This is a genomic window from Algibacter pacificus (assembly GCF_008033385.1).
Lineage (GTDB): Bacteria > Bacteroidota > Bacteroidia > Flavobacteriales > Flavobacteriaceae > Algibacter > Algibacter pacificus.
Window position 1 is genome coordinate 1 of sequence record NZ_VOGY01000015.1, and the last position, 57,671, is coordinate 57,671.

General features: G+C 33.6%; 43 protein-coding genes and 3 tRNA genes (1 of these 46 running past the window's edge). 15 read left to right on the forward strand and 31 right to left on the reverse strand.

Annotation, left to right across the window (positions count from 1 at the left end):
- Positions 1 to 181: 181 nt before the first annotated feature.
- From FQU21_RS15935 to FQU21_RS16005, 15 genes are all read right to left on the reverse strand, one after another.
- Positions 182 to 1,705 carry a carboxypeptidase-like regulatory domain-containing protein gene (locus tag FQU21_RS15935; RefSeq protein ID WP_147679006.1) on the reverse strand — a complete coding sequence of 508 codons (1,524 nt, stop codon included), beginning with the start codon at positions 1,703 to 1,705 and terminating at the stop codon, positions 182 to 184.
- 190 nt (positions 1,706 to 1,895) lie between these two features.
- Positions 1,896 to 2,603 (reverse strand): TIGR04283 family arsenosugar biosynthesis glycosyltransferase, encoded by a 708-nt coding sequence (locus tag FQU21_RS15940; RefSeq protein WP_147679007.1) that lies wholly within the window; start codon positions 2,601 to 2,603, stop codon positions 1,896 to 1,898.
- On the reverse strand, positions 2,596 to 3,486 hold the full coding sequence (locus tag FQU21_RS15945) for a DUF547 domain-containing protein (protein ID WP_147679008.1): 891 nt from the start codon (positions 3,484 to 3,486) through the stop codon (positions 2,596 to 2,598). The genes FQU21_RS15940 and FQU21_RS15945 overlap by 8 nt, the downstream gene beginning before the upstream one ends.
- Entirely contained in the window at positions 3,483 to 4,364 is an 882-nt protein-coding gene (locus tag FQU21_RS15950) for a sterol desaturase family protein (protein WP_147679009.1), read from the reverse strand. Before FQU21_RS15950 ends, FQU21_RS15945 begins: the two co-directional genes overlap by 4 nt.
- A 222-nt stretch (positions 4,365 to 4,586) precedes the next feature.
- On the reverse strand, positions 4,587 to 5,399 hold the full coding sequence (locus tag FQU21_RS15955; RefSeq protein ID WP_147679010.1) for a purine-nucleoside phosphorylase: 813 nt from the start codon (positions 5,397 to 5,399) through the stop codon (positions 4,587 to 4,589).
- Positions 5,392 to 6,021: a TIGR04282 family arsenosugar biosynthesis glycosyltransferase gene (locus tag FQU21_RS15960; protein ID WP_147679011.1), complete on the reverse strand. Its 630-nt coding sequence runs from the start codon at positions 6,019 to 6,021 to the stop codon at positions 5,392 to 5,394. Before FQU21_RS15960 ends, FQU21_RS15955 begins: the two co-directional genes overlap by 8 nt.
- A complete protein-coding gene (locus tag FQU21_RS15965; protein WP_147679012.1) occupies positions 6,014 to 6,508 on the reverse strand; it encodes a rhodanese-like domain-containing protein in 495 nt (164 codons plus the stop codon). The genes FQU21_RS15960 and FQU21_RS15965 overlap by 8 nt, the downstream gene beginning before the upstream one ends.
- A gap of 29 nt (positions 6,509 to 6,537) precedes the next feature.
- The gene (locus tag FQU21_RS15970; RefSeq protein ID WP_147679013.1) at positions 6,538 to 7,374 is read right to left on the reverse strand and encodes a metallophosphoesterase family protein; all 837 of its coding nucleotides are present in this window, start codon (positions 7,372 to 7,374) and stop codon (positions 6,538 to 6,540) included.
- Complete coding sequence (locus FQU21_RS15975; protein WP_147679049.1) at positions 7,359 to 8,693, reverse strand: SLC5/6 family protein; 1,335 nt, start codon at positions 8,691 to 8,693, stop codon at positions 7,359 to 7,361. Before FQU21_RS15975 ends, FQU21_RS15970 begins: the two co-directional genes overlap by 16 nt.
- 1 nt (position 8,694) lies before the next feature.
- Positions 8,695 to 10,137 (reverse strand): SusD/RagB family nutrient-binding outer membrane lipoprotein, encoded by a 1,443-nt coding sequence (locus FQU21_RS15980; protein WP_147679014.1) that lies wholly within the window; start codon positions 10,135 to 10,137, stop codon positions 8,695 to 8,697.
- Positions 10,138 to 10,179: 42 nt separating this feature from the next.
- Entirely contained in the window at positions 10,180 to 13,371 is a 3,192-nt protein-coding gene (locus FQU21_RS15985) for a SusC/RagA family TonB-linked outer membrane protein (protein WP_147679015.1), read from the reverse strand.
- A 53-nt stretch (positions 13,372 to 13,424) separates the two neighbouring features.
- On the reverse strand, positions 13,425 to 14,108 hold the full coding sequence (locus FQU21_RS15990) for a TIGR04282 family arsenosugar biosynthesis glycosyltransferase (RefSeq protein ID WP_147679016.1): 684 nt from the start codon (positions 14,106 to 14,108) through the stop codon (positions 13,425 to 13,427).
- A 2-nt stretch (positions 14,109 to 14,110) separates the two neighbouring features.
- On the reverse strand, positions 14,111 to 15,169 hold the full coding sequence (gene arsS, locus FQU21_RS15995; protein ID WP_147679017.1) for an arsenosugar biosynthesis radical SAM (seleno)protein ArsS: 1,059 nt from the start codon (positions 15,167 to 15,169) through the stop codon (positions 14,111 to 14,113).
- Positions 15,170 to 15,345: 176 nt separating this feature from the next.
- Positions 15,346 to 15,681 carry an arsenosugar biosynthesis-associated peroxidase-like protein gene (locus tag FQU21_RS16000; protein WP_147679018.1) on the reverse strand — a complete coding sequence of 112 codons (336 nt, stop codon included), beginning with the start codon at positions 15,679 to 15,681 and terminating at the stop codon, positions 15,346 to 15,348.
- Between the two features lie 120 nt (positions 15,682 to 15,801).
- Positions 15,802 to 16,944 carry an acyl-CoA dehydrogenase gene (locus tag FQU21_RS16005; RefSeq protein WP_147679019.1) on the reverse strand — a complete coding sequence of 381 codons (1,143 nt, stop codon included), beginning with the start codon at positions 16,942 to 16,944 and terminating at the stop codon, positions 15,802 to 15,804.
- Positions 16,945 to 17,039: 95 nt separating this feature from the next.
- Here FQU21_RS16005 and FQU21_RS16010 point away from each other — a divergent pair, with 95 nt between their 5' ends.
- From FQU21_RS16010 to FQU21_RS16040, 7 genes are all read left to right on the forward strand, one after another.
- Entirely contained in the window at positions 17,040 to 18,095 is a 1,056-nt protein-coding gene (locus FQU21_RS16010) for an anhydro-N-acetylmuramic acid kinase (RefSeq protein ID WP_147679020.1), read from the forward strand.
- A 444-nt stretch (positions 18,096 to 18,539) separates the two neighbouring features.
- Positions 18,540 to 19,976: a sodium:proton antiporter NhaD gene (gene nhaD / locus FQU21_RS16015; RefSeq protein ID WP_147679021.1), complete on the forward strand. Its 1,437-nt coding sequence runs from the start codon at positions 18,540 to 18,542 to the stop codon at positions 19,974 to 19,976.
- Between the two features lie 180 nt (positions 19,977 to 20,156).
- Positions 20,157 to 20,858, forward strand: coding sequence for a MotA/TolQ/ExbB proton channel family protein (locus FQU21_RS16020; RefSeq protein ID WP_147679022.1), 702 nt, complete (start codon positions 20,157 to 20,159; stop codon positions 20,856 to 20,858).
- Between the two features lies 1 nt (position 20,859).
- The gene (locus FQU21_RS16025; RefSeq protein WP_147679023.1) at positions 20,860 to 21,252 is read left to right on the forward strand and encodes an ExbD/TolR family protein; all 393 of its coding nucleotides are present in this window, start codon (positions 20,860 to 20,862) and stop codon (positions 21,250 to 21,252) included.
- Between the two features lie 36 nt (positions 21,253 to 21,288).
- Positions 21,289 to 22,182, forward strand: coding sequence for an energy transducer TonB (locus tag FQU21_RS16030; RefSeq protein ID WP_147679024.1), 894 nt, complete (start codon positions 21,289 to 21,291; stop codon positions 22,180 to 22,182).
- 3 nt (positions 22,183 to 22,185) lie between these two features.
- A complete protein-coding gene (locus FQU21_RS16035; protein WP_147679025.1) occupies positions 22,186 to 23,403 on the forward strand; it encodes a bifunctional folylpolyglutamate synthase/dihydrofolate synthase in 1,218 nt (405 codons plus the stop codon).
- 64 nt (positions 23,404 to 23,467) lie between these two features.
- Positions 23,468 to 23,542, forward strand: a tRNA-Val gene (locus FQU21_RS16040).
- A 307-nt stretch (positions 23,543 to 23,849) separates the two neighbouring features.
- Here FQU21_RS16040 and FQU21_RS16045 read toward each other — a convergent pair.
- From FQU21_RS16045 to FQU21_RS16090, 10 genes are all read right to left on the reverse strand, one after another.
- A complete protein-coding gene (locus tag FQU21_RS16045) occupies positions 23,850 to 25,361 on the reverse strand; it encodes an aminotransferase class V-fold PLP-dependent enzyme (RefSeq protein WP_147679026.1) in 1,512 nt (503 codons plus the stop codon).
- A gap of 69 nt (positions 25,362 to 25,430) precedes the next feature.
- On the reverse strand, positions 25,431 to 27,404 hold the full coding sequence (locus tag FQU21_RS16050) for a protein-disulfide reductase DsbD family protein (protein ID WP_147679027.1): 1,974 nt from the start codon (positions 27,402 to 27,404) through the stop codon (positions 25,431 to 25,433).
- A gap of 25 nt (positions 27,405 to 27,429) precedes the next feature.
- Positions 27,430 to 27,876 (reverse strand): protein-disulfide reductase DsbD domain-containing protein, encoded by a 447-nt coding sequence (locus tag FQU21_RS16055; RefSeq protein WP_147679028.1) that lies wholly within the window; start codon positions 27,874 to 27,876, stop codon positions 27,430 to 27,432.
- Between the two features lie 130 nt (positions 27,877 to 28,006).
- Positions 28,007 to 30,805, reverse strand: a complete 2,799-nt coding sequence (locus FQU21_RS16060; protein WP_147679029.1) for a M16 family metallopeptidase — start codon at positions 30,803 to 30,805, stop codon at positions 28,007 to 28,009.
- A 77-nt stretch (positions 30,806 to 30,882) separates the two neighbouring features.
- A complete protein-coding gene (locus FQU21_RS16065) occupies positions 30,883 to 32,262 on the reverse strand; it encodes a TlpA family protein disulfide reductase (RefSeq protein WP_147679030.1) in 1,380 nt (459 codons plus the stop codon).
- Positions 32,263 to 32,641: 379 nt separating this feature from the next.
- A complete protein-coding gene (locus FQU21_RS17845) occupies positions 32,642 to 33,883 on the reverse strand; it encodes a redoxin domain-containing protein (RefSeq protein WP_147679031.1) in 1,242 nt (413 codons plus the stop codon).
- 10 nt (positions 33,884 to 33,893) lie between these two features.
- Positions 33,894 to 34,946: a DUF4465 domain-containing protein gene (locus tag FQU21_RS16075; RefSeq protein WP_147679032.1), complete on the reverse strand. Its 1,053-nt coding sequence runs from the start codon at positions 34,944 to 34,946 to the stop codon at positions 33,894 to 33,896.
- 17 nt (positions 34,947 to 34,963) lie between these two features.
- Positions 34,964 to 36,472, reverse strand: a complete 1,509-nt coding sequence (locus FQU21_RS16080) for a RagB/SusD family nutrient uptake outer membrane protein (protein WP_147679033.1) — start codon at positions 36,470 to 36,472, stop codon at positions 34,964 to 34,966.
- An 11-nt stretch (positions 36,473 to 36,483) separates the two neighbouring features.
- Positions 36,484 to 39,960 carry a SusC/RagA family TonB-linked outer membrane protein gene (locus FQU21_RS16085; protein ID WP_147679034.1) on the reverse strand — a complete coding sequence of 1,159 codons (3,477 nt, stop codon included), beginning with the start codon at positions 39,958 to 39,960 and terminating at the stop codon, positions 36,484 to 36,486.
- A 100-nt stretch (positions 39,961 to 40,060) separates the two neighbouring features.
- Positions 40,061 to 41,233, reverse strand: coding sequence for a FecR family protein (locus FQU21_RS16090; protein WP_147679035.1), 1,173 nt, complete (start codon positions 41,231 to 41,233; stop codon positions 40,061 to 40,063).
- A 133-nt stretch (positions 41,234 to 41,366) separates the two neighbouring features.
- Here FQU21_RS16090 and FQU21_RS16095 point away from each other — a divergent pair, with 133 nt between their 5' ends.
- The 3 genes from FQU21_RS16095 to FQU21_RS16105 all read left to right on the forward strand — a co-directional run bounded on the left by FQU21_RS16095 (position 41,367) and on the right by FQU21_RS16105 (position 43,305).
- Positions 41,367 to 41,930 carry an RNA polymerase sigma factor gene (locus FQU21_RS16095; protein ID WP_147679036.1) on the forward strand — a complete coding sequence of 188 codons (564 nt, stop codon included), beginning with the start codon at positions 41,367 to 41,369 and terminating at the stop codon, positions 41,928 to 41,930.
- Between the two features lie 430 nt (positions 41,931 to 42,360).
- A tRNA-Val gene (locus FQU21_RS16100) sits at positions 42,361 to 42,435 on the forward strand.
- A gap of 99 nt (positions 42,436 to 42,534) precedes the next feature.
- Positions 42,535 to 43,305 (forward strand): LuxR C-terminal-related transcriptional regulator, encoded by a 771-nt coding sequence (locus tag FQU21_RS16105; protein WP_147679037.1) that lies wholly within the window; start codon positions 42,535 to 42,537, stop codon positions 43,303 to 43,305.
- A 217-nt stretch (positions 43,306 to 43,522) separates the two neighbouring features.
- Here FQU21_RS16105 and FQU21_RS16110 read toward each other — a convergent pair.
- From FQU21_RS16110 to idi, 4 genes are all read right to left on the reverse strand, one after another.
- A tRNA-Thr gene (locus tag FQU21_RS16110) sits at positions 43,523 to 43,596 on the reverse strand.
- Between the two features lie 62 nt (positions 43,597 to 43,658).
- Entirely contained in the window at positions 43,659 to 43,925 is a 267-nt protein-coding gene (locus FQU21_RS16115) for a hypothetical protein (protein ID WP_147679038.1), read from the reverse strand.
- 155 nt (positions 43,926 to 44,080) lie between these two features.
- Positions 44,081 to 44,491: a 6-pyruvoyl trahydropterin synthase family protein gene (locus FQU21_RS16120; protein ID WP_147679039.1), complete on the reverse strand. Its 411-nt coding sequence runs from the start codon at positions 44,489 to 44,491 to the stop codon at positions 44,081 to 44,083.
- A gap of 1 nt (position 44,492) precedes the next feature.
- On the reverse strand, positions 44,493 to 45,014 hold the full coding sequence (gene idi, locus FQU21_RS16125; protein ID WP_147679040.1) for an isopentenyl-diphosphate Delta-isomerase: 522 nt from the start codon (positions 45,012 to 45,014) through the stop codon (positions 44,493 to 44,495).
- 184 nt (positions 45,015 to 45,198) lie between these two features.
- Between idi and FQU21_RS16130 the strand changes: the two genes are divergently transcribed.
- The 4 genes from FQU21_RS16130 (at position 45,199) to xylA (ending at position 51,185) form a co-directional block, all read left to right on the forward strand.
- Positions 45,199 to 46,788, forward strand: coding sequence for a peptide chain release factor 3 (locus FQU21_RS16130; RefSeq protein ID WP_147679041.1), 1,590 nt, complete (start codon positions 45,199 to 45,201; stop codon positions 46,786 to 46,788).
- Positions 46,789 to 47,253: 465 nt separating this feature from the next.
- A complete protein-coding gene (locus tag FQU21_RS16135; RefSeq protein ID WP_147679042.1) occupies positions 47,254 to 48,240 on the forward strand; it encodes a GntR family transcriptional regulator in 987 nt (328 codons plus the stop codon).
- Positions 48,240 to 49,727 carry a xylulokinase gene (locus tag FQU21_RS16140; RefSeq protein ID WP_147679043.1) on the forward strand — a complete coding sequence of 496 codons (1,488 nt, stop codon included), beginning with the start codon at positions 48,240 to 48,242 and terminating at the stop codon, positions 49,725 to 49,727. Before FQU21_RS16135 ends, FQU21_RS16140 begins: the two co-directional genes overlap by 1 nt.
- Positions 49,728 to 49,868: 141 nt before the next feature.
- The gene (gene xylA, locus FQU21_RS16145; RefSeq protein ID WP_147679044.1) at positions 49,869 to 51,185 is read left to right on the forward strand and encodes a xylose isomerase; all 1,317 of its coding nucleotides are present in this window, start codon (positions 49,869 to 49,871) and stop codon (positions 51,183 to 51,185) included.
- 197 nt (positions 51,186 to 51,382) lie between these two features.
- Here xylA and FQU21_RS16150 read toward each other — a convergent pair whose 3' ends face one another.
- Together FQU21_RS16150 and gldJ are read right to left on the reverse strand one after the other, a co-directional pair.
- Positions 51,383 to 51,742 (reverse strand): hypothetical protein, encoded by a 360-nt coding sequence (locus FQU21_RS16150; protein ID WP_147679045.1) that lies wholly within the window; start codon positions 51,740 to 51,742, stop codon positions 51,383 to 51,385.
- Between the two features lie 139 nt (positions 51,743 to 51,881).
- A complete protein-coding gene (gene gldJ / locus FQU21_RS16155; RefSeq protein ID WP_147679046.1) occupies positions 51,882 to 53,552 on the reverse strand; it encodes a gliding motility lipoprotein GldJ in 1,671 nt (556 codons plus the stop codon).
- 264 nt (positions 53,553 to 53,816) lie between these two features.
- Here gldJ and porU point away from each other — a divergent pair, with 264 nt between their 5' ends.
- On the forward strand, positions 53,817 to 57,671 hold the 5' portion of the coding sequence (gene porU, locus FQU21_RS16160) for a type IX secretion system sortase PorU (RefSeq protein ID WP_147679047.1). The gene runs 21 nt beyond the window's last position; the window shows 3,855 of its 3,876 coding nt (coding positions 1-3,855); its start codon is at positions 53,817 to 53,819; the stop codon falls past the right edge of the window.

Consider the following 57,671-nt stretch of genomic DNA (forward strand, 5'->3'; position numbering starts at 1 on the left):
TTTTAGCGCGGAACTTTTTAATTGTTTTTAAAGAAACAAGGTGTAAAACAACCCATTATCTACTTTTTATTTTAGAATCACTATGTCATGTCGACGTTAGGAGACATCACATAATCATGGTTTTCGTTACTTGTGTTATGTCTCCCCGAGTAGACATAACAAAACCGATAACTGCTTTTTTTTATTCCAAACTCTTAAAATCCTTAATGGCTTGGTTAGGTTCAATCACGTTATAGCCTTTCCAAAATTCAGGATCGTATTTTGGTAAATACACCAGCTCTACTTTTGGTTTTTCTTCAAAGTTGTTAAAAGTAACTTCCGATATGTTTTCATTTTCAAAAATCACGAGTTCACTTTTTTCCTTAATGCTCATTATAAAATGAATATCGGTATCTAATTCGTTTTGTTTACGCCTGCCTTTAACATGTTTATTTTTTTCAATAATGGTTAATGGGCGTTTAATACCAAATTGGCTGCCTTCTTCTAATTCAGCATATTTTAAAGCGTATTTTTCGGTGTCGTTTTTAGAATAAATAAGGGTGCCTTTTTTTAATTTTTTTGAGTACGATAGACCTAATAATTTAAAGTTTTTTAGATTTTTTACGTTTTCATAATCTATTCTAACAATCGCGAAATCATCAGTGTTTACATAAATAGTTCCTTTAAAATCTTCTTTTCGTTTTGGGGTAAAACTTATTTTATAAACAAATTCATCGTTTAAAAAACTATAGTCTTCTACTTTAAAATCAAAACGGTTTTGTTTTTCTAAAAAGTTTAAATCACTATCTTCATAAATAAAACTATCTTGCTCAAGTTCTGCTATGGCCGATTTGCGGTAGTTAGAGAAATCTTTTTTACGTTCAGCTTCTTTCTTTTGTTCTTCTTCAAGCATAGCTTCCGTTTTTTTAACGTCTTCTTTTTGCTCACCAAAATCAAAGGCCGTAGAGTCTATATCTGTTTTAACACGATAGAAACCCGATTTAATTTTGAAATACGAATCACGTTTTACATGCTTTTTCAGGATAGTATTTAGCTTTTCCTCATAACTATCAAAACTCATCTCTGCATTTTTGTCGTATAAATGCGAAGCTTTAATAATGTCTATTTTTTGATCATCACCGTCACCAGGTTTACCATATAGGTTGGCTAAAATCTCGGTGTAATCGTCGGCGTTTTTCGGAATAGCAGTAACGATGCTGTCTATAAATTGTTGGTTAAATTCCGGAATAGTAGATTTGTTGACTTCAACCTCGCTTTTTATTAAATTTTGAAACGATGAAGCTCGGTAAAAGAGTTTGCTTTTGGTTAAATTATGCTTGTAGTTGTTTTCTAGGTTTTCTTGTACTTTTTCAATAATTTCCTCTGGAGTATAATTTTTGTTAGACACTAAAACTTCATCCAATTCCATGGCTTTAGCATTTAGAAAAACAATAGAGTCTTTAAATGTTTTAACCAGAAATTGTTTGGTTTGATAACCTAAACATCTAATTTTTAAAGAATCTTGTTTAGCCGATTTTTTATTTAAATAAATTAGGAAATTGCCGTTGGCATTACTAATTACCCCCGAATTATCATTAATAGAAATAGTGGCGTACGGAATAGGTTCTTGGCTAAGTGAATCTATAATTTTGGCACTTAAAGACTCTTGGGAATGGCCATAAATTGATAATAAACTGATGGCTATATAAATGTAGAAATGTTTCATGTAAATTGTTGTTTCTTATAAAAGTAGACGAATTACCGAACCATTTGTAACATTTAATGTTTCTTTAAGTGAATTTTATTAGTTTTTAACACGGTATTAAAGCGTTGTTAAATAAAGCGTTATGTTGGTGTTTTTCTTTGTTTTCTTTTAAAATAAGAATAAAAAAAGGACTAGTTAGATTTGAAATAGCCTAATTGTTCTGCGCCGCAATATGCTTTAAGTAATAGCTGTTTAGTTTTTCTGGGGAAGCGCCAAGACGTTTTTTTAAATGAATAGCCAAAAAATGAAATTGAAGTGTCCAAATTCCATGGGAATTGTATTTTCTAGCCGAAGTTGTTAGCCAGTCTTGTAGTACTACAAATTGCTTTTGTTGGTATAATTTAGCAATAAAATCGTTGTCTTCGTAAATGGTGAAATTTTCATCAAAGCCACCAATCTTTTTGAAAAGTGAGCGTGTAACAAATAAGCTTTGGTCGCCGCCACGACACGCTTGCCAATTAAATTGAGTAAACCAACCAGCTAATTTTAACCACCAATGGTTGCTGTCGAATTTCATTTTAAAACACCCTGCATGATTTCCGTTTTCTATTTCATTAAGTATAAGTTTATCGTATCGATTAGGCGGGAAGGAATCGGCATGTAGAAAGTATAGAATATTACCGTTGGCCTCACTTGCTCCAAGATTCATTTGTTTAGCACGACCTTTATCAGCATTTAAAACTTTAATATTTAAGCCTAAATTTTTAATTATTGGTATCGTGCCATCCGTACTACCACCATCGACAATAATGATTTCCGAGATGTTGTTTAATGATGAGCAATCGATAAGATGAAAAAGTAAATTTTCAATCGTTTCAGCTTCATTTAAAACGGGAATAATAATGGAAATTTTATTCATTCAAATTCCAATTATAATCTTTGAAACTCTTTTTCGCTTTCGCGGAAATATTAACGTCAGAGTATTGATTTAAAAAATCGATAACATCGCCATCTTGCTTAAAATCTTTAGAAAACCACTGAAATATTTTTGAAATTTTAATGCTGTTTACCGAAAGTTCATTGCGTTCTGGATCGTTTAAAAATTCTTTTGTAGCATTGGTGAGTTGGGTTTCTAAATTGGAAGGCGTAAACGCGGTATTTTGTAATTTAGGACAAGACACCGAAGCACAAACAATAGCGAAATGAATTCGAGGTTCGTCCATTTTACGTAATATTTCGTGTTCAATATCACTCAAGTTAAACCATTTGTTACCCAGTTTCCAAAACCGTTTATCCCATGGTTTATCAATATCTTTTATGCTTTTTATAGGGTAGTTTTTTAGAATTAAATCTACTGTTAAAGCGTTATAGGCGTTTATCCAAAAGGCAAGTGTTTTTTCTTTAGATAGTGATGTGAAATTAGTATTAGAATAGATGAGGTTGAGCACCTGTATATAACTTAGTAGTTTTCCTTTTTCTGTTTTAAAGGTTTTGTAGTTTACATGTCCAGCATCTGAAACGTGTTTTTGTAATAAGGCATTCCATAATGTATGCGGCTCATCAAGATTCTTTTCCTTGGTTTCTGCTTGGGGATTACTCTCGTTTACTAGTTCTTCGGAAGTATTAGTCATTACTATTTCGCTAGTTTCTTTAGTGAGTTCTTTTTCTTGTGTCTTTTCCGGTTCAGAAATTACTACTGGAAGGGTAGAGGGTGTGTTTTGGAGTGGTACTTGTGTAGTGGTTTTATTGGCACTGCAAGCGACCAAAAAAAAACTAAAACCGAAGTAAATTAGGTATTTCATTTTTTAAGAGGGTAAAGTTCCTGACTAATAAAATCTTTTGGGAACTTTTCATCATCATCAAAACCTAATTCAATATCTCGACCATCGTGTGGTACATAATCGGTTTTAAAAATGTAATCCCAAAGACTTAAGGTTAGTCCGTAGTTTACTCCAAACCTAACATCTTTAGGCAAGCTTTTTACATGGTGCCAAATATGCATTTTAGGGTTGTTAAACACGTATTTTAAAATACCGTAGTCCCAACCTAAATTGGCGTGATTTAAATGCCCAATGGCAATACTGAAAAAGTAAATAATGGCCACATCTTGCGCGTTGTAGTTTGCTATTAATGCTAGGGGAATATAAAGGAGGGATTTGTAAACTACCGGCTCCATCCAATGGTAGCGCAAATGTGCAGCAAAGCCCATTTCTTTTACAGAGTGGTGCACTTTATGGAAATTCCAAAAGAACTCAAAACGGTGTAATAAACGGTGGGTATTCCATTGTACAAAATCGGAAACCAAAAAGAAAATAACTAAACCAAGCCATTTTGGTAAATCGTTGGAGTCGAACAGTTGAAAATCTTTTAGTGATAAGCCAACTGTTTTTAAAACATCATTAAAAATTTCGGCTACCGTATTCGAGAGTGCAATGAGTATAATAAGGTTTAAAATAAAGAAATTAAAGAACATGTAAAAGGTGTCTAACCAAAAATCTTTCCTAAAAATAGATTGATTTTTACGCCACGGAAATATAATTTCCAACCCCCAAACGATTAGTGAAATAGCAATTAATCCGTAAAAATAATTGTCCCAGTTGTTTTGAAAAAGGATCTCATTTTTAAGATAATTCCAGTAACCAGAATACGCGTTTTTTATTATTTCTAGGTATTTTTCCATACGGTACTTTTAGACTTATACACCAAATCGTTTTTTGTCTTGATATATTTTAAAAAGGTTGTAAGCAAAGGCTAAACCTGCGATAATCCATATTGCCCTATAGATCCAAATGTTTATTTTTATATCGAAAAGAATGCCTTGTTTTTCGTGTAATAGAAAACTCGTGAGTACTTTATAAATAGATATTAAGAGCACAAAAAAGGAGAGTAAAATTTTCACAACTTATAAGGTTTTTATCAAGGCTTTAAAAAGCGTAATCATGTCAGGTTCTGCTTTATTGGCCATAGCAATAATTTCGTTAATATCTACAGGTTTTAAGTTGTTTGGGTCGCATTCATCTGTTAATACAGAAATAGCTGCAACCTTTAACCCTAAGTGATTGGCAACAATAATTTCGGGAACGGTACTCATACCAACGGCATCGGCACCAATAATTTTTAACATACGGTATTCGGCACGGGTTTCCAATTGAGGTCCTACAACACTAGCGTAAACCCCTTCGTGAAGTTTAATGTTGTTGGCTTTTGCAATAGCTTTGAATTTGTTGTTAATCTCTGTGTCGTAAGGTAGGCTCATGTCGGCAAAACGTTCTCCTAATTGTTGGACACCTTTAAAGGCTAACGGCGAACTGCCTAGTAGATTTATATGATCGTCGATAAGCATTAGTTCTCCTTTTTTATAGTCGAGATTTATAGCGCCAGATGCATTAGAAACTAACAGCGTTTCTATGCCTAGTTTTTCCATAATACGAACAGGATACGTTACATCTTGCAGACTGTATCCTTCATATAAATGAAAACGTCCCTGCATTACAATAACTTTTTTTCCAGCTAAATCGCCATAAATAAGTTTGCCTTTATGGAATTCTACAGTGGCTGTAGGGAAATTAGGTATGTGGTTATAGCTTACTTCTTTTATAATGTTTATTTCATTTTTAAGTTGGCCTAAACCTGTACCCAGAATAATACCTATTTCTGGTTTTTCGAACCCTTTTTCTTTTAAATAATCTACCGTTTCTTCTATCAGTTTAATCATGGTATTGTTTTATTTTTTCTTGTAACTTTAAGTTAGATTGATAGAATTTTGAAGCTACTAAATCCTCAAAATTATCAATGTCATTTAAGGTCTCTAAAGTACTAAAAGTTATGCGTTTTTCTTTTAATTCACTAAGCGTTTCTTTTAATAAATTATCTTGGCTCCACGGTTTGTTTTTAAAAACGGTTGCATGCATTTTGGATAAGCCTACTAAATAATAACCACCATCTTCGGCAGGACCAAAAACAACCTCGGTTTGGTTTAATTTGTTTAGGCCAACTTCTATATGCTTACTGTTTATATCTGGTAAATCCGATCCTATTAAAACAATTCTAGAGTAACCTGCTTCAAAACCATTTTTAAAAGCATTAAGCATACGCTCGCCTAAGTCTTTTCCCTCCTGTACAGTTTTATAATCGTTTGGCCATTGGTTTTCAACTATAGATTCCGAAAAATAAATATGCTTATCACAGTTTAAATTTTTAGTGGCGTTTTCGGTAACTTTTACAAGTTCGCTATACACATCAAAAGCACCTTGGTTACCAATAGTTTTTGCCAATCTCGTTTTTACTTTTCCTAGTTTTATGTTCTTTACAAAAACAATAACAAGTTCTTTATTCATATACTTTTATGCCTTTTTTTAGCCATTTACTCCATGTTTTATTAAAGGTATGGATGCTATCTGTTTCTTTTTCTTCTTTGTTATAAACGGGTAAATTATTGTTTTTCCATTCAAAAATACCACCGCGTAAGTTTTCTACATTTTTGTAACCTGCTTTTTTTAGACTGTCTCCAATTGACTCGGACCGTATACCAACCGAGCAATACACCACAATTTTAGAATTCTTATTTGGAATTTTTTTATGAATACTATCAATTTTAAAATGATTGTAACCTACGTGAATCGCGTTTTTTAAGTGACTGGTTTCGTATTCTTTTAATTCTCTTGAGTCTAATAAGAAAATATTGTTTTCTGGTTCAGCTAATTCTTGAGGAGAAATATACGGAATGCTATTGTCATTATATTTTTTTAAAAGTTTATCTATTGATTTTTGAGCAAATAATGAGGTGCTGCTAAAAAATAATAAAATTAAAAAGATGTTTTTCATAATTATTTAGTCTCTCAAATTTAAGAAAATTACAGTTGAACACCGAAACCTTGCAAACCACTTTCTAGAGCTGGCAAAATTTCTGTGTTATCCCAAATGCCAGTAACTATGGTTCGGGCGTATTCTTGTGGTAATAATCCGTTTTGCATAAGCTTGTTGGTTAGCTTGTAGTTGTAGTTTAAGGTATGGTGTTTATATTCTAAACGCCCCGTAGTATCATCTAAAATAGCATACCAAACCGAAGGAGAACCATCGTTAGCAGGCATACCAATTACTCCAGGGTTAAGCCACAGTTTGTTGTTTTGCGAGTCGTTAAAAGGTAAGCCGCAATGGCCAGCAATTACAACATCGTAGTCGTTTTTGTTGTTTGGTGAAAAATTAGGTGCTTTAAATTCCCAAGGTGAAGATTTAAAAATAAACTCTGATGTGTTTCTGTACGAGCCATGCACCACCATAACATTTTTTCCTGCATAATTAAAAGTGATGTGTTCCGGTATGCTTTTAATAAAATCTAAAGAGTTTTTTGAAAGCTGACTTTGCGCATAAGGATACCATTGTTGCGAAAAATTATCGCATCGAGATCCTTCTTTAAATTCGCAACCACAATTTTCTGCACCTTCGCTAAGCTGAATTTCAACATTGCCAGCAATACTTTTTGCTTTCCAAATTTTAAACAGCTGCACGGTTTCTTCTGGCTGTGCGCAATAACCAACAATATCTCCTGTGCAAATGCAGTTTTCTGGCAGAATGCCTTCGTGTTCCGCAATTTGCTTTAGAGCTTCTAGAGCTTGAAGATTACTGTAAACGCCACCAAAGAGTAATACTTTACCCGAAAGTTTACCTAAATGTTCTATTTTTTTATCCATCTTGGAATAATATATAATGTGATACAACTTAAAATGCCCCAGAAATTAATCCATAATAAATCGGCGTATTTTCCTTGGGTAAAAATGAGTGATTCTGGAAATATCTCTAATACTAAAATGATGCCGAAAATGAGTCCGCAACCTACGCTGAGGTAATAGCTTATTTTTGGAACGTCTAGTTTCCAAAACAGAAAAACAGGTGTTAGGCCAATAACCATAGTTCCCGATATGGTTGTTGCCGATAGTATTTCGGCATTAAGAAATACAGGAAGCGTGCCTAGAACAGCAACAAGAACCATAGAAATTCTACCGAATGTTACGTTTTTTCCAAGATTTAAATCGATTGATAATAATTTTGAAAAAGATGAAAAAGTAGAATCTAAAGTTGAAGCTGCCGAAGTAATCATGATAAAATTAATAACAAGTAAAATAATAACACCAAAGGCTTTACCGACTTCAACCGCTGCTTGCCCTTCCATATTTTGCGTTTGAGCATAAATACCAATAACACTAAAAGCAACAATACAAAAAGCGCCCAAAACACTTGCGATTAAAAAGCTACGACGGGTAACTTTTGGTGAACTAATAAAGGCTCTATCTGTTAAAACTGGGTCGTGAAACGGATAGCTGAAAGATTGAATAATAGCAGCAAAAAATAGATTTAAACCGAGTTCGAAACTCCATGTTCCTGAAGATACTACATTCTGAATTGAAAAACTTTCTATAGAAAATATATGATATAGAATTACAATGAGTAAAATAGAAAACAACCCCATTTGAATTACATCGGTAAAAATAGAACTACTCAATCCGCCTTTTAATGCGTAAGCCAATGTTAATAGCGTAAATAGAACAATAGACCAATAATAAGGTTCGCTTCTAGGTGCTCCAAAATAACTACCAATAACCATGGTGTTACTCCAAACCTCGTTAAAAAGTCTAAATGCGATTAAAACTGAAAAAATAGCCATCGCTCCTTTTCCAAATTTGGTAGTTAAAAAATGATGTATGCTGTTGAAACCTCCTTTTACTCTAAGTTGATAAAGCAATATTCCGGCAACAGCAAAAGATAAATAATAGCCAGCATAAGCTACACCACCAACAAGACCAAAGCTTAACCCTAAGTTAGCAGCATTGGTGATGCTTTTAGCAAAAATCCAAGAAATGATTAAGCTACCTGTTAAAACCAAGGTGTTGGGTTTTTTTAATTTTTTGGTAGCTTTAAAAAACTGATCTTTTGTTTTTGAAAATGGCGATAATAAAAATAGCATTAAACTCGATGCTATAATTAATCCCCATTGCCATGTTGTTACGTCTATATTATTCATTCCACCAAACTGGGCTGTTAATACTGTTGTTATCTGTTCTGGCTGCTGCTTTAGAATAGTTATCGGCATTTAGCGTTGCTTCTTCTGCAGGATATGGCATTCTTACCGGTATTGCATCGTTGTTTAAACTGGCAGAAATGGTTTTTAATTCAGGGAATCCTGTACGGTTATATTCTATCCAACCTTCGTAACCGTTAATGGTGTTGGCAATCCATTTTTGAGTAATAATTTGCTCTAAAGGCGTTTTGTTGGTGGCATTAAAAGCAGCGGTTCCTGTTAGGTAATTTTCAGGTAAATCCGTATTCCAATACTCAAAAGCTAGTGTTACGCCTGTTTCATAAAGTTGTTTGGCATTAGCAGTTATTAGATTTTTGGTAGCAGCTTCCGCGAAAGCGAAATAAACTTCCCAAGCAGTTATAAAATTAGCGTCTAAAGTCGATGTATCTTCCCTAAACATGGTTCCCGCTAATGAGTAATTGGCAAGTTTTGGAGTGGTAGCTGCACCGTCGATACCATTTAAAAGGCCATTAAACTCGTTTGTAGTAGAGTTAGAGAATGGCCTAAAAAGAGTGCTTAATCTAGGGTCGTTAAAATGGGTTAAAATATCTTCCATAGTTTCAGATAATACAAAATTGTTAAAATCCCCAACTCGTAATTGTGCTAATCTAAAACTGTTAGGGTCTGAGTTTGTAAAATCGAACACCGCATTTTGTGTGTTGTTTTTTATATAGTTGTCATTGTTAAAAAGAGTTTGTAAATCGGATGAAACATCTATTTTATCTGAGATTCTGATAAGACTTTTAATTTTTAATGAATTAGCAAACCTAATCCATGCTTGTAAATCACCATTAAACAAAATATCGCCTTCTAAAGTAATGGCATCGTTGTAATTTTGAATAGCGATTATGCCTTTGTCTAGGTTGTCTAAAATACCATCTTCACTGGTGTAAATATCTTCTTGATTGTTATAGGCAGGTGTTACACTTCCGTCTACGCCATTAAAAGCTTCAAAATAAGGCACATCTCCAAATAAATCTGTTAATCCTGCTGCCATGTATGCTTTAAGAATTAACGCAGGTCCTTCGTATACTTTATAAGCGTTTATAGTTTTAGCTTGATTTAAAATAATTTCATTATCACGTAAATTGGTGTAAAATATAGGCCAAGGGTTTCCTCCTAATTGTGGCGATTTAAGTGCGTGTCTATCAAATAAATTAAAGTCTAATGCAGTTCTGTGTTGCGATAATAAATCGCCTGCTACAAAACCTTCATAGCTCATTTCTTCTCCAAAATTATAAATAACTTGGCGTAATAATAAGCTTGGTTGTACCGAAACGGGAGCGTTTGGGTTGGTGTTTATGTCTTGAAAGTCGTCGGTACAGCTAGTTGTAAACAAAAGACTTAAAATGAATACTATATATGTTGTATGTTTCATAAAATGACTAGTTTGTGTTTCCGCAAAAGCGAAAAACTATTTTTAAAAATTAATACCAATTTTAAAACCGATACTTCTTGTTGTGGCATAGCTTAAATCTTCTACACCACTTACTAAACCATTGCCTTGAACAGCAATTTGCTCAGGATCAAAATGTGGATTTTCGGTAATAGCGAACAAATTGTTTCCGGTAAGCGATAGGTTTAAATCACTTCCATTTTTTAAGCCTAAAAGCCCTTTTTTTAATTTAAAATTATAACCAATAGCAAACTGGCGTAGTTTTAAAAAGGAAGCATCATATATATTATTCTCTTCATGATTTCTATCGTAAAACTGTCTGAAATAACTTTCTGCAGAAACAGCGACAGTATTTGCTAAACCCGTAGTTTGGTTAACGCCTTGAGCAACAATACCAGACTCTGGTCTAAACGCAGTTTCTGCTAATTGGCCACCAACATTCCCTAAGGCACGTGTTCTAGACACTATTTCGCCACCTTGTCTCCAATCGAAAAGAAAATTTAAATTCCAGTTTTTGTAATTGAAATTATTATTCCATCCTAAAGTAAAATCAGGATTGTAATTGCCGAGTTTTTGTAAATTATTATCGGCAATAAATTCGCCGTTATCATTTATTATAAATTCACCCTCACTGTTTTTTAAATACCCTGTGCCGTAAAAATCGCCAATACGTCCGCCTTCTTCCACTTGAAACCAAACGGTTTGGTTGGCGCTATCGTAAATTCGGCTAAAAGCGAGTGTTAATCGGCCATCGTTTTGTGGTAAGTTTTCTATTGTAGATCGGTTAGTGGCAAAATTAAAAGTGCTATGCCATTTAAAGTTTTTGTTTTTAATAGGAGTAATGCCTAAAACAATTTCAACGCCTTGTGTGTTTACTTCGCCACCATTTACAACCTGCTGATTATAACCAGAGGAAATGGCAATGGGTAACGAAATAATTTGATCTTTGGTTGTCGCGTTGTAATAGGTGAAATCTAAATTGATACGGTTTTTAAAGAATCGTAAATCGGTTCCAATCTCGTAACTTGTAGTTTGTTCGGGTTTTAAATTAGCGTTAGGTATAAAATCTTGGTTGCTAAATGTTGGCTGACCATTAAATGGTGTTTGCGATACAAAAGCTCCCGAGGTTTGAAAAGCACCAGTATCGTTACCAACTTGGGCAACACTTGCGCGTAGTTTAGCAAAAGATATCGCATTTGGTAATTGAGCAACATTAGATAAAACAAAACTAGCAGAAGCAGAAGGATAGAAAAATGATGTGCCATCGACAGAAAATGGTGTTGCTAAGGCGCTAGACCAATCGTTACGTCCTGTAATATCTAAAAATAAATAATTTTTGTAGCCTAATTTTGCAATACCGTAAAGTGAATTGATGCGCTTATTGCTTTCAAATTGAAAAACTTCTATGGGTGAAGCTGCATTGTTTAAACTAAAAATTCCTGGTTGCGCTAAGTTTACGGTTTGAGATTGTTTTGTAGAAGCAGTTTGGTCTAACCGATTACCACCAGCAGAAATATCAAAAGAAAAATCGCCAAATTGGTTTTTGTAATTGATTAAAAAATCGGTGTTAACTTCTCTGTATTTAACATCGTGCTCGGCGTAAGCACCATTTTTAAAACGGTTACTGCTAAAGTTTCTTAGTAGTTGTCTAGTTTCGCTACTATAATCCATTCCCGTTCTTAACGAAACACTTAAATGATCTGTGATTTGTTGTTTTAAAGCAATGTTTCCAAAAATTCTATCGCGATTAAAAGCATTTCTATTTTCTAATAAAATAAAATAAGGATTATCGAAAAACGTATAGTTAAACGCGAATTGTTGCACGCCTTCTAAACCAGGTTGCCAATAGTTTTTTAAGCTATTAATATTTAAAGACCGTGGTCCCCAAGCAACAAGAGAGTAGTTTACGTTTTCACTTCCGTAACCGTTAGATGGTCTGTTGTCGCTACTTGAATTTACGTAACTTATAGAAGTGTTTATTTCTGTGTTTTCCGAAGGTTTAAAATTTAGTTTTGTAGCCACAGTTTGGCGGTCTAGATTTACACCTGGAATAATAGATTCGCTTCTTAAATCGGTAAACGATAATCGATAACTACCCGTATCAAATCCATTCGAAATAGATATGTTGTTAGATGTGGTTACGCCTGTTTGGTAAAAGTCTTTTAAGTTGTTTGGGTTAGAGTTAAAAGGTGTTGCTGTAATAGGCAAGTCGTTATATAATGCTGTATCGCCTCCGCGAACAAAAGATCCATCAGGGAGTTGTACGGGACTATCAAATTGCGGAATTAAATTTCCAGCATCCAATCGTGGTCCCCAAGAATAGGTGATATTGTCGCTTGTGCCACCACCTAAACCATCGACGTATTCGAACGCGCCAGATTGCCCTTGGCCATATTCATTTTGAAAATCGGGAAGTTTAAAAGCAGAATCGATAGTAACCGATGAATTTAAGCTTACTTGAAATCCTTTTTGGTTGTTTCCGTCTTTCGTTTTTATAACAATAACACCGTTTGAGGCTCTGGTTCCGTAAAGCGCAGCAGCACTAGCGCCTTTTAAAACGGTTACCGATTCTATATCGTCTGGGTTAACTTCCATGGCGCCATTTCCAAAATCTATTTCTTGAAAACCAGCAGCAGCTTCGTTAGTGAAATTAAAAACGGTTTCGTTGTTAATTGGTGTACCATCGACAATAAAAAGCGGATTGTTGTTAGAGAACGATGCTTCGCCTCGAATAGTAATTTTAGAAGTAGATCCTACACCTGTTGCGCCTTGCGTAACGGAAATTCCTGCTAGTTTACCTTGTAAATTATCAAGAAAGTTAACTGTTTTTACTTCGGTTAAGCTTTCATGTTTTATGGATTGAACAGAGTAGCCTAAAGCTTTAGATTCGCGTTTTATGCCCAAGGCAGTAATTACAACTTCGTTAAGCGCAGCAGCATCTTCTACTAAACTTACGTTTATTATGGTGTTGTTTGCTACGGCAACGGTTTTTGTTTTGTAGCCTATATAGGAAAATTTTAAAAGACTCGATTTAGAATTTACATCTATAGTGTAGTTTCCGTTTTCGTCGGTAATGGTTCCGGTTTTATTGCTCGTAATATTTACAAACGGGAGGGGAGTGTTGGTTTTAGAATCTGTAACACGACCGGTTATAGTTGTTTGTGCATGCGAAATACTAAATATAGCAAACGTCATGCATAGTAAAATATGCTTCATTATAAAGGGTAAAAGTTAGTGTAATCTTCGAAAAGATTTTTTAATTATGTTATTTATAAATGAAGTATAGCAGGAGATCCCTTGTTGTATTGCCTATTTAAAATGAAGTTATAAAAGGCAATATTGTAATAAGCTATTATTTTTGAAATGTTTAAAATAGATTGAAGTAAAATCGATTTTATGGTAGTCGAAATACTTTTGAAACTATTTAAAACTAGTTTTATATCTGAAGCATTATCAATATCTGTTAATACTTCTAAATAATGAATGTTAGATTTTTTAGAAGCTAAAACTTTAGAAATGCTTCTGTTTAAATTGGTGGTTTGCCAAGGTAGTTTTAGAAAAACATCGGGATTAAACTGTTGTTTTTTTAATCCCATTAAATAAAAACCACCATCTGTAGAAGGCCCTAAAACAACATGGTGTGTTTTTAGTTTCTCGACAGTTTTTAAAATATGTTTACTTGTTAGGTGTGGCGTATCGTTACCAATAGTAATTACGCTATTATAACCTTGGTTGTAAACGGCTTGTATGGCATTTGTAAAGCGTTCGCCAAAGTTAGCACCAACTTGCTGCGCTTCGTTAAAATGAAAATAAGGTAAGCCTGTTTTTTTTACAATATTAATAGTTTGAAGATTTAAGGCTTCAAACAAACTGCTTGATGAAATTGGTTTGGAAACCAGCTCCTTCTCGGCAGAGTTCGCAAAAATTAATATGGCTATTTTATTTTCTTTCATCTTTATGCAACCACGCCTTGACAGCTACTTCCTGCACCCGCAGTGCACCCGTAACAATGTTGAGAAATTACTATGTTTCTGCCTTCTAGCAGTTCTTCGTTGTATTCGCTAATGTGTTTGGCTTTACTATTTACGGGTAAATCGAGCATTTGATTAAAATCGCAATCAAATAAATAACCATCCCAACTTATAGATAGGGTGTTGGTACACATTACGTTTTTAACCGCCGACGGATTGTATGCTTCTACAAGAGAATACATATAATCTTCGTAATTTTCTGAAGCAATAAGGAAATCTAAAAACCTTGCGATAGGTAAATTTGTAATCGCAAATAAATTATGAAACTGAATATCGAAATCGTCTTTTAACGCTTTTTTGAAATCTTTTTCCATAGCCACTTGGTCTCCTGGTAAAAAGGCTCCCGATGGGTTGTAAACTAAATCTAAGCGTAAATCGCTGCCTGGCATGCCATAGCCTATGGCGTTGAGGTCTTGCAAAGCTCTAATAGATTTATCGAAAACACCATCACCACGTTGTTTGTCGGTTTTTCCGCGTGTCCAGTGTGGCATAGAGCTTACTACGTGTACGTTGTGTTTTTTAAAGAACTCTGGTAAATCGTAGTATTTTTTATTGGCTCTAATAATGGTTAAGTTAGAACGTACAATAAAATCTTTAATGCCCGCTTTTGCGGCTTCTTCTACAAACCAACGGAAATCGGGGTTCATTTCTGGTGCACCACCAGTTAAATCGAGTGTGTGTGCCCCTGTATTTTTTATAACCTCTAGGCATTGGCGCATGGTATCGCGCGTCATGATTTCTTTTCGGTCTGGACCTGCATCTACATGGCAATGGTCGCAAACTTGGTTACACATGTAGCCTACGTTTATTTGTAGTATTTCTAGTTTTTTCGCTTTAAGCGGAAATTGGCCTGTTTCGGATATTTTATCTTTAAAGGTTGGTAATTCTCCATTTTTGAAGATGCCGTTCGATAATATTTCGAGTTGCCTGTTACTATTTGCTAAGTCGCTGTCGCGCTTTTGTAAAGACTTTGTTGCTGCCATTAATTGTTTTTACAGTTTTTTTATAAATTAAGATGTTGTTTTAGTTTTTAAAACTGCACCTGGCGGATAGTTGCGCTAGGGATTGTAGCATTGTTGGAGCTCTTTTTGTGTTGTTGCACCTATGCAACACAAAAAAGCGACTGCGAAAAGCCCGACCCTTGGGTAGCGCCCAAAATCTATCCGTCTAATTTGTTTACTTTATTCATCATTTGTACGCCATGCACAAGGGTTGCACCACTTTTTATGGCTGCGCCAACGTGTATGGCTTCCATCATTTCTTCTTTGGTAATCCCGCGTTGCAAGCCGTCTTTGGTGTAAGCATCTATGCAATAGGGGCATTGCTCGGTGTGAGCTACGGCAAGTGCTATTAATGATTTTTCGCGGGCTGTTAGTGCGCCTTCTTCGAATACTTTACCATAATAATCGAAAAATTTGTTGCCCAATTCTTCGTTCCATTCTGTTATTTTTCCAAACTTTCTTAAATCGGCTGGATCGTAATATGTTTTTGACATGTTTTTGTTTTTTACGAAATAATGAAATCTATTTTTAATTGTCGAGTACTTTTGTGATTCTTAACAAAAAAAGGCTCAAAATATTTTGAACCTTTTTTTTAGTGTATAAATCGGGAAGTTTTATGCTTTAATTAAACTTCTCGAAATAACAATTTTTTGTATTTCTGAAGTGCCTTCGTAAATCTGTGTTATTTTGGCATCTCGCATAAGGCGTTCTACATGATAATCTTTTACAAAACCATTACCACCATGTATTTGTACGGCTTCTACGGTGTGTTCCATAGCGACTTTACTGGCGTATAGTTTTGCCATGGCGCTCGATTTATCGTAATTTTTGCCTTGGTCTTTATCCCAAGCCGCTTTCATTACAAGCATTCTGGCAGCTTCTATATCTGTATACATATCGGCAAGTTTAAAGGCAATGGCTTGGTGATTGCAAATTTCGGTACCAAACGCTTTACGTTCTTTAGCGTATTTTAGGGCAAGTTCATAAGCGCCAGAGGCTATGCCTAGTGCTTGTGCAGCAATACCTATGCGACCTCCCGATAGTGTTTTCATGGCAAAACGAAAACCAGAGCCATTAGTGCCAATTCGGTTTGCTTTAGGGACTTTCACATCGTTAAATTGCAGGGTGTGGGTGTCGCTTCCGCGGATACCGAGCTTATCTTCTTTGGGGCCAATGTGGAAACCTTCCATGCCTTTTTCTAAAATAAACACGTTGATGCCGTGCGAGCCTTTATCACGATCGGTTTGTGCAACTACCAAATAAACATCGGCGCGGCCACCGTTTGTAATCCAGTTTTTTGTACCGTTAATAATATAGTGATCGCCATGGTCTATAGCTGTTGTTTTTTGAGATGTGGCATCGCTGCCTGCTTCGGGTTCGCTTAAACAAAAAGCACCTACAAATTGGCCTGTAGCTAGTTTTTTGAGGTATTTTTCTTTTTGTTCTTCGTTACCATAAGCTTCCAATCCGTAGCAAACTAAGGAGTTGTTTACAGAAACAATTACGGAGGCAGAGGCGTCTATTTTAGATAACTCTTCCATAATTAATACATACGAAATGGCGTCCATACCGCTTCCGCCATATTTTGGATCGACCATAACACCTAAAAAACCTAAGTCGCCCATTTTTTTAACGAGAGACTGCGGGAATTCTTGTTTGTTGTCGCGTTTAATAACGCCAGGGAGTAATTCTGTTTGCGCAAAATCGCGAGCAGCGTCACGTATCATAATATGTTCTTCGGAGAGTTTGAAATCCATAATTCGTAATTAAAAGGTGTTAAAAAGAAAAGACTGTTTTCAAATATAGGTTTTTAGTGTGAATATTTCAATGGGTATTGTTATTTTTACAAGCGATGAAAAAAAATGAATACCATGTTGTTGGCGTAATGTCCGGAACTTCTTTAGACGGAATAGATTTAGTTGAGGTTAAATTTGTTTTAGATGAAACTTGGCGATTTGAAATTATTTGCGCTGAAACTGTGGCTTATTCTAGTAATTGGCATAGCAAATTGAAAGCCTTAGTATCGTGTTCTTTAGATGAATTGAAAAAGATTGATACCGAATATACTGTACTTTTAGCAGAGGTTATTAAAAAATTTATAGTTAAACATAACATTAAAAATATTGATGCGGTGTGTTCGCATGGGCATACAGCGTTGCACCGACCGGAAGATAAATTAACTTATCAAATAGGAAATTTACCTAGTATTGCCGAAATTTTAAATGAAACTGTAGTTTGCGATTTTAGAGTGGCCGATGTTGAGCTTGGCGGACAAGGTGCGCCATTAGTGCCTATTGGGGATAAACTTCTGTTTTTTGAATACGATTTTTGTTTGAATTTGGGTGGTTTTGCTAATATTTCTACAGAAATTAATGAGGAGCGCATTGCTTATGATATTTGCCCTGTAAATATTGTTTTGAATAAATATGCTCAACAATTGGGGGTAAATTATGATGATGGCGGAAAAATTGCGGCTTCTGGAAATTATTTGTCGCATTTAGGAGATGCACTTAATAAATTAGAGTTTTACAAAGAAGCGCCTCCAAAATCTTTAGGTTTAGAATGGGTGAATAAAAATGTGTTTCCATTAATTGAAGCTTCTAATAGCAGTGAAAAAGATGTTTTACGAACGTATTCCCATCATATTGCCCAACAAATTTCTAAGGTTATAAAACCAAATGCTAAAATTTTAGCCACTGGAGGTGGTGCTTATAACGATTATATTATTTCGAAAATTAAGCTAAAAAGTAAAGCCGAAATAATAATACCAAACCCAGATTTAGTAGAGTTTAAAGAAGCGCTTATTTTTGGTTTTTTGGGTGTTTTAAAACTACGTAATCAAGTTAATTGTTTACAATCGGTTACGGGGGCATCAAAAAATCATAGTTCGGGAATAATTTATTCATAAAATAACAAGAATTTAATCTTACAAGATTTTTAGTTTTTTTATATTTGTTACTTAGTATGGGGTGCTTAATATGCGTCATTTTTTTTGGGAAAAACCATATTAACACGTTTTTTAATACGCGCTTAAAAAGCAAGGTGTTGTAGTGTAACTAGTTAAGGAGGCTTGCTTAACTATTTTACTTTATTTGAAGTAAATGTGTAAAAAAGTGACTGGAATTATCGATATTGCAAGTAGTTTATTTACATTAAAACACTTAGTGTTTTCTCGATATTATAATTTGATAATAAGTAGCGTTTTTAAAAAAGAAAACCAAAGCTGTTATTGATAACTTATAGAGAAAACAAAGGCATGAATAACAATATTTAATTATAAACCAAAGTAAGCACTCTAGCTTTCGAGCAAGTGCAGAATTAACTAATATGAAAATCAATTTTAACATTTAATATGGAAGCAGCAATTATTTTAGTATTCGTTTTTGGCTATTTGGCCATAACTATGGAGCATAGTCTGAAAATCGATAAATTAATACCCGCGTTAGTCATGATGGCTATTTGTTGGGCTTTAATCGCATTAGGTCTGGATGGTTTTACACAGTGGTTCGATTCTGCTAACCATAGTTTAATGGGAGATTTTGGAGGTTTGCCTTTGCATGATGTATTAGATGAAAGTGGACACGTAGTAACCTCCGGAAAAATGAGTTTAATGGAGGATACGCTGTTACACCACTTAGGTAAAACTTGTGAGATATTAGTGTTTCTTTTAGGAGCAATGACTATTGTAGAAATTATTGATTATTTCGATGGGTTTTCTACAATTAAAGACTTTATTAAAACAAAAAAGAAAAGTAAAATACTTTGGATCTTTGCTATTTTAGCCTTCGTTTTATCAGCGATTATCGATAACCTAACGGCTACTATCGTATTAATTTCAATACTTCAAAAAATTGTAAAAGATAGAAGCGTTCGTATTTGGTATGCTGGTTTAATTATTATCGCGGCCAATGCTGGTGGTGCTTGGTCTCCTATTGGAGATGTTACAACCACGATGCTTTGGATTGGTAAAAAAGTAACTACTGGACATTTAGTGGGGTACTTATTATTGCCATCATTTTTATGTATGGCTGTTCCTACCTTTATCGCATCATTTTTACCAGCCTTTAAAGGAGAATTAGACGTGGAAGAAACAGTAGAAAAAAAGAAGTCTAAGTTTAGTAGCAAAATGCTTTATTTAGGCTTAGGCGCAATTGTTTTTGTACCTATCTTTAAAATGATAACGCATTTACCCCCATATGTTGGTATGATGTTATCTTTGGCAGTTGTTGCTATTTTTGCCGAACTTTACAGTAGTGCTAAATTTAGTATGACGGATCATGATTCTGAAGAAAGTGATAACGCCGCTCATCACAGTCCAGTACATCAATCATTATCGAAAATCGAATTACCAAGTATCTTGTTTTTCTTGGGGATATTAATGGCTGTTGCCGCTTTAGAATCTTTAGGGATTTTATTTAATTTTGCTGGATCTTTACAAGAATCTATGCCAATGTTAGGAACAGAAATTCACCCAGGAGGTCACGAAGGTGTTTCAGATTTAGTAGTACTATTATTAGGTGTTGGTTCGGCAGTAATCGATAATGTACCTTTAGTGGCTGCTAGTTTAGGAATGTTCCACGAACCTATAGATAATGAACTATGGCATTTTATAGCTTACTCTGCAGGTACAGGCGGATCTATGTTAATTATTGGTTCTGCTGCAGGTGTTGTAGCTATGGGAATGGAGAAAATAGATTTCTTTTGGTACCTTAAAAAAATTGCTTGGTTAGCCTTATTAGGTTTCTTAGTAGGAGCCATAGCCTTTATGTTCACAAGAACATTGTTTTAAAATATTTTTTATATCGCTTTCGCGGAAAAGTGGCATAAATATTGCTAAAAATGTCACGTTTAGAGAGGTGATAAAAAAACAACTATTAACAACCTTTATATTTTATTTTAAATAGATATGGAGGTTGTTATAATTTAATACGAATATAAACGTTATAGAATTGCAATAAATTAAGATTATATGCTAAGTATATTATTACAAAATGCACAAGAAAGTGCAGAGGGAGTAACAGAAGGAGAGCCAGTAGAAAAAACACTCTCCATAATAGAGTTAATTAGTAGTGGCGGTTTTGCAGGACAAATTATTATTGCCATACTATTTTTGTTGTTGGCTGCTGCTGTTTATATATATTTTGAACGTTTGTTTACCATTAAAGCAGCATCGGAAGTCGATGCAAATTTTATGAATCAAATAAAAGATTATGTTAGCGATGGTAAAATAGAATCGGCACAAACACTTTGCAGTCAAGTAAATTCCCCAGTATCAAGATTAATAGGAAAAGGAATCTCTAGGATAGGAAAACCTTTGGCAGATATTAATACGGCCATTGAAAATGCAGGACGTTTAGAAATTTACAGACTTGAAAAAAACGTGAGTGTTTTAGCAACTATCTCGGGTGCGGCTCCAATGATTGGGTTTTTAGGAACCGTTGTCGGGATGATTTTAGCTATTTTTGAATTAGCAAACGCAGGTGGAAGTATCCAAATGGATGTGCTAGCTAGCGGTCTTTACACAGCCATGACCACTACAGTAGCTGGATTAATTGTTGGTATTGTTGCTTATGTTACATACAATCATTTAGTAGTCCGCACTGATAAAGTAGTGTATCAGATGGAAGCAACTTCGCTAGAGTTTTTAGACCATTTAAACGAACCTTCTTAATATGAATTTTAGAGGAAGAAATAAAGTATCACCAGAATTCAATATGTCGTCTATGACAGATATTGTATTTCTGTTACTTATCTTTTTTATGATTGCTTCTACTTTGGTAACAACAAATGCTATTGATATTATATTACCAAAAGCAAGTGGAAAAACTGAAAACAAGAAGTCGATAGCCGTTAGTATCAAAAAAGATTTAACCTATTATATCGATCAAAAACGAGTAGGTGAAAGTGTGCTAGAGAATGAGTTGATGGCAGCATTGTCTAAAAAAGAAGAGCCAACTATTGTATTAAGAGCCGAAAAATCGGTTCCTGTAGAAAATGTAGTAAAGGTTATGGATATTGCGAATAGAAATCGATTCAAAGTCATTTTAGCAGTTCAGCCTAATTAATAACAATCACTTCAATATTTAAGCCTTAGGCTTGTTATGAAATACTTCGAAACCAAATACGAAAAAGATTCGGCAAAGATAACCGCTTTAATTATGGTTATCCTTTTGTTGTTGTTATTTGTGGTTGGTCCACCTTATATGGATCCTCCCGAAGAATATGGTGTGGCAGTAAATTTTGGAACTACAGATTTTGGAAAGGGAAATGTACAACCTAAAGCGCCAATAAAATCGGAACCACAGGAAGTGGAAGAGATTCCACAGCCAGTAGAAGAAACCGTGACAGAGCAAGTAGAGGCTGCGAAACCAACAGAAACCAAAGAAGAAGTTTTAACAGCCGATAATGCGGAAGCAATTGCCATAAAAAAACAAAAAGCAGCTGAAGAGGCTAAAGCGAAAGCCGAAGCAAAAGCTAAAGCGGATGCAAGAGCCAAGGCTGATGCCAAAGCCAAAGCGGAAGCTGAAAAATTAGCAAAAGAAAAACGCGAACAGGAGGAGAAGAAAAAGAAATTAGATGCTTTAATAGGAGGTGTTAGTAAGTCTGAAGGCACAGCGTCTGGAGGAGAAGGCAATGATAATAAAGCCGGAGATAAAGGGCAGTTAGATGGCGATCCTTATGCTCCAAGTTATTTTGGAGGTCAAGGTTCTGGTAGTGGCGGTGTAGGTTATGGACTTAATGGTCGTGGTCGAGCTACTTTTAATGCTATTAAGCAAGATTGTAACGAATCGGGTATGGTAATTGTTAAAATTGTTGTGAACCAAAGCGGTAATGTTATTGAAGCAGAACCAGGAGTAAAAGGAACCACAAATACATCACCATGTTTGTTAGAGCCAGCAAAAAAAATAGCGCTGTCGCATAAATGGCCAGCAGATTCTAAAGCACCAGTAAAACAGATTGGCTTTGTTAAAGTAAACTTCAAATTGGGGCAATAAAACATGACATATAGCGATACTTTAGATTGGATGTTTTCTCAACTACCAATGTATCAAAGAGAAGGTAAATCGGCTTATAAAGTCGATTTAAGTAACACGGTTTTACTTATAAATCATTTAAATAATCCTCATAAACATTTTAAAACTATTCATGTTGCGGGAACCAACGGCAAAGGGTCTTCTAGCCACATGTTAGCTTCTGTTTTACAAGAAGCAGGGTATAAAGTAGGTTTGTATACGTCGCCACATTTAAAAGATTTTAGAGAGCGTATTAAAATTAATGGCGAAGAAATTAGTGAGTCGTTTGTAAAGCATTTTATTGAAGCAAATAAAGTATTTTTTAAAACGAATCAATTATCCTTTTTTGAAATGACTGTTGGTATGGCATTCGAATATTTTTCTCTGGAAAAAGTAGATATCGCGGTTATAGAAGTAGGGTTAGGTGGGCGATTAGATTCTACAAATATTATTACTCCTGAAGTTTCAGTAATTACCAATATAGGTTTAGATCATACGCAGTTTTTAGGGCATACGCTAGAAGCCGTAGCTTTTGAAAAAGGCGGTATTATAAAGCCGAATATTCCTGTTGTAATTGGAGAAACTCAAGAGGAAACTAAACCAGTCTTTATAGATTTAGCGGTTAAGAATAGTTCTAAAATTATTTTTGCAGATCAACAGGTGTTAAGCGACTATGAATCGGATTTAAAAGGGGATTATCAAGTAAAAAATATTCAAACTGTAGTTACTGCCATTAAAGAGCTTCAGCTTCAGCATTATAATATTTCAGAAAAAAATATAAAAGAAGGATTATTAAACGTTGTTAAAAACACGGGATTACTTGGGCGCTGGCAAGTTTTGAATCAAAACCCAAAAGTGGTTTGCGATACGGGACATAATAGAGAAGGGTTACAGTACGTAATGAAACAGCTTTCTAATGAAGTTTATAGCAACCTTCATATCGTTTTTGGAGTTGTAAATGATAAAGATTTATCGTCGATAATAGATTTATTGCCTGTAAATGCAACATATTATTTCTGCAAACCCAATATTTCTAGAGGATTAAATGCTGAAGAATTAAAAACTATTTTTAATGAGAATAACTTAGAAGGTGAAGCTTATAATTCTGTAAATGAAGCGTATAAAATGGCTTTAGAAAAAGCAACTGATGAAGATTTTATTTTTATAGGAGGTAGTACCTTTGTTGTAGCAGAAATAATTTAAATTTTTTCAAAAAAACTCTTTGAAAAGTCAAAAAGTAGTGTATCTTTGCACCTCCTAATAATTAGGGCGCGTAGCTCAGTTGGTTCAGAGCACTTGGTTTACACCCAAGGGGTCAGGGGTTCGAATCCCTTCGCGCCCACATAAAAATCCTGATAAGAAATTATCAGGATTTTTTATTTCTTATAAGTTTTTATTACACCTCTTTGGGATTATTCGGGATCAATCCAGATTGTTGTGTTTACGCAAAATTGTTGTTAATCTATAGAGGAAGAATTCTATATGTTTAACCTCTCTAAATTGACTTCTTAAGCCTTTGATTTTAGGATTATTCTAAGGATTTAGCAGAGTTAAAAATATTTCTAAGATTTTGAGCCAAGTTAAAAGCTGTTTTGATTTCTTGATATTACTTGAATGTTATTTGACTTCTTTCATATTGATTTTTAGGTTTAAAAACTAAACCAGCTTTTTGTTATTTCTTTTTCAATAACCAGACTTCCTTTATGAATAAATTCATTTTTAAAAGCATCGTATTGATAGTCTTTGCTCCATTCTGAGTAGTTTTTTGCTACTAGTTTTATAGCATCACAAATAAAGTTTATTTCCTCATTTGTCATGGTTGGGTGAATAGACATACGTATCCAGCCTGGGCGATCAATTAAACACCCCTCTAAAATCTTTTTTTCAATAGATTTTGATGTTGATTGATTCACATTTAGTAAATAATGTCCGTAAGTTCCAGCACAACTACAACCACCACGAGTTTGTACTCCAAATCTATCATTTAAAAGTTTCACTACTAAATTATAGTGAACGTTATCAATATAAAATGAAAATACTCCCAAGCGGTTTTTGTGGTTAGGTGCTAAAATTTTAAGGTTGGGTATTTTCGTGAGTTTTTCAAAAATGATGCTATTCAATTCATGCTCTCTTTCTAAAATATTTTGCACACCCATTTCCTCTTTTAGCTGTATAGAAAGCGCAATTTTTATAGCTTGTAAAAATCCTGGAGTACCACCATCTTCTCGGGTTTCAATATCGTCAATATAATCATGGTCTCCCCATGGGTTTGTATAAGACACTGTGCCACCACCAGGGTTATCTGGTACCAAATTTTTATATAATTTTTTATTGAAAATTAACACTCCTGAAGCTCCTGGTCCACCTAAAAATTTATGAGGAGAAAAGGTTACAGCATCTAAATATTCATCTTCATTCTCGGGGTGCATATCGATATCGATATAAGGAGCAGAACAAGCAAAATCTACAAAGCAAAGCCCATTGTTTTCATGCATTATCCTAGAGATATCGTAGTAATTGGTTCGTATGCCTGTAACGTTAGAGCATCCAGTTATGGCTGCTATTTTTATAGGACAATTTCTGTGTTTTTCAATGAGTTTTTTTAGGTTTTCAGTACAAGGTAATCCGTTGCTGTTTGAAGCAATAACCTCTACCTTGGCTATGGTTTCTAGCCATGATGTTTGATTAGAGTGGTGCTCCATATGAGACACAAAAATTACAGGTCTTTTTTCTTCAGGAATAGCCGTGTGATCTTTTAAATTCTCGTTGAGTTTGATACCTAAAATACGTTGGAATTTATTGATGGCTCCCGTCATTCCCGTTCCTACTGTGATAAGAACATCATCTTTTGATGCGTTTACATGTTTTTTAATGATGTTTCTTGCCTTATGGTAGGCTAGAGTCATGGTAGAACCTGTAATAGAGGTTTCTGTATGTGTATTAGCAACAAAGGGGCCTATTTCATTAAGGATTTTTTCCTCTATGGGGCGATACAATCTGCCACTTGCTGTCCAATCGGCATAAATGATTTTTTTTCTGCCGTAGGGCGATTCAAAAAATTGATTGTTGCCAACAGTATGATTTCTAAAAGGTGTAAAATAAGTTTCTAAATTGCTGTTATTTTGAACTTTAGAATCAGATTTTTTTGCTGTAACATTCATAATTAGATTTATTTTAAGAATAAAATAATATAGTTATTTAATAGTTACTGATGTAACCGTGAGTGTATTTTATTTGCCGCCTTGATTTTTAAAATTAGAGATTCCTTTTTCTAACCAAGCGTTGTATGTATCAACATCGGGTGTATAAGCAACGGGCTCTATAAGATTATCTTCATGATGATCCATCAAGACATACATGGGTTGTGTATTGGCTTTGTACTTAATGGTTTGTAATTCACTCCACTTTTGTCCAATATATTTAAGCTTTTTACCTGGTTTTAATTTAGACTCTACAACTTCATCGTCTTTTAATTTACGCTTATCATCTACGTATAAAGAAATAAGAATGACATTATTTTTAAGTTTTTCTAATACTTGAGGTTTTACCCAAACATTTTGTTCCATCTTTCTACAGTTAACACAGGCGTGTCCAGTAAAATCAATCATAACAGGTTTACCAACCTTTTTAGCATAAGCTAAGCCTTTATCATAATCGTTAAAAGCTAATATATCATGAGGCGGCATTATATGCGCTCCATCGGGTAAATTTTCGTGGTTGTTAGATGATGCGTTACCAGAGCCTAGTTTGGTATAACCAACACCATAAGGCGATTCGCTATAATGTTGTGGTGGAGGAAAAGCGCTTATTAAATTTAATGGAGCGCCCCATAAACCAGGAATCATATAAATGGTAAAAGCTAATGATAGTAACCCTAAGCTAAGTCTTCCTACCGAGATATGAGACAATGGCGAATCATGAGGTAGTTGTATTTTGCCAAATAAATACATGGCTAGAGTACCAAAAATGGCAATCCAAATAGCAATAAAAACTTCTCTTTCTAACCAATGTAGTTGTAAAACTAAATCGGCATTAGATAAAAATTTAAATGCTAAAGCAAGTTCTAAAAAGCCAAGCACTACTTTAACAGTATTTAGCCAACCACCAGATTTTGGTAAAGAATTTAACCATCCAGGAAAAGCAGCAAATAAAGCAAACGGTAATGCGATAGCTAAAGAAAACCCTAACATACCCACTATTGGCCCCGATTGACTGCCACCTGAGGCGGCTTCAACCAGTAAAGTACCAACAATAGGGCCAGTACAAGAAAACGATACTATAGCTAAGGCTAAGGCCATAAAGAAAATGCCTATTAACCCGCCTCTATCTGCTTGCGAGTCTACTTTGTTAGCCCAAGAATTAGGTAACATAATTTCAAAAGCTCCTAAAAAAGAAGTTGCAAATATTATTAACAAAATAAAGAATACTAAATTAAACCAAACATTGGTAGATAATGCATTTAAAGCATCGGCACCAAAAATTAAACTTACTAAGGTGCCTAAAAGTACGTATATAACAATAATAGATACGCCATAAATAATGGCATTTTTAATACCAGCAGCTTTGTTTTTACTTTGTTTGGTAAAGAAACTAACCGTCATAGGTATCATAGGGAATACGCAAGGTGTTAAAAGGGCGGCAAACCCAGAGAAAAAAGCTATGAAGAATATGCCCCATAATCCTTTTGATTCTTTTACGGGAGGCATTGATTCAGTGCTGCTTTCTATTGTTGTATTGGTGTTTTCTACACTGCTGCTAGTGTTGATGTTGAAAGTTAAGTCTACTTCTGTAGGAGGTAAACACCTAGCATCATCACATACCATAAATTCTACGAAAGCTTGAATGCTTTCTACAGGTTCTGATACTTTTATTTTTTGTTTAAAAGCGGCCTTATTTTCAAAAAACTTAATCACCATATCAAACACAGGGTCATTAACAGAGTGTCCTATTTCTTCTAAGGTGTTTCCTATTAAGGTGATTTTACTATTAGCATCATCAAACGTGAAAGTTGTAGCAATGGGGCCGCCTTCTGGTACGTTTTGTGAGTATAGATGCCAACCAGATTCAATTTGAGCTTCAGCAATTAAAATATATTCTGTATCAGATAGCTTCTCTACAGATGCATTCCATTTTACGGGATCTACTATTTGCGCATTACTAAATAGGGAAAAGCATAAAGAGAGTATAAAAACTATTTTTTTCATATAAAAAATTTAGTGCGAATAAAAATTATTTAATAGTAAAGGAGAGTTCTTTTTCAGTTGGAGGTAAACATCTAGCATCATCACATACCATAAATTCAACAGTAGAATTAACTTTAAATGGTATTTTTCCTTTTAATTTAATACGTTGTTTGAAGACGGCTTGTAGCTCAAAAAATTTGATTTCCATATCAAAAATTTTGTCATGAATGGTATGGCCTTTTTCTTCTTTGGTATTACCTTTTTTTAAGTAATAGCCATTGCTTTCAAAAGTAAAACTTGTAGCTATTGGACCACCTTCTGGTACTGTTTGCGAATATAAATGCCAATTTTCTTCAATAGTTGCTGTAGCAATTAATTCGTATTCTGAATCTGAAATTTTATTAACGCTTGTAGACCATTTTACAGGTTCTAAAATTTGGGAGAAACTATTAGCAGAGCATACCAAAGCTAACAATATTAGTAATTTTTTCATAATTGTTTAATTGTTTTAAAAAGGGTTATGTTTTACGATAACCCTTTTGATCCTCTTTCTTAGATTTAAAATAAATTTATTGACTGACTAACTCAAAAAATCACACCAAAACAAGTGTTTAAAAGAAAGATTATAAATTATTGTTAGGTTTAAATACTATTTCAAAAAACTTTCCTTGGTTTTGCAATTTTTTTGCTAGTACTTGGATGTCTTTAGTGGTTATGTTGTTTATAACGTCTTCAAAGTTTTTAGGATTGTTCATGTTGTACCCATCTCTATAAAACGTTGTTAATAAAGCCATATCGTAACCGTTATTGCTTTTAGATTGCTCTCTTGATTTTTTATAACTAGTAAGGGTTTTATCTAAATCTTCTTGTTTAATATTACCTGTAGCTATTTTAGATAATTCGTTATGAACAATATCAATAAGTTTTTCAGCTAACTCTGGGTTGCAATCAAAATTGACAGATAAATATGATAAAACTTTAGGTTCTTTGGTTAAAAACGCCCCAGCTCTTGGACTGTAAACCCCACCTTCTTCTTCACGTAATGTTTCTGTTAATCTTAATTGCATGATAGCACCTAAAGCTTTGGTTGCATAATTGTTTTTTACGCTGTAGTCATTAGCTATTTTAAATGCTATGTTAACATTGGTTTTAGGGTCTTCCATAGGAAGGAATATATCTTCATCTACATTGTTGCTTGCCCATGGTTGCGATACATCTTTAAAGGCTTCGGTATCTGTTGTTGTTGGTAAGCTTGCAATATATTTTGATAAAAGAGGCTCTAATTGTTCTGCTTTAACATCGCCTACAATAAAAAACTCAAAATCTGCAGGATTAGCAAATCGGTCTTTATACACAGATTTTATTTTGTTAAAAGAAATTTCATTTACATAATCTTGATTAAAAATTCTTTTTCTAGGATTGCTATTACCGTACAGGGTAGTTGTAATGCTGTCTTTCATTTGCTCACCAATATCCTTGCTTCTTTTAATTAAGTAATTAGATATGTTGCCTTGAAGCACTTGAAAAGCTTGTTCATCAAAACGAGGTTTAACAAAGTATAAGTGGGCTAGTTGCAGCATGGTTTCTACATCTTTAGTCGTAGAAGCTCCTTTAAGGTTTTCTGTGGTTTCTCCTATACTCGGTGTCATTGAAGCTGATTTTCCTGCTAAAATTTTTGGTAGTTCTGTTGCTGAAAATTCACCTAAACCAGACATTTGAATTAAGTTACCTGCTAGGTTAGCAGATGGTAAATCTTCATCTTTTATTAATGAATTACCACCATGACTTATAGCATTAAAGGCAACTGTGTTTTTTTGCTTGTTGGCAAATTTATAATGTATTTTAATGCCATTGCTTAAGGTATAAGTTGTAGAACCAATAGCTTCATTTTTTTCGATACTTACTATGCTTCCTTCCTTTATATCTAATCCTGAAATTAGAGTTTTACCTTCAAACTCTTCAGTATAAGGCGTAAGGTTAGGATTATTTTCAACCGCGTTGATAATTTTATAAGCTTGCTTTTCTGTTAAATTATTTTGTCCTTCTACACCTGTAACATTTAAAAATCTATTCTTTTCAGTATAAAGTCTTTTTATGGTGTTGTGTAAATCTTCTGGAGAAAATGTAGTAAATAGTTGTTTAGCTATTTCATATTCTTTTTCAATATCAGCTATGGTTTTGTTATTTAGGTAGTTGTCTTTGATGATGTTAATTAAGCTACCGTGTGTTTTATCATCTTTTTTAGCTATTTGAGTTTCATAATGGTTTGAAAATTTTTTAATAGTTCTATCAATTTCTGAAGATGTAAAACCAAATTTAACAGCTCTATAAACTTCTGTTAGCACTTCAGCGAAGGCTTCTTGTTGCGCTCCTAGTTTAGGGCTTATTGTCATGCTAAAAACATTATTAGCTTTGGATAATGAATTGTACCTTAAATTAGCACCTAAAAAATGAGCATCTGGTTTTTGAGCTACTTCGCTTATTCTTGCAGAGAGCATATTGGTTACCATGGATTCTAATAAAGCGTTCTTTAAATCTTTAACAGTTTCGTCATTTAAAGATTTTTTATGGCGAATACCAAAATTTATCATAGCGGTAGATATTTCTTTATCCATACCTAAGCTATATAGCATATCTTCGTTTTCTGGTATTTCAACAATAAAACGCTCTCTTGGATTTTCAACGGCTGGTATTTTAGAAAAAAGCGCTTTTATTTTGGCTTCAATAGTATTAACATCAAAATCACCTACTACAGCAATGGCTTGTAAGTCTGTTCTATACCAGTCGTGATAAAAATCTCTTAAAGCTTTGTATTCAAAATTCTCGACAATACTCATTAAGCCAATGGGTAATCTGTCGGCATATTTTGAATGGTTAAAAGTTATTGGTAGTGATGTTTGAAACAAGCGCATTTGTCCGTTTTGGCGTGTACGCCATTCTTCTTTAATTACGCCTCTTTCTGCATCAATTTCTTCATCAGTTAATAATAAATAGTTACACCAATCATGTAATACTAATAAACCTTGATCTATTAATTCTGGAGTCGTTGGAACATTATTAATGTTATAAACGGTTTCATCAAAACTTGTATAAGCATTTATATCTCTACCAAATACTAAACCTTTTTCTTGAAACGTATTAAGTATGCCTTTACCTTTAAAATTTTCGGTTCCATTAAAGGCCATGTGCTCTAAAAAGTGTGCCAATCCTTGTTGGTCATCATTTTCTAAAACAGAACCTACATTTTGAATTATATAATAACTAGCCGCGTTTTTTACAACATCTGTACTTTTTATATAGTATACTAGTCCGTTTGGTAACACGCCTTTTTTTATGGTTTTATCTACCGGTATTGGGGCAGATAAATTTTGGGCAAAAAGGTTTATGCTTAATAGTAGGCATAAAGCTGATAATTTTTTCATGTTTAGTTTTTTATATGTTTATTATAAGGTAGACGTAATAATTTTTATTTACCCCTATTAATAAAATGTTAATTTATTTAAATTTGAAGGGTGTTAAAAAGTTCTATCAGTTTTTCATCAGAAGGTCTAGGTGCATTATTATCAACAATGTTGCCCTTGGGGTCTAGAAGAATAAATTTTGGAATGCCTTTTATAATATAATCTTTTATAAAATCTGACTGAAAATTATTATCAGCTATTAATTGAATACCTCCAAGCGCTTCTTCTTTAATCATGTTTTTCCATTTTTTATGATTTTGGGGTTTATCTAGCGATATACTCACAAAATGAATGTTTTTGTTATGATATTTTTTTTCTATTTTCTTTAAAAATGGGGTTTCTTTTCTACAAGGGGCGCACCATGTAGCCCATACGTCTATATATACATATTTGCCTTTTAAATCTTCTAAAGAGGTGGTGTCTCCATTATAGTTTTCATAATTATAGAATTTTGGTGATGGATTTCCTGGTTCAACCTGTTTTAGTTTTTTATAGTACTCTTCAATTATTTTTAATTGTTCTTTATCAGTATTAGCTTTTTTAAACGCGTTATAATAATCATCTAAATGTTTTGTAATAGTGATAGCAAAAGTGGCACCTTTTTTCGATAAATTGTTTTTAATAGATTCGCTTGGAATTTTTGCATAAGTTATTAAAGCCGCAATATCTTTTGGTACAGATTCTGTTTCACTAAATTTTTCGGCTTCTTTGGTGTAGTGTTTTGCTACTAAATATTGATATGTTTTGTATAACCAATAATCTTTTTCATTATTATAATCGATATTTTTTAGAGAGGCTAAAAACTCATCAGAAACTTTAAAATCAGGATTTTTTGTATATATTTTATGAAATCTTTCATAATAGTTTAGGGCATACAAATAGTTATATTCAATGTCTTTTTCTTGAAAGGTTTTAAACTTAGAGGGTAATTCATCATTACTCGCAACTAAATTTGTTTTTAATGATTTTAATGCATCCATTTTTTTTGCAAAAGCAGATTCTTCTAAGAGGTAGAAGTTTTCATACCCTGTAAATTGTTTCACATGCTCGTCTGTATATTTTATAAAATTATTTTCAATAGATCCATTGCCACTCGTTGAAAATGTGCTATCAATATTTTCTGTGTTTGCAGTAATAGATAAATCGAAACCTTTATCTAAGTAGAGAGATATTTTTTTATTACTATATTTAAAATCGTAATAGCCTTGAACAAGATCTAGAGTGTCTAAAAAACTGCCATCTTCATTAATTTTTAAAGTATAGCTATATGTTTTTTTTAAGCTATTTGCAATCATAATGGCACCAGAATTAGCCCCATCAAGTTTTCCTTTTACGATGGCGTAATTTATTGTTGGCTTTTGCTTTTCGCAAGATATAAATGTGATTAGTGATAATAGGGCGTAAAAAATTTTTTTCATGGTAATAATTTTTATTTGTGTTTATTATATGTGCTTTTTAGAAAAGATAATCCAATCTCTTCAAGTAGTTTCTATGTATAATATTGGGTATTTGGGTTAATGATGGGTAAAAGGACGTGTTCTTGAAACTCTAAAAATTTCAATCAAACTCAAGTGTTAAGTACAAAATATTTTACAATTCATTTTATAATAATTCATAAACTGAGGTATACCTTATATTCCAATTTAAATTAGCCATTGGTATTGGTGGGGCTATAATTTCCTTCTAATTACTTTTTAGTTGGAATATTGATACGGATTATACGCTACACTTTTGTTACTAGTTTTTATTCGTATTAAAAGTTTAATGATTTAGAGTTTTAATTACATTAGGAATTTTTTATTTATCAAACTTATTTTCATAAAGCGCTATAAGCTTAGCATCCATCCATGAGCCACGCATATTTCTAGTTACAATATATCCAGATGGATCAATTAAGATGCACGTAGGGATACCTTGAAAATTGTACAGTTTATTTAATTCTCCGTTAAAGGCTTTCAAGTCTGAAACTTGTAACCAAGGCATTTTTTCTTCTTCAATTGCTTCTAGCCATTTTTCTTTATGCTCATCCATTGATATGCTTATAACTTCAAATCCTGAAGGATGAAAGGCTTTGTAAGCTTCTTTTAAGTGAGGAATGTCGGCACGACAAGGTCCGCACCAAGAGGCCCAAAATTCTAGCAAAACATATTTACCTTTGCCAACATGGTCTGACAGTTTAACCTGGTTTCCTTGGTGATCTTTAAAATTGAAATCAATAAATTTAGCTCCCTTAGCTGAAGCCATAACCCTTGTGGCCTCGGTTTTAAAGTTGGCAAAAGCTTGACTTTCTTTAATTTCTGAAGAAAAATTATTTATAATAGTTTCAATTTCATTAAAATTAAATTTATTCAACCTGTTTTTTGCTACGGCAAGACCAACATAGTTATTCTTGTTTTTTGAAATAAATGTGATAATGTTTTCCTTGGCTTTTGCAGCGGAAGCATCAATCTCTTGAATTATACTAATCCCTTCGCTTATGGGGCCTTTTACTGCACCATCTTTAGGGTTTAAATAAGCAATGTATTTGTCCCTAAAAAGATTTGAGCGCTTTTGGTCTAAAATATTTTGGGTGTTTTTAAAATCCATAAACTGATCATGTGATTTAGAACCAGATACGTTTACCGTTTTATAGGCCAAAGGGTTTTTATATAATTCGGAATAGCTATTTGGTAATAAATTTAGGTCTGCCTGTAATGAAATGTTTGAATTTTCTAAAAACAGTTGAAAACTTGGTTGATATGGAGGTCTGCTATTTTTCTTTTTTTTGTTTCTTAAAAAAGTAAGCGTGTATAAGGAAGGGGTTTCAACCCTTCCTTTAAACACAAATTTTCCTTGCTGAGTTTTTACACTGTCTAAAGGAGATTGTGCCCCCTTGAGACTGAGCTGTACCCAGATATCCTTACTTAAGTTTTTTAATTCTCCATTAATCACAAAAGAGTCTTTGGTGGAGGCTACTGCTTCTGCGGTGGTTATTTGTGCAGACCATAGCAGGTTAAAAAAAACTAAAGCTGTTATATTTATTAATTTGATTAATTGCATAATTATGACTTTAATTTGTTAAACGAATACCATCCAAACAAAATGTAGGATCATAAACCATTGATCCAGATCCATCTGTATAAGAGGATGATATTCTAAATAATACTTTATCTACTTCTCCTAAGGAAGTTAAATCAACTTTGGTCCAATCATTTAAAATGAAATCGTACTCAGGATGTTCTGGATCTGTATTAGGTAAAGCTGCTAAATAAAAATCAACATCTCCCGTAAGTGTTTCATTTAAATAGCCTTCTATTTTAAGCTTTATATAGCCCGTTGATAGCGCATTATATGCTGTAATGGAATCGTTTATTGCTTCAGCTTCAGTGCCACCAGCGTTTCGTGTAGCTTCGGCAGCCGTAGCACCAGCCTCTCTTTTGGCTAATTCAGCATGACTACTTAGTCGAACTGCATTTGATCCATTAGGCGCAGGTAAGGTAAAGCGACCATAACGACTTGCTGAGGTATTAGGGTTTTGAATATTTCTCACCTTGGCGCCATCAATAGTGTAGGATTGTGTTTCTGTGTCAAATGTGCCAGAATAAATAGAACCGTAGGAAGCTAGTAAATAGTTATAGGTAGTATTTGCTACCAGTATATGTTCAACGGTTGCAGGAGCGCTTAGTGTAAAGTAAGCATCCTCTCCATCTGCACGTCCTACCAAATAATTTTCAGTTCTATTGGGTCTAACGGTTGTTACACTAAAGGCTGTAGAATCAATTGAAGCCTGCTTTTCAGCTGGTGTAATTCCTCCTGCTGGGGCAAAATCTGGACTTAAGTTCCATGGATAAGAACGCCAGTTTTTATTAGAGAGTGCAAATCCACTATAAGACCCACTACCACCAGCTGAAACATTTACGGTGATTACACCCGATTCATCATCTCCAGTTGTAAAGGGAGTGTTAGGAATGTTATAAGTAAATCTATCTAATTCAAGCTCATTAAAAGTAATATCATTAGGATAAGGAACTTTTAATTCTATACTATCATCTGCGCAAGAATATAAGCCAAGTAAGCATGTTAAAATAGCTGCAATTTGTATATGTTTTTGTATGAATTTCATATTCGTTTTGGTTTAAATTATTCTAAATCTGGATTTTGCGTCATTAATCTGTTATTTATCATTTCTTCATTTGGAATTGGATAACAAATTTTATTTTCTTCTAAAGGTTTTCCACCTTTAATGCTTTCTATCCATGGTTTGCCTGCTTTCATAAATCTAAGTGATGCAAAAAATTCGCTACCATTTTCTAAAAATGTTTCTAAGAAATATTCTTGAAAAATTAAATCCATTAATTCTTGTTCATTACTTGGGTTTAGGCTGGGTAAACTTGGGTTAGTGCGTATGGAACGCATTAAATTGATAGGAGCAATGGCATCTGATATAGAAGCCCCTGTTCTAGCAAGCAATTCTGATTTCATAATATAGAGTTCGGGGTATCTAAAATAGTATGCGGCGTATTTTTCATCGGGTGGATTAGATTGTTGTCCTGCATAACGACCTAAACGAGCTAATTTTGGCCAAGTGTAATACATGGTGTTATCCCAGGTCTCGGCACCCCGAACAGGACCGGTTACAATATCCCATCGTGGGTCGGCTTTAAACCAGTCAATTCCATATTCAAGACCAGCAGTTAAGCTTTCTCCTGGACCTAAAGGTAATCTATCTCCTATAATTTGTGCTAATCCATAGGGGTACCAATATCCGGCGTTAGTGGTTCTACGTCCATCATCATCTAAATATCTTACAAATAAGTTTTCTGGAGAATCCCATGAATCTTCATATACCTGCGCTAAATCTTCCTGCATTGCAAAACCAGCAGGGCTTGACTCTAGTACATCATTAACCAGAGAAAGAGCTTCGTTTAAATCTGAGGTTGTATTGTTGTACCCGCCACGGTAAAGCAAAATCTTAGCTTTTAATACCTTTGCAAATTCTTTGGAAACATATCTAGGACTTTCAAAAGTGCCTAATTTGGCAATGGCATAATCTAGGTCTTCAAAAATTTTAGTATAACTTTCACCAATAGAAATTCTGGCTTTTTCAACATTACTTAGGTTTGTTACTTCATCTCTATATAATAAACCATAAGGGTTAGTGTCATCATCACTCCACCAATGGCCATAATTCCATAATAAATTAATATTTACCCAAGCGCGTAAGCACTTACCTTCTGCAATCAAAGCTTCACGTTCTGCTTCGCTAGGTACAGCATTTTCGGGAAGGTTTATTGCTCCATTTATTGCGAAATTAGCAGCGTTTAGTGTTTTGTAAAAAGTGGTCCAAAATGCCTTTCCGGTTTCAGTATTATTAAGTTGGTTATATTCCATCTCATAATCGCCACTACTCCAATTTACAAATCCAGATTTAGAGGCAAGAGCTACATACAAACCTCCAGACCAATCACCTCCCGCGCTGGCTCCAGAAAAGTTGGCGTAAATGCCACCTAGAGCGGCTTCAGCCTTACTAAAAGAGGTTAGTGCATTTTCTTCGTTTAAGGAATAACTCGGTTCTTTTTCTAAAAAGTCTGAACAAGCGCTCACCGTAAAAATTAGGGTGAACAATGATATATTTAATAAATTTTTCATCTGTTGATTTTTTACTGAAGGTTAATTTTAATTCCAAGATTATAAATTTGGGCAGATGGATAGGTACTTTCATCTACTGCCATTCCAGAGCCAATGGAAGAAGATGTCCAGTTTCCTTGTGGGTCAAATCCAGGGTATTTCGTTAATGTAAATAAATTTGTTGCTTGAAAGGTTAAATCTATTCCATTTACCACCATATTCTTAAACAGTTTACTTGGAAGTTTATAGGTAATATTTAATGCGTTTAAACGCAAGTATGATGCATCATGAAGATAAAAATCAGAGAATCTATTATTACTTCCAATGCCGTATTGAGCCATTCTAGGATAGCTTGCTTCATAAGGACTGTTTAAAATGGTGCTTTGACCAGCAATTAAATTTGATTGATTGTAATTTCCAACATATCCAATATCACTAAGAGGCAATTTCCACAATCTTGTATGGCCAAAAGCGTAGGTGAAAGCTGCATTTACCAAAAGACCTTTATATCGGTAGGTTAATCCAAAACCTCCAAAACCTTTAGGGACAGATGATCCTAAATTTACACGGTCTTCATTGGTGATTTTACCGTCTCCATCTTGATCGATAAAAATTAAATCGCCTGCTGTTTCTTGTGCGCTATTTAAATAGGTTGTTTGTCCTGTTTCAGTTCTACCTTGATTAGCGATGGCATCTTCTGCATTAACATAAAACCTTCCGGCGGTTTGGAAGCCAAACCATTGTCCTGTTTCTTCACCTTCAAGCATACGAATATAAGTGGTTCTAGAACTTGGAAATAATAGTTCTTCCGTATCTCCATTGATTTTGGTTACTTTGGTGACATTTTTCGAGAAATTAAAATCAAAGGTTAGTCGTTGATTTGAGGTACGAAGGATATCGTACTTGATATCAAATTCAAATCCATCATTTTTAATTGAAGCAACATTAGAAGTAATACTGCTAAACGCTGAACTTGGAGCTAGTGGAGATGAATAGATTAATTCATCACTTCTTTTTTGATAAATACCAATAGAACCATAAATTCTATCGTCTAATAAACCAAAATCTAATCCTAAATCAAACATTTGTGTTTGCTCCCATTGCAAGTTAGGGTTTCCAATAGAACTGGGCTGGATAGCTGGGTTTTCATTATACCGAGTAGATCCTACTTGTGTAATCCAGTCAAAGTTACCGAGATTTTGTGATCCTGATAAACCTAAAGAAGCTCTAAGTTTTAGATAATTTACATATTTAGTGATATTTTCATTTTGCATGAATTTCTCACTAGACACTAACCAAGCGGCTGCGCCAGAAGGGAATATTCCCCAACGTTTGTCAGCTCCAAAACGAGATGACCCGTCTCTACGAATGGTACCAGAGATAATATAACGATCGTCAAATTTATAGTGCACACGAGCAAATTGAGATATTAATGCGTTTTCTGTTTGGGTTTCGGTTATGTTTCCTACAGAAGCTGCAGAGCTGAAGTTGTTTAAAATGTCATCATCTGGAAAGTTAGTAGCACTCATTGAATATCCCCGAACGATATTATTTTCTAGAGAGTAGCCAGCTAAAGCACGAATGTCATGTTTGTCATTAATCATCTTCGCATACGTTAATGTGTTTTCCCAAACGTTTAAAGAAGCTTTACTATTATACCAACTTCGGCTACCGGTAGTATTAAATCGACTTCCTGATCTAGAATAATTTAAGTTTTGGCTATCTGTATAATTATTGGTAAAAGCTGTACGAAAGTCAAGGCCTTCAACAATGCCTATATCTAAAAAAGCAGTTCCATTGAATGTAATACCTTTTCCAGACCGAGTATTTTTTAAGGTTGTGTAAGGGTTCTCTGTGTAACGGTCTTTGGTGAAAATACTTCCGTCTTCATTAAACGCTGGAATATCGGGTCTAACTTTCTTTAATATATCTAGCATATAATCTTTGTCATCAGAGTTACGAGTGCTACCACTTAAATTAAGCCCAAATTTAATGTTATTGTTTATTTTAGTATCTAAATTTACCCGACCACCATATAATTCACTTTTACCTGTTTTAACAATCCCTTCCATATTTCTGTAATTAAAGGATACAAAATAGGTTGTTGCTTCTGAGCCACCACGAACCGAAAAATCTTGTTGCGTTACCAGTGGGTTTTGAGTCATCTCTTCTTGCCAATTGGTATTACCATCAAAATATGCAGTTGGTAAAACTTGTAAATCGGTTTTATCGTATTCACTTGTGTTTAAATCGAAAAAAGCTTGTTGATCTAAATAAGATCTAGAGAAGTAATCGAATCCAGGTCTTACCATTATCATTTCTCTCGCTGCTGCATCAGCAAAAGTTTTATATTCATCAGCTTCAAAATATTGATAACCATTAAAATCCATTACTTGAACACCTACTCGCGATGACACTTCAAAAATAGGTTTCATTCCGGCCTTGCCTTTTTTTGTTGTAACTATAACAACACCATTTGCAGCTCTAGAACCATAAACAGCGGTAGCAGAAGCATCTTTTAAAATATCAATACTTTTAACATCATTAAGGTTTAAGTTGTATAAAGTGTTGGCTATGTTACCTGAAGTTGTAGAAGAGTATTGGGGTACGCCATCTATAACCCATAAAGGCTGGTTGTTACCCGAAAGAGACGAAGCTCCACGGATTACTACACTAATAGGTGAAGTTGGTGATGCCGACTGTATTTGTACATTTACCCCAGCAGATCTACCTTGTAATAAGCTCTCTACACTAGCACCCATGGGGGCATTTTCTATATCTTTAGCACTAATTCTAGAAATAGCACCTGTGGCATCTTTAATTTTTGATGTTCCATAGCCAATTACAACAACCTCATCTAAGCCAGCAAGACTTGGTATCATATTTACATCAATTACGGTTTTGTTACCTATTGCAACCTCCAGATCTTTATATCCAAGGAAAGTAAATACCAAAACAATATTATTGTTTTGATTACTAATATTCAATTCATATTTACCATTAATATCAGTAGAGGCACCAGTCTGATGTCCTTTAAATATTACGTTTACTCCAGGCAACGGTTCTCCTGTTTCGTCTAAAACGGTTCCTGTTATTTTTTGTTGAAATGATTTTAAGGATGAAACTGATTCAATAGGCTTTTCTGATATTTGTTTTATGATTATTGTTTTATCGGAGGATAAAGAGTAGGAGAAATCGCCTTTTTCGAGGGTTTTATGCAATAGTGTCTCAATTTTAATTTTGCCTTTATTTAAGGATACTTTTGGATAGTTATCAAATAAATGAGTTTGATAAATAAAATTGTAATCTGTTTGATTCATTATGAGTTCAAAAACCTCATCTACAGTTATTGTTTGGTTTGTATGAATCGTTACTTTGCTTTGTGAGAATATGTTACCAGAGTTAAAACTAAAGACTGATGTACAGAGCAGGAGGATAAATGTTCTCATCATAAAATGTAATGACTTGATTCTATTTTGGTAGAACCAATGGATTAATTTAATTTTCATAAATTTGCTTGTTATTAGTTAGTTAAACGAATAATTAATAATGATTTTCAGGAGGGTAAAGCGTTTTTACTTTGGCGAGCAGAAAACTTTACTCTCTTTCTTATTTTTTAATAGTAATTGTATTGTTGTTTATGTCATAGGCTTGAATTAATTTTGTGTTTTTTATTAGGATTAAAATGTTTTCCATGTTTTGATGCTTACTTAATTGACCATTAAACGTTAAATTCTTAGCAGCTTCATCTTCAAAAATAACATTAACATCGTACCAACGAGAAAGTACTTTCATGATATCTTTTAAGGGTTTGTTTTTAAAACTGAATAAACCGTTTTTCCATGCAATTTCATATTTTGGTTCAACGGTTGAGATTGTCATATTGTTATTTTTGGTATTTACAACAGCCTGTTGATTAACTAGTAAACTTTTATGATGTTTATTAGCTTGAAGTACTATTTTACCTTCTATTAAGGTAGTATATATATTGTCTTCATCTTTGTAAGCTTTAATGTTAAACTCTGTACCCAATACATCTATTTCTTGGTTGTTAGTTATTACCTTAAATTTTGAACCTTGATTATTTTCACTAGGTGAAACATCAAAATAGGCTTCACCATAAACTAATTCAACTTTTCTGGTTTTTCCTTTAATAAAAGTGACAGGATATTTAAGTTTAGATTCTGAATTTAACCATACTTGTGTGCCGTCTTCTAATATAATGTAATACTGTCCGCCTCTTGGTATGGTTAAATAGTTATAGGCAATCTCTCTACTGGCTTTACTGACTTTAACTTTTTTATTAGCCTTAGGGGGTGTTTTGTAAATTATTTTCTCTCCGTTACTCGCAATATTTTTATTCGCATATTGTTTTCCTTTTTCAAGGGCTACGCTTGTACCATCATCTAAAGTTAAAATAGCTTTATCTGTTCCTGTTTTTATATTGTTGTTTACAATAATAGGTGTGTTGCGGTCTGTTTTTAAGTTGTTTAAAACGAATGGAATACTTATTAATATAGCAATTAAAGATGCCGCAGCATACTTAAATATTTTTCTTTTAAAAAGCGGAATAACTTTAGGTTGTGATTCTATGTTTTCTAAAACATTATTAAAAGCGGTATCAACATCTACTTTGTTGTACAGCTTGTTTAGGTTAAAATCATCAATTATAAAATCTTTAAAGATTTTATGGTTTTTGGGTTTTTTTAACCAGTCTTGTAGCTTGTTTAGTTCTATATCATCAATAGAATTTGTTAAATACTTTAAAATTAATTTTTTCAATTTTTAAAAGATTTTGTGGTGATTTATATAGGTGTCGTTTCTATTTTATAAAAACCCTTAAAAAAATTAACGTTTTTTTTATTTTTTTTTTACATTATATATCTTCACATTTGTTAAACTTAACAATTTTTTAATGCAGGATTTAGATCTTATTAATGCTATAAAACATAATGATGAAAATGCTTTTGAAGTATTATTCCAAAAGTATTATGCAGACCTTGTGAATTATATTACTGTTTTTACGCAGCATAGGTCTACTTCGGAAGATATTGTACAACAGTTGTTTGTAGGGCTTTGGGTTAAACGAGGTGAATTAAATATAACAAAATCGGTTAAAGGCTATTTGTATACTGTTGCTCATAGAGCTTATGTAGATTATTACAGAAGTACAAAGCGAAGAAATGCGTTACTAGACGATTTAAAAGAACAAGCGTTAAGAGATAATATAAAGGAAGATAAAGAAATTGAAAAAAAAAGAATAAGAAAATTAAAACAAATAGTAGATACTTTACCACCAAAGTGTCAAGAAATTTTAAAGCTCAATAAACTAGAAGGGTTAAAATATCAAGAAATAGCTAATCGCTTAAATATCTCTGTAAAAACTGTAGAATCTCAAATGCGCATTGCTTATCAAAAAATACGAGAAGGTTTTGATAATGACTCCTCTGTTTTTATTATTATTTCAAAAGCTTTTTAAAAGACTATTCGGGGTAGTTTTGTAAGTGTAAATTTAAAATACATAACCCAAAATAGTATGCAATAGGCGTAACAAAGAAACAAATAAAAGAATAAACCTTAGAGCATTTGTTTAATGTTTTTGACGGAGTTAACAATACAGATTTAACTTTAATTATTAATTTATTATCTAAACATACTACCCCGTTATTTTTGTAAATCTAATAAAGTTATCTTTTAAAAGTTAAAAAATATTTTTAATGAATTGGCTTTAAAGGAAAAGTATATAATGTGTAAATAAAACATATACAGTAACTTATAAAAATTATAAATTAAAAGAATTTATATTCGTTGGCGAGGGCACATTTGTATCAGCCGAAATAATGTAATTTTTTTCAAAAAAAATTTTGCAGAATTAAAAACTAAGTTATATTTGCACACGCAAAAGAGAAGGGCGCGTAGCTCAGTTGGTTCAGAGCACTTGGTTTACACCCAAGGGGTCAGGGGTTCGAATCCCTTCGCGCCCACAGAATATAAACCTAAGATGAAAGTCTTAGGTTTTTTTATGCGAAAAGTTTAGTTGGTTTTTTTATTTTTATTACTTTAGGGACAACCAACCGATAATTATGACTAGATTCAGTATTAAAGATACCTATAAGGAAATCTTTAAATCTCACGATAACCCTTCGCTTAAAAAACATATAGAGAAATTTATTGAACTAGATACCTATCTGCCTTACAGTTCAACTTTTTTTTGTGTGACCAATACGCAAGATTTGACTTTTGAGTATATCAGTAAAAATATGACGGCCTGTTTAGGGCTTGATAAAGCAGAGCTGAAAGCCCTTGGGATGCGAAATTTTTGGAGTAGAATGCATCCATCCGATTTAGAGCAGTGGCTTCAAGGATTAAATGAATTAATGACCTTTACATTAAATGAAATTTCTTTAGAAAATAGAGAGCGTATGACTTATACGTGGAATTATCGTTTAATGAACTCTCAAGGAGAATATGTAAATATCATTCAGAATACTACGCCATTGGAGTTTGATACAGATAGCAAGCCTATTATAGGTTTAGCGCATTATACGGTTTTGCCAGTGCAAACGGAGATGCAGGTTTGTGCTTCGGCTAAATTTTTAAATGAAAATAATGAATACGAGACGGTTTACTATAATAATTTTTCTCATAAGTTATTAAAAGGTGGAATTAGTAATCGAGAGCGAGATATTATAAGGCTGTTAGTTTTAAATAATTCAAGTAAACAGATAGGGTTAAGTTTAAATATTAGTTCTAAAACGGTTGACACCCACCGTAGGAATATTCTAAAGAAGCTTAATATTTCCTCTACAGGAGAGCTTATAGGAATGCTTAAAATGAATAAAAACTTATTTTAAGATGTATTGAATTTTAAAATTACTCAATTTGAGTATTGTGTGTGTTTAAAAAAAGCGAGACCTTTACAATGCTATTAATTAGTTCTTAAGGGGAGAATTATTTTAAAATTAAGTGTCTGGTTTTTAATCAGGCACTTTTTTAATTTATAGCTATTTAATTTAAATTTATCGCATAAAAAAAGATCTTTCATTTTTGAAAGATCTTTTACAATTTAAGAGCCGATGGAGGGACTCGAACCCACGACCTGCTGATTACAAATCAGCTGCTCTAGCCAGCTGAGCTACATCGGCTTTTTTAACGAGTGCAAATATAATACTTAGAATTATATTTGCAATGTTTTTTGAAAAAAAAATTAACTTAAATTATTAATTTTTTCAATTAAGGCCAATCCTTTAGTTTCTAACTCTGTGTTAATGGCTTTAAAATGTGCTTTGGCATTATCAGTCTTAGCATTTACTTTAACAATTAAATCATCAAAAGTTGCTATGGCTTCATCTATAATTGCTTCGGCGTCTTTACTGTCTTTATCTTTGTTTGCATGTTCCCAAACATATACTGCTTCTATAATATCACCTAAAACGAAATTAATATCTTTTTTTAGGTTTCTAACATTTGCCATTTCTTATTGCTTTTAAAATTTTTACAAAATTAAACATAAACTTTTAAACCTATTGCATTTTTCATACTAATTTAATAGGTGTTTGTTGCGCCTATGTTTACAGGGTTTTATGCTTTTTATTTTTAATTTATAGAGTTTAATTTAACAGGAAGTATTTATTTTCCAGAATACTTTACAAAGTTTCGTGGTGTTTCATAAAGCGTTATTTCTAAGGCTAACTTGGCGTTTAATTTAGGTTTTAATTTATTGTAAATAACCACGGCTATGTTTTCAGCTGTTGGATTTAACTCTTTAAACTCTGGAACTTCTAGATTTAAGTTTTTATGGTCTAGTGCGTCTTCTATTTCTATTTTAATCAGTTTTTTTAGAACTTTCATATCAACAACAAACCCGGTGTTTTTATCAATTTCACCAGTAACACTTACAATTAGTTCGTAATTATGACCATGAAAATTGGGGTTATTACATTTTCCGAAAATAGCATCATTTTTTTCAGCACTCCAATCTTTTCTATATAAACGATGGGCGGCATTAAAATGGGCTTTTCTGTTAACAGTTACTTCCATGTTATACAATGTTTATGTGCTTGTAGAATTTTTCAAAAATAATTTTAAACCATTCGGTATAGTGATCGGGATGTAATAATATATCGGCTTTCACATTTTCTAATGACATCCATTTCCAGCTAGCAACTTCATCGGGATTTATTTTAGGTTCATCGTTATAAGTTCCAATCATAACGTGATCGAATTCATGTTCGGTTAACCCATTGTCAAAAGGAGCTTTATATATAAAAGATATGGTTTCTTTTAGGTCTACCACAAAACCCATTTCTTCCTGTAAGCGTCGTTTTCCAGCTTCAATATTACTTTCACCATCGCGTTGGTGACTACAGCAAGTGTTTGTCCAAAGTCCCGGAGAATGATATTTGTTTAAAGCCCGTTGTTGCAACATTAATTCATTTTTATCATTAAAAATAAAAACAGAAAAGGCGCGATGTAACAAGGCTTTTTCGTGAGCTTCCATTTTAGGCATGAGGCCTATTTTTTCGTTTTGTTCGTTAACTAAAATTACTTTTTCTTCAATCATAAGCACAAAAATACCAACTAAATTTTAAATAGTAGACTAATATTGTAGATTCATATAGCCCGTCGTTTTATAAACGGGTATTTTTCGTGTAAATACTTATAAAAAAGGATTATTCTATTTGTAAAAAATAGAATAATCCTTTTTAACAGTTATATTTGCAGTCGTTTTACAATTTTCAAACCTTATGAGCTTTTTAAAAGAAATACAACGCAGACGAACTTTTGGTATTATCTCGCATCCCGATGCGGGTAAAACAACCTTAACAGAAAAATTGCTGTTATTTGGTGGAGCCATACAGGAAGCTGGAGCTGTAAAAAGTAATAAAATTAAAAAAGGAGCGACTAGTGATTTCATGGAAATTGAACGTCAGCGTGGGATTTCTGTGGCAACATCGGTACTTGCTTTTGAGTATAATGGCATTAAAATAAATATTTTAGACACGCCTGGACATAAGGATTTTGCCGAAGATACTTTTAGAACTTTAACCGCGGTAGATAGTGTTATTGTAGTTATTGATGTTGCTAAAGGTGTGGAGGAACAAACCGAAAAATTGGTTGAAGTTTGCCGTATGCGAAACATCCCAATGATTGTTTTTATTAATAAAATGGATCGTGAAGGTAAAGATGCCTTTGACTTATTGGATGAAGTAGAACAGAAACTTGGTTTAAAAGTAGCGCCATTAAGTTTCCCAATAGGAATGGGGTACGATTTTAAAGGTATCTATAATATTTGGGAAAAGAACGTTAATTTGTTTAGCGGAGATAGTAGAAAAGATATTGAAGAAACCATTGAAATATCCGATTTAGCATCGCCAGAATTAGATAAATTAATAGGAGAAAAAGCAGCCGATACACTTCGTGAAGAAATTGAACTGGTAGAAGGTATTTACCCCAATTTTAATAAGGAAGCTTATCTAAATGGTGAGCAGCAACCTGTATTCTTTGGTTCGGCATTAAATAATTTTGGTGTACGAGAATTGCTAGATTGTTTTGTTGAAATAGCTCCAAAGCCAAGACCAAAACAAAGTGAAGAACGTTTAGTGCAACCAGACGAAGATAAATTTAGTGGGTTTGTATTTAAAATACATGCTAATATGGATCCTAATCACAGAAACCGTTTGGCATTTATTAAAATTGTTTCGGGTGAGTTTAAGCGTAATGCGCCTTATTTGCATGTGCGCCATAATAAAAAAGTAAAATTCTCGAGTCCAAACGCCTTTTTTGCTGAAAAGAAAGAAATTGTGGATATTTCTTATCCAGGTGATATTGTTGGATTGCAAGATACCGGAACATTTAAAATTGGAGATACCTTAACCGAAGGGGAAGTGTTAAATTATAAAGGGGTGCCAAGCTTCTCGCCAGAGCACTTTAGATACATTAATAATGCCGATCCGTTAAAATCGAAACAACTATTTAAAGGAATCGACCAGTTAATGGATGAAGGTGTTGCTCAATTATTTACATTAGAATTAAATGGGCGAAAAGTAATAGGAACCGTTGGAGCACTTCAGTATGAAGTTATTCAATATCGTTTAGAGCATGAATATGGCGCTAAATGTACCTATGAAAATTTGAATGTTTTTAAAGCCTGTTGGGTAGATCCAACCGATCCTAAAAACGAAGAATACAAAGAATTTGTAAGGGTTAAGCAACGTTATCTTGCAAAAGATAAACAGAACCAATTGGTGTTTTTAGCCGATTCGGCTTTTTCATTGCAAATGACACAGCAAAAATATCCGAGTATTAAATTCCATTTTGTTTCGGAGTTCGAGTAATAAAAAAGAAAGCTAAGTTGTGATATTTACTAAAAATAAAGCCTGGCCTTCAAGAAAATAATGGCATGTTACTCAAGTTAAAAAGAACAACTGCGATAAAGTTATAAAAAGCGAAAACTCTAAATCATTACAATTTAGAGTTTTCTTTAATTCTCCCTAAGAACTAATTAATAGCACTGTAAATATAGTATATTAAATGTAATATTTATATAAAACTTAAAGTGTTTTGTAAAATTAGTTGAGCCTCTATGCTAAATTTGGTACTCAGTTAGTATATAAAATCAATATTATAAAAATGTCGTGTTTTTTATAAATAATTGATTTGTAGTTGTTTAAATTATTTTTTGTTTGAATTTTAAGAAATTTATCAAAGAAAAATGCCTTAAAAATTAATAACTAATATTTTTTAAGGAATCAATTTATTTTTATATTTGCATACCAGACCAGAACAGTACGGTTTTAAAAATGAATTTTGAAATAAATACAAATAGCGAAATCCCAAAATATCAACAGCTCGTTAATGCCATAAATAATGAGTTAGCGAATGATAGATTAACGGCGGGCGATGGTTTGCCTTCGGTGAATGCTGTTTGTAAACAACATCAACTTTCGCGCGACACCGTTTTTAAAGCTTATTCTATTTTGAAAGAGCACGGAGTTATCGAGTCTGTACCCAATAAAGGCTATTATGTAGCCAACGAAACTCGAAAAGTACTCTTGCTTTTAGATACATTTAAAGCTTATAAAGAAGTATTGTATCACGCATTTGTAAACAATTTACCCGAGAACGTTATTACCGATATTCAGTTTCATCATTATAATATAGATAATTTTAAAACCATTATTAATAATAGTAAAGGCAAGTATTATAAATATGTGGTCATGACTTTTGATAATAAAGAAGTTGTCGAGGTTTTAAAGGATATGGACGATAGTAAACTCCTATTAATAGATTGGAACGTACATGCCAAAAAGAATAATAATTATGTGTTTCAAGATTTTGGAAAATCATTTTATAAGGCTTTAAAAGAAGCAACTCTGGCATTTAAAAAATATAAAAAAATAGTACTTATGTATCCCACATTTACACATCATCCCACTGAAACGGTGGATTATTTTAAAACATACTGTAAAGAGGAGGGGTTTAATTTTGAAATTATTACAAATCCAAAAGATTTTAATATAGTAAAAGGCGAGGCTTATATCAGCGTAAGCGATAGAATTCTAGGTGTATTTCTAGAGCAATGCCGCGCTAATAATTTTGAACCAGGTACCGATGTTGGGTTTCTTTCTTATAACGAAACCCCGATGAAACAATTTATATACAAAGGGATTTCTGTAATTTCTACAGATTTTAAACAACTTGGCGCAAAAGCAGCCGAGTTTGTTAGCGAAGACAAAACAATTCAACAATATATTCCAACTAAATTAATTTTAAGAGACTCATTATAATGAATTATAACTTAGGAATTGACATAGGTAGCTCCTCTATAAAAGTGGCGCTGGTAGAAGTAGAAACAGGAAAAAGCTTAGGTGTTGTACAAGAACCTAAAGAAGAAATGGGCATGTTTGCACAACAAAATGGCTGGGCAGAACAAAAACCAAACGACTGGTGGTTTCATATTTGTAATGCGATTACACGTTTAAAAAAGGAACATAATGTAAGTCGCACACAAATAAAAGGTATCGGAATAGCTTACCAAATGCACGGTTTAGTTATTGTCGATAAAAATGGCGAACCTTTACGTAAAAGTATTATTTGGTGCGATAGTCGCGCCGTAGAAATTGGACAGAAAGCTTTCACCGAAATTGGCGAAGCCCAATGTGCCGAACATTTACTAAACTCGCCAGCTAATTTTACAGCATCAAAATTAAAATGGGTAAAAGATAACGAGCCCGAAATTTACAGTCAAATCCATAAATTTATGCTGCCAGGAGATTACGTGGCCTATAAATTTTCAAATAAAATAAATACCACCATTTCCGGACTTTCCGAAGGTATATTTTGGGATTTTAAAAACAATTCTGTTGCCGATTTCCTTTTAGAGCATTACGGTATAAATCCTGATTTAGTCCCAGATATTGTGGATACTTTTGGTCACCAATCTGAAGTGGACGAACAAGGAGAAAAAGAAAGTGGTATTGCCGCGGGAACGCCCATATATTACCGTGCTGGCGATCAGCCAAACAATGCACTATCCCTTAATGTTTTTAATCCTGGCGAAGTGGCCGCAACTGGAGGAACATCGGGAGTGGTTTACGCAGTTACCGATAGCCTTTCCGGAAAAGAAAGTACACGAGTAAATAATTTTGCACACGTAAATTATACAAAATCTACTATAAATATTGGTAAACTATTAAATATTAACGGTGCTGGAATTCAATACCGTTGGTTACTTAATAATTTAGATGTTAGTTCTTATGAAGCTATGAATAATCTCGCTTCCGAAATCCCTATTGGATCCGGCGGCGTTTGTATTCTGCCTTTCGGAAATGGGGCCGAACGTATGTTAAACAATAAAATTATTGGCACCCGTATGGTAAACGTCAACCTAAACAACCACAACAAAGCTCATTTATGCCGCGCTGCGTTGGAAGGAATTGCATTTTCATTTCTTTATGGTATGGAAATTTTAAAATCCGATGGCATTAAACCAAGCGTAATCCGTGCAGGAAACGATAATTTATTCCGTTCCGAGATTTTTGCAAATACCGTAGCAACACTTATAGAGCAAGAAATTGAAATCTACAATACCACAGGCGCTATTGGTGCTGCCCGTGCTGCCAATTTGTATAAAGGGGATTTTGAAGCCTTTGGAAAAACCATAATGGATAACGATCACGTTATGACGTTTATGCCATTTAAGGACAAAACACCGTACACCGAAGCATACAACAACTGGAAAAAAGAATTAGAACTCGTTTTAAATAAAGAATAAAATTAGGGCGTTACCACAAGGGTCGGGCTTTCACTACTCGCTCCCTCCCAAAAGGTCGGGGAGCTCAAACAAACCGTTCAATCCCTAACGCAAACAAACAATAGAAAAATAAAAAATAATATCAACAAATAATTAAAAATTATGGCTACTAAAGAGTATTTTAAAGGTATTGGAAATATTAAATTTGAAGGTAAAGATTCCGATAACCCATTAGCATTCAAATATTATAATCCAGACCAAGTGGTTGCAGGAAAAACCATGAAAGAATGGTTTAAATTTTCAATTGCTTACTGGCATACTTTCTGCGGACAAGGATCGGATCCATTTGGACCAGGAACACAAAATTTTGAGTGGGATAAAGCATCAGATCCTATTCAAGCCGCTAAAGATAAAGCCGATGCTGCTTTCGAATTTATTGGAAAAATGGGATTCGATTATTTCTGTTTTCACGATTTCGATTTAATTCAAGAAGGTGCAACATTTGCAGAGTCGGAGCAACGTTTAGAAATTATCACCGATTACATAAAAGAAAAACAAGCCGAAAGTGGTGTAAAATTACTTTGGGGAACAGCAAACTGTTTTTCAAACCCACGCTACATGAATGGGGCTTCTACTAATCCAGATTTCGATGTGGTTGCTAGAGCTGGTGGACAAATAAAATTAGCTTTAGATGCCACTATTAAATTAGGTGGAGAAAACTACGTATTTTGGGGAGGTCGTGAAGGTTACATGTCTTTATTAAATACCGATATGGGCCGTGAATTAGACCACATGGGACAATTTTTAGGAATGGCTAGAGATTATGCCAGAGCGCAAGGTTTTAAAGGAAACTTCTTTATAGAGCCAAAACCAATGGAGCCTTCAAAACACCAATACGATTTCGATTCGGCAACCGCAATCGGGTTCTTAAGAGAATACGGTTTAGATAAAGATTTCAAAATTAATATTGAAGTAAATCATGCAACATTAGCGCAACACACTTTTCAACACGAAATTGAAACAGCAGCAAAAGCTGGTATGTTAGGGAGTTTAGATGCTAACCGTGGTGATTACCAAAATGGTTGGGATACCGATCAATTCCCAAACAACATTCAAGAAACTACCGAAGCGATGCTCGTGTTTATTAAAGCTGGTGGCTTACAAGGTGGTGGTGTTAATTTTGATGCTAAAATTAGAAGAAACTCAACCGATTTAGACGATGTGTTCCACGCACATATTGGTGGAGCAGATACGTTTGCTAGAGCCTTATTAACAGCCGATAAAATTATTACATCTTCTGCTTACGATAAATTAAGAACAGAACGTTACAGTTCTTTCGATACTGGAAAAGGTAAAGATTTTGAAAATGGTAAATTAAGTTTAGAAGACTTATATAAAATTGCTCAAGAGAATGGTGAACTACAATTAAAAAGTGGTAAACAAGAGTTGTTTGAGAATATTATCAATCAGTATATTTAGATTCAAGATTCAAGATTCAAGATTCAAGAAAATAGAAAATAGAGAATAGAATATTGAGTGAAATTAAAAGCTCGGAAATCATTTGGTTTTCGAGCTTTTTTCAATTTAAAATATAAATAAAGTTTTCAAAATCAAGAACTAATTAAGTCTTTGTTCTTGATTCTAATAGTGAAACGGTCTTTTATCTAATAGTTTTTTTAATTTAATAGCGGGTTGTTTTCCATAATTCGAAAACAGCGTTCTTCTCCTAAAAACATAGGGTCTCCATATTTTTCCGACCAAAAACCTTCTAATAAATTTGGAGTTAAGCACTTGTAGACTACAACTCCTTTGTAAATGTTCTGGTCTTCTCCTTTATAATTGAAATTAACAACTAAGATGTTGTTTTTAAAAAAGCCCGTTCCAGTTTGTTTTTGTTCATCGCCAATTGTCCAGTGGGCTATAATTCTGTTATTTGGGTCAATAGACAACTTTAGTTTTCCGCGGTACGGCGTTTTTTCTTCATTTTGATTATAACCTTCTATAGTATATGTGCCAGTAATGTCCTTTATAGTCATGTTGAAAGTGGGCTAAAAGTGGGTTTCAACTTTTTAGTAAAATAGTGTTGCTGCGAATTTGAAACAAATAAAAAAGGTAGAAACTTTTTACAGTTCTACCTTTTCTTATTTTTTAGACAGTATAAAACTATGCTATGGTTTAGTTTTTCGTTTTATTTTTATTCTTAGATTTTGAACCTAAACGAGACATAGCACATCTAAATCCAATATAATCTGTAGCCATATATTGAGGGAAATAACGGCGTTGAGCCGGGTCTAACCAGTATTCTCTATCTTTCCATGAGCCACCTTTATAAACACGAGCTTCATCGTTAATTAAAGTGGTTCTTTTGTTAGATCTGTCGTATTCCTTAATTATATTTCCTGTAGAATCTTTAGCAATGCTGTTTCTTGGCGCATTGTACATCAGGCTTGTTTCAGAGTCTGTTGCTAAATCCTCGTCATCGGAGAAGTTTTCGTATTGACGCGATGAACGTCTATCGCCATCTCTAAAATTAATTTCATTACTTCTATTAAAATTCGTTCTTTGAAAAGTTTCGTTTTCATCAATAGGAATTTGTAAAATTTCACCAGGTAAGTTTCTTGCAACAACTTTTCCGTTAGGTAAAGTATCATAAATAATATCGTCAGAAGTAATTACTTTTACAGTGCCATCTTCATTAATGGCGTTTTTAGTGTATACATTACCTCGGTAGTAATTAAAGTCGTTATATTCATCGTCTATAGTTGGTCTGTAAACATCGGCAACCCATTCTGCCACATTTCCTGCCATATCATATAGACCAAAATCATTTGGCGCATACGATTTTACAGCGTTAGTAATATCAGCACCATCATCAGACCAGCCTGCAATACCGCCATAGTCTCCTTTACCTTGTTTAAAGTTGGCCAATTGGTCACCTTTTATTTTTCGTTTTTCAGAGCGTGTATATTGTCCGTCCCATGGGTATTTTTTACGTCCACGATAAAGGTTATATTCTCTAACTTCACTTAAACCTAAAGCTGCATATTCCCATTCTGTTTCTGTTGGTAGTCTATATCTAGGTACTAAAACACCTGTTTCTCTATTGGCGTAAATACCAGATTCGTTACCTTCTTCATCAACCGTTATATTTCTATTTCTACGTTTAGTGTCGGGTTCTCCTGTATCCATTGAACTTGGGTCAATAGTATATCGGTCGGTATTGAAAGCATTATTAGGATCTGGTTCTCCTATGCTAATTTCTCGGTAGCCATTTTTATCTAAATTCAATTCATTAACACGATCTGTTCTCCATTTCGAAAATTCTACCGCTTGAATCCAGCTTACTCCAACTACTGGGTATTCTCCGTAGGCTGGGTGGCGTAGGTAGTTTTCGGTTAATACTTCATCGTAACCAAGTCGATTTCTCCAAACTAAAGTATCTGGAATGGCGCCGTTATAAATGGCTCTGTAATTAGGCTCAGAAGGCGGGTAGTATTGTTTAATCCAATCTAAATACTCTAAGTACATTTTGTTTGTAACTTCGGTTTCATCCATATAAAAGGACATTACGTGTTGCTGGTTTGGGGTGTTATTCCAGTCGTGCATAACGTCGTCTTGCACGCGACCTTTGGTAAAGGTACCTCCTTCAATAAAAACAAGCCCTGGAGATGTTTCTTGTTCTATAAAATCAGTATTGTATTGAAAACCACCATCTCGGCTGTTAATGTCCCAACCTGTAGCTCTAGATGTGTTTTTTGAACTCGAAGATTTTTTACAGCCTACTGTTACTATGGTAAGAGCTATAATAAATAAAAACTTGATTCCCACTACTTTTTTCATATGCATACTTTTAAGAAAGCTAAAATATTTTTGGTGTCGCAATATAAGAATTAATGCTTACACAACAAGTTACATTTATATCAAAAAAAAGAAGCAATTTGCTTTGTTTTTGAGTAACACATCGGTAATTTCATCTAAATTGACTTTTTGTCTATGTTCGATTATGTCATATTAACGAATGTTTTGCTAGTTTATTATTTGTATTTTTGGTGTTGTTTAAAAAAAATAATTTTCGAATACTAATTGCTTGCTTAAAGCGTTATTTTATTAATGAAAAAATATTTATACTTGTTATTCTTTTGTTCCATGATTTTATTTGGACAGGAAAAGAAATTTAGTTTAGATTGGATAGCTTCTGAAAAAATAGTTACGGAAAGTAGCACCATAGAAGTTCCTTTTTTTAATAAAGATGTTTGTACTTATGATTTTGATTTAGGACTTCAATTTATTGCACAATGGGAGGTGTCTGGAGAGGTAAATGAGTCGTCTATATCCATAACACAAATTAGTTATTCTAATATGTCGTTGGCAGAGCTTAAAGGTTTAGATGTTGATAAAATTCCTAATACACTAAAATATAGTTTAAAAAATTCAATAGCTCGAGATAAACGTTTTGCTATGTTGCAGTTATCTCCTATTATAAAAGAGAATGGGGTATTTAAAAAGGTTATAAATTTTCAGGTAAATTATCAAAATGGTCCAGATAGATCTGGTGCGTTGTTAAATAAAATGGCCAAATCTAAGGCTATTTCAAATTCGGTTTTAAGTAGCGGAGATTGGTTTCGGTTCGCTGTCGATACAACGGGAGTTTTTAAATTAAGCAAATCATTTTTAAGACGTTTAGGGGTTAATGTGAATAATATAGATCCAAGAACTATTAAACTTTTTGGAAATGGAGGTAGAATGATACCGTATGCCAATAGTGCAGATTATCCTTTTGATGTACAAGAAAATGCTATAAAATTTATAGGTGAAGACGATGGTGTTTTTAACGACTCAGATTATATTTTGTTTTACGCACAAGGCCCTAAAGGATATAATGAAGAAAGTAATACTAATATTAATTGTTATACCGATAAGACTTATTATTATATTAATACAGGATCTGGTCTCGGAAAAAGAATTACGCCTTTTACGCAACCTTTGGGCTCGGTAGATTTAGAAATTGATACTTTCGAGGATTATAAATTTCACGAAATAGATAAACAAAATATAGCCCTGTTAGGAAGGCGTTGGTTTGGAGAAAAATTTGATGTAGATGAAAAACAAACTTTTAAGTTTAACTTCCCTAATTTAATAAGTACAACCCCTATTAAATTAAAAGTTTATGTTGCGGCCATATCTACAGTTTCAACGACTATGGAGGTATCGGTAAATGGAAATAGTGTGGCTACCTTGAGTATGAGTGAAATTGGAGAAACAGTATTGGCAAGTGAAGCTTTTTTTAATGATGTCGTTACGGTAAATTCTTCAGAAATTAACATCGACTTAAATTATGATAATAAGGGCGACTTGGATGCTTTGGGGTATTTAGATTATATTTCCATAGAAGCAAAACGTCCTTTAGAATTTATAGAGGGACAATTTCAATTTAAAAATGCTGTAGTGGAAACCATGTCCGGAATTGGGCAATACCATATTGCTAATGCTTCAAAAATTTCAGAAATATGGGATGTAACAGATATTTATAATGTAACGAATTTCGAAAACGCTACAAACGAATCTCATCTTACTTTTACTTCAAACCTTGGGATGTTAAAAACTTATGTTGCCGTAACACCTTCCGATTATTTTGAACCTGAAATTAATGGTACAACTCGAATAAGTAATCAGAATTTAAAAGGAACGCTATTTTTTAATAATGAAAACCAGTTTCAAGATATAGACTATATTATAATTGCTCCAGATAATATGGTAACTCAGGCCGAACGCCTTGCTCAAATTAACCAAAAACAGTATAATTTAAATGTAAAAGTAGTTAGCTTAAATAAAATATATGCCGAATTTAGTACAGGTAATCAAGATATTGGAGCGATTAGGAATTTAATTAAATATGTGTATGATAATGCTAGTGTTCCTGAAAAACGTATTAAGTATTTGTGTTTATTGGGTGATGGTTCTTTTGATTACAAAGATAGAATACCAAACAACACCAATATAGTACCTTCTTGGTATTCTTATAACAGTTTCAGTTTAAGTAGTTCTTTTGTATCTGATGATTTTTATGGGATGATGGATAGTACTGAAGGGACAATGGTTACTAGTGATAAACTGGATATTGCCGTTGGTAGAATTCTTGCAGACACTCCTGAGCAGGCAACTAAAATGATTGATAAAATAGAATCTTATTATCTTAAAGAAGCTGCTGGAAGTTGGAGGAATAACGTGGTAGTAATTTCTGATGATGTAGACGACGATTGGGAAGGGGTATTGGAAGAAACTACAGATTACGTTGGAAACTTAATAACTAATGATAAGCCGTTTTTAAATATAACTAAAATTCATTCTGATGCCTATAAGCAAGAATCCTCGGCAGGAGGTGATATCTACCCGCAAGCAACAACCGAAATTATAAACGCCATTAATAAAGGGGCTTTAGTGGTGAATTATTTTGGTCATGGAGGCGAGTCGGGGCTTGCACACGAGCTGTTATTGGTACAGGAAGATATTAGACAGTTTCGCAATTATGGTAAATTGAATTGTTTTATTACCGTAACCTGTGAATTTACAAAATTTGACAACCCATATAAAATAACCGCAGGAGAGTTAACTTATTGGAATGAGAAGGCTGGAGCTATTGGTTTAATATCGACTACAAGACAAATTTATGTGTCTTTCGCGATTAATTTTAATAAAAATTTTGGACAATATCTGTTTTCGTATGCTCCAGATGATGATTATGAGCATTTTGAATATCCTTCTATGGCCGAGGCTTTAAGGCTTACTAAAAACAATCCATTAATCTCCAATTCCAGCCAGCGTCGTTTAGTGTTTTTTATAGGAGACCCTGCTATGAAATTAGCTTTTGCTAAGCCTAATATTGAATTAACTAAAATAAATGATGTCCCGCTAGCACAAGTAACCGATACTATAAAAGCTTTGGGGTATGTAAAGCTGGCAGGGCAAGTAACCGATGTTTCTGGAAATGTATTAACCAATTATAATGGTACAGTTTCTACAACTATTTACGATAAAGATTTAGAACGAAAAACATTGGCCAACGATGGTACAAAGTTAGACGGTAAATTGGTGGTTTTAGATTTTACAACCTTAGGTAAAATTATTTTTAGAGGGCAGGCCTCAGTTAAAAGTGGTCAATTTGAGTTTGATTTTGTTGTTCCAAAAGATATTGGAATCCCTGTTGGGTATGGAAAAATTAGTTTTTATTCAAAGGAAGGGGCTTTAGGAACAAATCAGGCAGGGGCTAGTATAGGTAGCGTTAAAATTGGTGGTTTAAATGAAAATGCACCAACAGATACTACAGGACCGGTTATTACCTTATATATGAATGATGAAAATTTTGTTTCTGGAGGTATAACAAATGAATCACCAACCTTACTTGCTAAAATGGAAGATGAAAACGGTATAAATACGGCAAGTGGTATTGGGCATGATATTGTAGCTATTATTGATGGAGATGAAACCAATCCAATAGTTTTAAATGATTATTATCAAACTGAAGTTGACGATTATAAAAAGGGGGTCTTAAGCTATGCCTTTAGAGATTTAGAACCTGGTTTACACTCTTTATCTCTTAAAGTTTGGGATGTTTATAATAATTCATCGGTTTCCGAAATACAATTTGTTGTTCATGATAAAGATCAAGAGCTAGTAATTAACAATGTGCTAAATTATCCTAATCCATTTGTAAATTATACAGAATTTTGGTTTAATCACAATAGTTCTGATGTTTTAGACGTTTCTATTCAGATATTTACAGTTTCTGGTAAATTAGTTCGAACGTTAAATGGGCAAACAGCTGCAGGTTTTAATGTAACAAGTTCTTTATCAAGAGATATTGTGTGGGATGGTCGAGACGATTTTGGAGATAAAATAGGTAAAGGGGTGTATATATATAAATTATCCGTACACTCTAACTTATTGAACAAAACAGTAGAAAAAATT

Bases quoted from the DNA above. Each gene is read 5' to 3' on its own strand.
- FQU21_RS15935 (WP_147679006.1), bottom strand. From the start codon at position 1,705: ATGAAACATTTCTACATTTATATAGCCATCAGTTTATTATCAATTTAT.
- FQU21_RS15940 (WP_147679007.1), bottom strand. From the start codon at position 2,603: ATGAATAAAATTTCCATTATTATTCCCGTTTTAAATGAAGCTGAAACG.
- FQU21_RS15945 (WP_147679008.1), bottom strand. From the start codon at position 3,486: ATGAAATACCTAATTTACTTCGGTTTTAGTTTTTTTTTGGTCGCTTGC.
- FQU21_RS15950 (WP_147679009.1), bottom strand. From the start codon at position 4,364: ATGGAAAAATACCTAGAAATAATAAAAAACGCGTATTCTGGTTACTGG.
- FQU21_RS15955 (WP_147679010.1), bottom strand. From the start codon at position 5,399: ATGATTAAACTGATAGAAGAAACGGTAGATTATTTAAAAGAAAAAGGG.
- FQU21_RS15960 (WP_147679011.1), bottom strand. From the start codon at position 6,021: ATGAATAAAGAACTTGTTATTGTTTTTGTAAAGAACATAAAACTAGGA.
- FQU21_RS15965 (WP_147679012.1), bottom strand. From the start codon at position 6,508: ATGAAAAACATCTTTTTAATTTTATTATTTTTTAGCAGCACCTCATTA.
- FQU21_RS15970 (WP_147679013.1), bottom strand. From the start codon at position 7,374: ATGGATAAAAAAATAGAACATTTAGGTAAACTTTCGGGTAAAGTATTA.
- FQU21_RS15980 (WP_147679014.1), bottom strand. From the start codon at position 10,137: ATGAAACATACAACATATATAGTATTCATTTTAAGTCTTTTGTTTACA.
- FQU21_RS15985 (WP_147679015.1), bottom strand. From the start codon at position 13,371: ATGAAGCATATTTTACTATGCATGACGTTTGCTATATTTAGTATTTCG.
- FQU21_RS15990 (WP_147679016.1), bottom strand. From the start codon at position 14,108: ATGAAAGAAAATAAAATAGCCATATTAATTTTTGCGAACTCTGCCGAG.
- arsS (WP_147679017.1), bottom strand. From the start codon at position 15,169: ATGGCAGCAACAAAGTCTTTACAAAAGCGCGACAGCGACTTAGCAAAT.
- FQU21_RS16000 (WP_147679018.1), bottom strand. From the start codon at position 15,681: ATGTCAAAAACATATTACGATCCAGCCGATTTAAGAAAGTTTGGAAAA.
- FQU21_RS16005 (WP_147679019.1), bottom strand. From the start codon at position 16,944: ATGGATTTCAAACTCTCCGAAGAACATATTATGATACGTGACGCTGCT.
- FQU21_RS16010 (WP_147679020.1), top strand. From the start codon at position 17,040: ATGAAAAAAAATGAATACCATGTTGTTGGCGTAATGTCCGGAACTTCT.
- nhaD (WP_147679021.1), top strand. From the start codon at position 18,540: ATGGAAGCAGCAATTATTTTAGTATTCGTTTTTGGCTATTTGGCCATA.
- FQU21_RS16020 (WP_147679022.1), top strand. From the start codon at position 20,157: ATGCTAAGTATATTATTACAAAATGCACAAGAAAGTGCAGAGGGAGTA.
- FQU21_RS16025 (WP_147679023.1), top strand. From the start codon at position 20,860: ATGAATTTTAGAGGAAGAAATAAAGTATCACCAGAATTCAATATGTCG.
- FQU21_RS16030 (WP_147679024.1), top strand. From the start codon at position 21,289: ATGAAATACTTCGAAACCAAATACGAAAAAGATTCGGCAAAGATAACC.
- FQU21_RS16035 (WP_147679025.1), top strand. From the start codon at position 22,186: ATGACATATAGCGATACTTTAGATTGGATGTTTTCTCAACTACCAATG.
- FQU21_RS16045 (WP_147679026.1), bottom strand. From the start codon at position 25,361: ATGAATGTTACAGCAAAAAAATCTGATTCTAAAGTTCAAAATAACAGC.
- FQU21_RS16050 (WP_147679027.1), bottom strand. From the start codon at position 27,404: ATGAAAAAAATAGTTTTTATACTCTCTTTATGCTTTTCCCTATTTAGT.
- FQU21_RS16055 (WP_147679028.1), bottom strand. From the start codon at position 27,876: ATGAAAAAATTACTAATATTGTTAGCTTTGGTATGCTCTGCTAATAGT.
- FQU21_RS16060 (WP_147679029.1), bottom strand. From the start codon at position 30,805: ATGAAAAAATTATCAGCTTTATGCCTACTATTAAGCATAAACCTTTTT.
- FQU21_RS16065 (WP_147679030.1), bottom strand. From the start codon at position 32,262: ATGAAAAAAATTTTTTACGCCCTATTATCACTAATCACATTTATATCT.
- FQU21_RS17845 (WP_147679031.1), bottom strand. From the start codon at position 33,883: ATGCAATTAATCAAATTAATAAATATAACAGCTTTAGTTTTTTTTAAC.
- FQU21_RS16075 (WP_147679032.1), bottom strand. From the start codon at position 34,946: ATGAAATTCATACAAAAACATATACAAATTGCAGCTATTTTAACATGC.
- FQU21_RS16080 (WP_147679033.1), bottom strand. From the start codon at position 36,472: ATGAAAAATTTATTAAATATATCATTGTTCACCCTAATTTTTACGGTG.
- FQU21_RS16085 (WP_147679034.1), bottom strand. From the start codon at position 39,960: ATGAAAATTAAATTAATCCATTGGTTCTACCAAAATAGAATCAAGTCA.
- FQU21_RS16095 (WP_147679036.1), top strand. From the start codon at position 41,367: ATGCAGGATTTAGATCTTATTAATGCTATAAAACATAATGATGAAAAT.
- FQU21_RS16105 (WP_147679037.1), top strand. From the start codon at position 42,535: ATGACTAGATTCAGTATTAAAGATACCTATAAGGAAATCTTTAAATCT.
- FQU21_RS16115 (WP_147679038.1), bottom strand. From the start codon at position 43,925: ATGGCAAATGTTAGAAACCTAAAAAAAGATATTAATTTCGTTTTAGGT.
- FQU21_RS16120 (WP_147679039.1), bottom strand. From the start codon at position 44,491: ATGGAAGTAACTGTTAACAGAAAAGCCCATTTTAATGCCGCCCATCGT.
- idi (WP_147679040.1), bottom strand. From the start codon at position 45,014: ATGATTGAAGAAAAAGTAATTTTAGTTAACGAACAAAACGAAAAAATA.
- FQU21_RS16130 (WP_147679041.1), top strand. From the start codon at position 45,199: ATGAGCTTTTTAAAAGAAATACAACGCAGACGAACTTTTGGTATTATC.
- FQU21_RS16135 (WP_147679042.1), top strand. From the start codon at position 47,254: ATGAATTTTGAAATAAATACAAATAGCGAAATCCCAAAATATCAACAG.
- FQU21_RS16140 (WP_147679043.1), top strand. From the start codon at position 48,240: ATGAATTATAACTTAGGAATTGACATAGGTAGCTCCTCTATAAAAGTG.
- xylA (WP_147679044.1), top strand. From the start codon at position 49,869: ATGGCTACTAAAGAGTATTTTAAAGGTATTGGAAATATTAAATTTGAA.
- FQU21_RS16150 (WP_147679045.1), bottom strand. From the start codon at position 51,742: ATGACTATAAAGGACATTACTGGCACATATACTATAGAAGGTTATAAT.
- gldJ (WP_147679046.1), bottom strand. From the start codon at position 53,552: ATGCATATGAAAAAAGTAGTGGGAATCAAGTTTTTATTTATTATAGCT.